Below are 55,505 nucleotides of genomic sequence, written 5' to 3'. Positions count from 1 at the left end.
TAGACCGCGCCCGTAAACTCTATAAAGAGCATAAACAGACACTGGAAGAAGTGGCTGATAAATTTGGCGTGCAAGCCCGCTTTATCGTTGCGTTGTGGGGGTTGGAAAGTAACTTCGGTCGTATTCAAGGTGGCCACCCAGTGATCTCAAGTTTAGTGACACTGGCTTACGATGGCCGCCGTGAGGCGCTATATAAACGCCAACTTTGGGCAGCGTTAGACATTCTTAAAGACGGCCATATCGACCTTGAACATTTCAAGGGTTCTTGGGCCGGGGCTATGGGGCAAACACAGTTTATGCCAAGCTCCTTTAATGCCTATGCCGTAGATTACAACGGCGATGGCCGCAAGGATATCTGGACCACCGAGGAAGACGCGTTCGCCTCCATTGCTAATTACTTAAAAAGCGTGGGCTGGAATGACTCGCTGACCTGGGGACGACAGGTAAAATTACCCGAGGATTTTGACAGCAACGCTATATTGCAGCGCGGTACGCGCAGCCATAAGCAATGGTTGCAGTACTGGCGTGAGTCCGAGCGCAGTTTAGCGCAGTGGCAAGCACTTGGTGTTAGGCGCATGGATGGCAGCGACTTACCGCAACGTGATATCACTGCGGCGATGGTGATGCCAGATAATGTGGATGGGCGTATGTATTTAGCCTACGATAATTATAAAGCATTAATGAACTGGAACCGTTCATATTATTTCGCCACCAGTGTCGGCTATTTATCCGACCGCATCGGTTACCCACCGGTGGAGTAACTTCACACTGGCGTGGCAACACGCTAATTTGCTACACTACGCCCCGGTTCAAAGGGGCGTTTTTATGTTAGAAGATAAGTTTTGGCAGACCAAGTCGTTGGCACAGATGAGTGACCAAGAGTGGGAAGCGATTTGTGATGGCTGTGGTAAATGCTGTTTAAATACCTTTATTGACAGCGACGAAGAACAACAAGAAGACTTCGCTGCCACCACCGAGCTGCGTCCCGGCGAGCAGCTTATCTATACCAACATTGTGTGTCAGTATTTGGATAACAAAACCTGCAACTGCACCGAGTATGCAAACCGCCAGCGCTTAGTTCCTTCATGTGTGAAGCTCACCAAAGACAACATTGACGATATCTTCTTTATGCCTAACAGTTGCAGTTACCGACGACTGCAAGAGGGTCGTGGGTTGGCCAGTTGGCACCCGCTACTTAATAAGGGCAAAAAGTCGAAGATGCACAGCGTCGGGATCAGCGTACGCAACAAAACAGTAAAAGACTGTGATGTTGATCTCGAGTACTTCGAAGACCATATCGCTCAATGGCCACAAAACGACTGCGATTAACGCTTTAGACTCAAAGCGGTGATGAAAGCTGAGCGCAAGCGCTCACCCTCAGTGGTGACAACGGCTGTTCGGGCTTAGTCTACTCAATGTCGAGTTGCTAATTTCATTGGCCGATATGTTTGCTTAGCCGTTACTTTCCTGTCGCAGACTCATTCGTAGCAATACAAAAGCCGAATATTAGTTGTATATAATTTGGAACGTTCCAGTAAATATTCTGTGATCTTGTTATGTGGATGTGTAGAATCCGAGACAACAAGTAGAAGGAGAACAACACGTGAGTGAGATGAATAATAATCAGGCTTACGTTGCATCGGCAGATAAACAAAGCAACTATACTTTGCCGCTTGTAGCGATGACCACCTTGTTTTTTCTGTGGGGTTTTATCACCGTTTTGAACGATTTACTGATCCCCAGATTGAAAGCAGTTTTTGACTTAACCTATACCGAAGCCATGCTGATCCAGTTCTGCTTCTTTGGCGCGTATTTCATTATGTCGTTGCCAGCGGGTTACTTAGTTAAGCGATTTGGCTATAAGAACGGTGTTGTCAGTGGCTTAATCGTTGCCTCTATCGGCTGCTTACTGTTTTACCCAGCCGTCGCCGTACACGAGTATTGGTTGTTTTTAGGCGCACTATTTGTGTTAGCTTCTGGGGTGACCATTCTACAAGTGTCTGCTAACCCCTATGTGGCCGCATTAGGCCCGGCGCAAACCGCCTCTAGTCGATTAAACTTGGCGCAGGCTCTTAATTCATTAGGCACCACTGTGGGGCCTATTATCGGCAAAATTTTATTGTTTGGCGGCAGTGCTGCGCTGGTTACCGAGGCTGCAACGGCGGACACGGTAAAAATTCCTTATTTAATGCTCGCCGCTGCGTTATTAACGATTGCCGTTGTCTTTGCAGCGTTGAAGCTGCCCGTGATCAAAGAGCACACTGAGGAATTCGACTGCAAAGCCAAAAACCACTCTTTATTAGAAGCCCCTCACTTGGTTTTCGGTGTTGGCGCTATCTTTTGTTATGTTGGCGGCGAAGTGGCCATTGGTAGTTTTCTTGTTAATTACTTTGGCGAAGCGCATATTGCTGGTCTAGCTGAGCACGAGGCGGCCCACCTCATTTCTTATTACTGGGGCGGTGCCATGGTCGGGCGCTTTATTGGCTCGGCAGCATTACAAAAAATTGCGCCGCATAAAGCGCTCCTCTTTAATGCTGTGGCCACCATTGTATTGCTGCTTGTCACTATTAATAGCCAAGGGATGGTGGCCATGTGGTCTGTACTGGCTATCGGCTTGTTTAACTCCATTATGTTCCCCACCATTTTCACACTTGCTATTGCGGCGCTTAGCTCACTCACCAGTCGTGGCTCTGGGTGGTTATGCTTGGCCATTGTTGGTGGTGCGTTAATTCCTCTCGTCCAAGGTTATGTAGCCGACACTGTGAGTTTGCAGTTAAGCTTCTACGTGCCGCTTGTGTGCTACGTATATATCGCTTGGTATGCGATGAGTACACCCAAGTTACAAGGAAAGTGGCAAGAGAAAATCGAAAAATAGCAGTACGATATATTTAAGCTTTGAAACACCGCCCTGATGCTTGTCAGGGCGGTTTTGTTTTAAGGTCGGTGAATACGTATTCATTACTCCTATTTACCAATATCCGCTGGAACGTTCCATTTTATCTTTCACCTATTTTGGGTTCCCAACTAGCTTGCTACTAAACATTCCGCTTTATAATAAAGGTTATACGCAGATGAGCTCGCGCACGTACGCATCTGCGGTCAGTTAACGTCACTTGTATGGCACAATTGTTACAGCTGTAATTAAACTGTATTAATAGCGCAACACCACTGTCACTTTCCTTCTCTACACTTTCGCACATCTTACATTCGTGTCGGATTTCCGGCTAAGCATTCGAGCTAAACATAAGGTGTATGCGATGAAAGGCGTTAAACCCCTGATATTAGCCACAGTTGTGGCGGCCACCAGCCCCGTGCTGATGGCTAATGAACTGGACACTGTTAAAAACAAAAGCAGTGAAATTAATGAGTTAGCGAAAAAATCTCAAAATAAAATCGATAACATCGCTGATTCAATGCAAAACCGCTTGCAAAAGTTTAAGGCACTCAACAAAGAAATAGACGGCCTCAGCGTCTATAACGCGCAGTTGCAAAAGCAAATTGCCAATCAAGTTGAAGAAATGGACAACCTTAACGCGTCGATGGACCAAGTATCGGTGATCGAGCGACAAATCACGCCACTGATGTTGCGAATGATCAATGGCCTTGAGCAGTTTGTTGCCCTAGATGTGCCTTTTTTACAGCAAGAGCGCAGCGAGCGCATTGCTAAGTTGCATGCTTTGATGGACCGCGCTGACGTGGCATCAAGTGAAAAGTTCCGCCGTGTGCTCGAAGCCTATCAGGTTGAGGTCGACTATGGTCGCACCATCGAGGCTTATACCGCTTTACAGGATGTAGATGGCAAAGAACGCGAGGTTGATTTCCTGCGCATTGGTCGCTTAGAGCTTATTTATTTGACCCGTGACGGCCAGCAAGCCGGCGCCTGGGATAAAGAACAAAAAGCGTTTGTAAAACTTGATGATTCGGCCATTAGCCAAATTAACAAAGGCTTGCGTATTGCGCGTAAACAGCTAGCCCCAGACATGTTAACCCTGCCTATCCAAGCTGCGGAATAAGAGGTACCGACAATGAAATTAATGAAACAGTTTACCCGAAGCGCAGCCTTGGTTGCCACTTTGGCGTTATCGCACTCTGCTTTAGCCGCAGACGCCATGGATTTAGATGCGCTATTAAAAACACTCGAGCAGGGTAAAGTCGCGCAGTCTGCGGAAAATAAAGAGCGTGAGCAGGCATTTATGGCCCGCGAAAACGAACAATTACAGATGTTGCGTCAGGCCGAGCAAACTCGCAACGCCAAGCTTCAAGAGTCTGAACAATTAGAAACGCGTTTCGAAGAAAACGAAGTAAAACTTGCACAGCTATCCGATACCTTGCAAAACCGCATGGGCACACTCAAAGAATTGTTTGGTGTGCTGCAGCAAGAAGCAGGTGAGAGTGCCAATAAGTTTGCTACCTCTGTTATCTCTGCACAGCTTCCAGGGCGTGATGAGTTCATGGAAGAGATGGCCCAAAAAATGGGTTCAAGTTCGAAACTTGCTTCTATCGAAGACATCGAGAAGGTGTGGTTTGAGCTGCAGCGAGAGATGACCGAGCAGGGTAAAGTCACGCGCTTTAATACCGAAGTGATCGTTGCCGGCGGCGCTAAAGAAAACAAAGAAGTGTTGCGTGTCGGCGCATTTAACCTTATTGCCGATGGCAAGTACCTTGAGTACAACAATGTCACCGATACCTTATCTGAATTGACTCGCCAGCCAGTTGATCGTTACACCGCCAGTGCTCAAGACTTACAACAAGCCACTGACGGCTTTGTGCAGTTCGCGCTGGACCCAACAGGCGGCTCTATTTTGGGCCTACTAGTGCAGGCTCCAGGTACTGAAGAGCGAGTGCATCAAGGCGGCACTGTGGGTTATGTGATTCTCGCGGTTGGCGCATTGGCGCTATTAATTGCCATTGAGCGATTCATTTCTTTGCTTATTATTGGCAGCAAAATTCGTCGCCAGCTTAAAGACGATGTTGCCCGCGACGATAACCCGCTTGGACGTGTGATGAAGGTGAAAGACCAATACCCTCACGTGGCGCACGATACTCTTGAGCTGAAACTGTCCGAAGCAATTTTACGCGAGATGCCAAAAATCACGCGTAACCTCACGCTTATTAAAATCATCTCTGTGGTGGCGCCGCTGCTGGGCTTACTCGGTACGGTCACCGGTATGATTAATACCTTCCAAGCGATTACCTTGTTCGGCACCGGCGACCCTAAGTTAATGGCTGGGGGCATATCTCAAGCCTTGGTGACAACGGTACTAGGTTTGGTCGTCGCCATACCGACGGTATTCCTTTATACCCTGCTTAATACACGCTCAAAGAACTTGTTGCTCATTTTGCAAGAGCAAAGTGCCGGTCTTATTGCTGAGCGCAGCGAAAAGGGAGCGTAAATCATGGTGCTATTGATTGATTGGATCAATGCAATTCGTGATTTTCTCGATACGGGTGGCCAGGTGCTCCTGGTCATCGGCATCCTCATCTTTGCTATGTGGTTGCTGATTTTGGAGCGCTTTATGTACTTCTTCCATGGCTATGGTAAGTACAAAAAATCGGTGCGCACGCAGTGGCAAAACCGCAGTGAGCGTAACAGCTGGAATGCCGAGCAAATTCGCCAAGCGATGATCTCACGGGCGGGAATGAAGCTTAACGCTAATCTTGCTCTGATCAATGTCATGGTTGCACTGTGTCCGCTGCTCGGTCTACTAGGTACAGTAACTGGCATGATTGAGGTATTTGACGTTATGGCTATTACTGGCACCGGCAGTGCCCGTTCCATGGCCTCTGGGGTGTCGAAAGCGACTATCCCCACCATGGCCGGGATGGTCGGCGCGTTGTCTGGGGTGTTTGCCTCTACATTTTTACAGCGCCGCGCCAAACGAGAAGTCGAATTGTTAGAAGATAAAATGGTCTTGGACCACTAGTTGCGATGATGCCTGTGCTTGGGCACAGGCAAGGAGAAAAAAATGAGAGCCCCTTTAGGTAAAATATTTCAAGAAGAAGAAGCAGAAGAAATTAACATGACGCCGATGCTGGATGTGGTCTTCATCATGCTTATTTTCTTTATCGTTACCGCGTCTTTTGTCAAAGAGTCAGGTATTGATGTAAACCGCCCAGAAGCGGCAACGGCGGTGAAAAAAGAGCGCGCCAATATTCTTGTCGCTATCTCCGATAAGGGCGAGGTGTGGATCAATAAACGGGAAGTAGACGTGCGCGCGGTGCAAGCGAATATCGAGCGTTTAAAAGCCGAAAACCCGCAAGGCAGCGTGGTGATTCAAGCGGATAAGAAAGCCACTACTGATACCCTGATCAAGGTGATGGATGCCGCCAGAGCTGCGGGCGTATTTGACGTGTCGATTGCGGCTCAAGAGGCCTAAGGAGCTGCCATCATGCGTTATTTTATCGCCCTGATAATCGCTGCGGTGGTGACCTTTATGCTGTTTTTAGGCATGCAGGCATTAATCTCCGGTGGCGAGGGAGCCATGACTGAGCCAGCTAAAGGCAACGTACTTGATTTTGTGCGCCTTAAGCAAGAAGAAACCGTCGAGAAAAAAGAGCGTAAACCGCAGAAACCACCGAAGCCAAAAGAGCCGCCACCACCGATGGACTCGCCGCAAACACAAAGCAGCGATCCTAACGCCAGCAGCGGTAATTTCGACTTTGCTGCCGATGTCAGTGCTGATGTCGACATTGGTAAAGGCTTAGCGCTAGAAAGCAGCGACGGTGAGTATTTGCCCATTGTTAAAGTCTCGCCTGTGTATCCACGCCGAGCTTTATCACGCGGTATTGAAGGTTATGTCATTGTCGAATTTACAGTGACTAAACAAGGCACCGTACGCGACCCGAAGGTACTTAAAGCCGAGCCTGAGAGTATTTTCGATAGAGCTGCAATGGATGCGGCTAAAAAATTCAAATACAAGCCGCGTATCGTTAATGGCGAGGCGGTAGAAGTGGCAGGGGTGCAAAACCGCATCACCTTCCAAATCAACGGTTAATGAGTGTGCCCCGCAGTGGGCACCTGTTGCGATTAAGAGGTTTACCATGACAAAACTGAACTCATTGCTGCTATTTGCAGGGTTAACATCGGCGACGTTAGTGTTGCCGAGCATGGCCAGTATGATCCCATCGGTGGCGCTCGCCAGCGCCCATGCAGAGCAAAAAACCAAACGCGTGCCGGCGCTGCGCGATAAGGTTTATAGCCAATTAGCACGGGCACAGAAGCTCGCTGATGACGGGGATGTAAAAGGCGGGCTAGCGGCACTTGACTCTGTTAAAGAGCGTGCTTCAAGCATGAATAGCTACGAAAAGGCCATGATGTACAATTTTTATGGCTTCATTTACTACAACGAAAACCGCTTGGGTGAAGCCATTGATGCTTTTGAAAACGTTGTTGCTCAGACGGACATCCCCGAGAGTTTAACGCTCAGCACGCTGTTCTCATTGGCGCAGCTGTCGATGGCCAACGATGATTATCAAGGGGTGATTGATTACCTGGCCCGTTGGGATAAGGTTAATACCAAAGCGCAGCCTGACAGTTATTACGTACTGAAATCTCAAGCCTATTACCAAATGAGCCAATATCAGGATGCATTGGCAGCGATAAACACAGCTATTGCACTTGCTGAAAAAGACGGGAAAACACCGAAGGAAAATTGGCTGGTATTGCAACGCGCTTTGTATTACTCATTACAACAACCAGAGCAGGTTGTGGCGGTGATTGAAAAAATGATTGCGCTGTACAACAAGCCGGAGTACTGGCTGCAATTAAGCGGTATGTATGGCGAGGTTGGACGAGAGAAAGAGCAACTGGCTACTATTGAGGCTGCTTATCAGCAAGGCTTTGTAACCAGCAAATCGGATTTACGTAACTTAGCCCAAGTTTATATGTTCAACGGCTTACCTTATAAGGCTGCGAAAGTTATGAAAACCGCTCAAGCCAAAGGTGTCGTCGCAGATAATGTTAAAAACAATGCCTTCATAGCAGAAGCTTTTGTACAAGCCAAAGAAGAGCGCAAGTCCCTTGCTTACTTTGAAAAAGCGGCTAAGCAAAGCCAAGAAGGTATTTATGACCAACGCCTTGCTGAGGTGCACTTGAATCTCGAGCAATATACAGAGGCGGCGGATGCGGCCAGGGCAGCTCTGGAAAAAGGGAGCCTACAGCATGAGTCTAATGCTTATGTGGCGTTAGGGATGGCGCAGTTTAACTTACAGAACTTTGACGCTTCTATTTTGGCCTTCGAACAGGCGGAGAAACACAAGCGCTCTGAGCGCTTGGCGCAACAATGGATAAAATATGTAAAAAATGAAAAGCTGCATGCTGAGACATTAAAGCAGGCGCTTTTATAAAGTGTTTATGATTAGGTATAATAGAGTTATTTAATATAAATATTAAATAACCTTGCCTGGTCTTTAACAACCATAATCGCAACACCAAAGCCGCCCTCGGGTGGCTTTTATCTTTTTAAGTAATAATATTAATAACTTAATCATGTCATCATATGTTTAAATAAGTGTCACTTCATTGTCATAAAGCCATCGTATTGTATGTCGTAACTTTTAAATGCGTTAACAATAATTGACATTCAACGGAGTATAACAATGAAACTATCTGACTTATTCAAGGTCAGCCTAGTGGCTTCAGCAGTCACACTGGCAGCATGTGGCGGCGACATCGAAATCACCCCAACTGTAAATGACAACAGCACAAATACAGATAACAGTGTTAATAATTCAAACAATACATCTGGTGGTGACAACTCCGATGATTTTGAATGTGCCAGCTACGAGTCTGACTCTGGTACGGTCCAAGGTGTATTTGATGGTCGTGATTGTATTTACAATGACTCCTTTGCCAGTAAAACTATTGAAATCACCAGTAACATTACGTTCTCTGAAATCCCAGATGATGGTGTGCACTTATTTGAGCAAGCACTGTTAATCGGTGAAGATGGCAACACCACAGAAGGTTTTGAAATTCCAGCAAATGGCCCAACGCTAACAGTTGAGCCTGGTGCTACCTTGGCCTTCCAATCTGGCGAAGCCATTATTCGTATCGCTCGTGGCGCAAAAATTCAAGCTAATGGCACCGAAGAGAAACCTATTACTTTCACTTCAGCTAATGCCTTCGACCGTTTTGATAGCGCAGGTGAAGGTGCTCGCTATGCAGATTGGGGCGGTATCATTATTAACGGTAATGGTATCACTGACCAATGTACTGATGCAGAGCGTGATGCAAGCACGTGTAACGTTGCCTCTGAGGGGATCACTAGCTACTTCGGTGGTGACGACAATACCGATTCTAGCGGTAGTATCAAATGGGCCAAAATTTGGTATGCAGGTTCAGGTCCTAAAGTAGGGGGTGAGGGCGATGACCTTAATTCACTTACATTAAATGCAGTGGGTTCAGGTTCAGAGTTTGAATACCTGCATATTCACCAAGGCTTCGATGATGGTATTGAATTCTTTGGCGGTGCAGCGACGATTAAGCACATTGTAGTTACCGACACGCAGGATGATTCATTCGACTTTGATGCGGGTTGGCAGGGTGCAGGTCAGTTCTTATACGTACAACATGGCACTGTGACCTTGAACGACGGCACTGTGGTAAACATGGGCAACAACGGTTTCGAATCTGATGGTGTTAAGGGTGAGTCTTCACCGCAAGTGGGCCCAACTAACCCGACCCTTGCTAACATCACCATCGTGACCACAGATGGCAATTCTGTGCGAGATGATGACCCTTCTCAAGCTTACAAGTTCGACGATGAGTTCAATGCCAGCATTTACAACGCCTTATTGGTTAAGAAAAATGCGGTAAACAGCAGCTGTATTCAAGTGACTTCTGATGGCGAAAAGCAAGCCGATAACATTATGTTTAATAACTCAGTGATGGCGTGCTCTTCAAACTTCACCGATACAGATACATTCGCAGCGGGCCCATTAGCAGGGCAAACCAAGGCGTCTTGGTTCGAAAATAGCGGCAGTAGCGAAATTTTGACTGATGATGTATCGGTATTGGCTGAAAATGGCTTTGCAACAAACACTGCCTCAGCAGATGTTTCAATTAATGCTAACGATTTAAGTGGCCTAGACTCAAGCTTCTTTGAGAGCGTAGATTACATCGGCGCGGTATCTGATCAGGACACAAGCTCTAGCTGGTATAAGTGGGTTGAGACTGCTGTTAATGCAGCGGCTCAAGACTAAAAGCCTAGTTATTTAGAGTGTTAAATTGAGGCGCCTTGGTGCTTGAGCAAAGCAGTAGGCGCCTATTTTTTGTCAAACTGATTAGGATGTATATCATGTTTAAACAACATAGGCTGAGCAAACTCACCCTCGCGGTTGGCCTGGGATTGTTTGTCCACACTAATGGCCTAATCGCAGCTGAAGCAGAGCTCGCAGCGAACGATGAAATAGAAGAGGTTGTGGCTGTAGGAACTCGGCTTCAAGGAAGCGCTGCAGCTGTGGTTGAAGAACGAAAAAATCAGGCATTCGTTGCTGATATTCTCGGAGCCGAGCAACTATCACGTACTGGCGACAGTGACGCTGCCTCAGCGCTTCGTCGTGTGACAGGCCTTACATTAGTTGATGGTAAGTTTATTTATGTTCGTGGTCTGGGCGAGCGTTATTCCAGTGCTAGATTGAATGGTGCCTATATCCCTAGCCCCGACCTCACTCGCAACGTCGTGCCGCTGGATATCTTCCCAGCAAGCATCATAGAAAGTATGGCGGTGCAAAAAGCCTACTCTCCCGATATGCCTGCGGCGTTCGGTGGCGGTAACATAGACATCAGAACCAAATCAATCCCCAGCGACTTTGTTGCCGGAGTGGAGTTGGGTGTTGGCTATAACACAACAGCGGATGAAGGCTATACCTATGATGGTAATGATGCCGGCGTTCCTCAAGCAATGAAAGATGCGATTGTTCGCTATCAAGGAAACTTTAGCATCAACAATATAGTTAACAGAGACTATTTGCAGGACAATGAGCAAGGAACGCGTGCTCAGCAAGCGACCGCTATCAATAACCAATTGTTAAAGTCATTGCCACGAAACTATGGCCTGAAAGAAGAGTCACTTGACCCTGAAATTGGCGTCAAAGCGCACATTGGCAATAGCTTTGAAGAGGATTACTTCGGCGGTCGTATTGGCTTTTTACTATCAGGTGCGTATGTTAACGAATGGGATGCACAAACTCGCTTTTCATCTGTGATTGCACAAGATGTCGATAGCAGTTGTGCGACTAGCCTAGATTCTGCCGAGCAGGTTGCAAACTCGTGCTATAACACCGTGAAAAATTCGACGGTAACGACCGAGAACGAGCGTTATAACGCCACGGCAAGCCTTGGTTACACCTTCGATACACATAGTATTTCTGCTCAACAACTCTATATTGTCGATAATGAAGACGAAACGGAAGTAGCGATTTCACAAAGCCCGGCGGGCAGTTCAACGTTTACCATTGCCGGTGACGGGTTAGCTAATCGCAATCACGAATTCAATCTTGAAGAGCGTAAGCTCAATGTATCCCAGTTCCTTGGACAGCATACTTTCTTGGATTTATGGGGAGTCGGCTTTGATTGGCAGTATACGCGTTCGAAAGCAACCACAGATATTCCCACCAACGTTGATTTTGAGTTTCGCGATCAATACGGCGAAAACGGTCGTTACGCGGGGTCTGAGATCACCGGAGACGACAACCGCGTGATCATGTCATATACCGATATGGAAGAACGTGTAACTTCCTATGGTGGTAACTTTAACTTGCCTTTGATGTTTGATGGTGTCGATGTCGAGTTTAAGGTAGGTTATGACTTTTCGGATCGAGCGAGAATCTACAACACTTCTAGCTTCACTGTGAACAACAGTGCTGGTGCTGCGATCAATGTCAACGATGGCAGTCGCGATCCGCTGACTAACAGCGGCTATTTAAGCGATCAATTTATCGATGGCAACGCCATTTTGGTCGATTTTAACGAACCAACGCCACCAGATGCTGATGACTATATTGCTGGTCAAAAGATTGATGCTGGCTATGGCTCATTCGATGTAATTTATGACCAATGGTTGCGCATTAGCGGCGGTATACGATATGAGGAGTTCAAACAAACCTCAGTTGGTACGTCTAGCCTTATTTTTGATGGCGAAGATTTGCAAACGATTTGGTCTGCCGAGAACATTGAAGATGGCACTATCTTAGAAGATGATTGGTTCCCCGCATTGTCATTAACTTATATTGGCGCAGAGCAATATCAAGTTCGAGCCGGTTACGGTGAAACCGTAGTGCGCCCTGACTTTCGTGAAGTGGTCCCTGTCACCTATTTTGATCCGCTAACCGATATTCGTACTTTTGGTCGCGTCGGTCTTAAGAGCAGTCCGATTAAGAATTACGACCTTCGCTACGAATTCTACGGTGAAGCAGGGAACTCCTACAGTGTCGCTGCCTTTTATAAGGATATAGAAGCACCCATTGAGACCGTTTTGCGTATTGGTGATGAAGACTACTCCGCGACCTTCGTCAATGGTGAAACTGCTGAGGTGTATGGTATAGAAGCCGAATGGCTTCAAGATCTGACGTTCTTGAGCGATGGTCTATTTACCAGTGGTAATATCACTTTAAGTGATTCCGAAGCGAAGATAGATCCTGCTTTAGCCGGAAACCTAACTAACCCAACTAAGCGTATGACGGGTCACTCTGAATACGTCGTCAATATGCAGCTAAATTACGACTCTGCTGATGGCGTTCATAGTGCGTCATTGGTCTATAACGTCTTTGGTGAGCGTATTCTCGCTGCTGGCGTAGCGGGGCGTGATGATGCCTATGAGCAACCATTTCACTCGTTAGACTTAGTGTACACGTGGTACCCAGATTTCAACTCTAAAGTGAAATTCAAAGTCCAAAACCTGTTAGACGAGCAAAAAGAAGTGACGCAGTCAGACATCGTAGTGCGTTCACGTGAAGAAGGTGTAGAATTCAGCGTAAGTTATGCTTATGAGTTCTAGTTTCAGGTAACAACAAAGAAAAGCCCAGCGAGTGCTGGGCTTTTTTATATGCGTATTAACGGCATTTAATAGTCGCATAAAGAGGATAACACTGGTTTTTGCTGCCCGTGCTTTTTTTAATCCACGCACTGCCATACCAGTCATAATCAGCATAAGACGATTCATCTTCACCACAGGTAACGGTACTTCCAGAAACTTCCTGATTGTGACCGCGTGCTTCACAAAAGGTGTTGCCATTGGTTGAGCCCACAAAGAAGGACTCTAAACGCCCATTAACCCACACTTTAGGGCCATAATAGGTCACTGTTGAAGCGGCTAATGAACCTTGTTTGTTGAGCATATTCACTTCAGCGCGCGTAAAGCTTACTTGCTCTTGGTCCGGTGCTGCCAAATTGACTGATGAGCTTTGAGCTGAGGCTGTTGATGATAGTGCTGCGACAGTCAATGCCGCGATAGAGGTTACGAATAAATTCATGACTATTTCCTTGTTTAATTGTTAATGCACACCTCCGACTGCCTGTGTACCTACTTACTACACCATCAAGTGTTTTCAAAATAGCGACAGAATGGTTAATAAATTGTGACTAACTAATAGGGTGATATTAGCTATATGAAATAATTTTAAGTTGTATCTAACCCACTAGTGCCTTGGGCGTTGCAGTGCTATTGTCAGAGATTCTCAGTGCTCGCTGGGTCTCACGCAATATGAATAAACTTGTAAGTAAGAGGAATCTGTAATGAAAAAAGTAGGCTTAGTAGGCTGGCGGGGGATGGTTGGCTCCGTACTGCTAGAGCGGATGCAACAAGAAAATGATTTTACTCATATTGATGTGACCTTTTTTACCACTTCACAGACAGGACAGTTGGGCCCGGAAATTGGCGGCGATGCTAAACCTTTATTGAGCGCCTACGATGTTGACGCGCTCAAGGGCATGGATGTTGTTGTGACCTGTCAAGGTGGCGATTACACCAATGAGGTCTATGGTAAATTGCGCGACAGTGGTTGGCGCGGGTATTGGATTGATGCCGCCTCGGCGCTGCGTATGAGCGACGAGAGCATTATTGTGCTCGACCCGGTCAATCATGATGTTATCGAGCAAGGTCTTGAACAAGGTGTAAAAACCTTCGTCGGCGGTAATTGCACGGTATCGTTGATGCTATTGGCATTGGGGGGCTTGTTTGAACAAGATTTAGTTGAGTGGGTCAGCCCCATGACCTATCAAGCGGCCTCCGGTGCCGGTGCGCGCAATATGAAAGAATTACTTAAGCAAATGGGTGATATTCATGGTGTCGTTGCCTCGCAACTTGCCGACCCTGCCAGCGCTATTTTAGAAATAGACAAGCTAGTTGCGAATAAGATGAAAGATGGGTCACTGGATTATGATCAGTTCGGTGTGCCACTAGCAGGTAGCTTGATCCCGTGGATTGATGTGCCAATGCCGTCGGGGCAAAGCAAAGAAGAGTGGAAGGCTGAGGTAGAAGCCAATAAAATTTTGGGTTCCTCGAAGCAACCTATCCCGGTTGATGGCTTATGCGTGCGTGTAGGCATGATGCGCTGCCACGCTCAGGCACTGACCATCAAATTGCGTGAGGATGTTAGCGTTAGCAAAATAGAGCAAATTCTTGCGAGTCACAACGAATGGGTGGATGTCATTGCCAACGAGCGTGGTGCATCGAGCGAAGAGTTGAGCCCTGTCAATGTCACAGGGACTTTACGAATTCCTGTTGGCCGCATTCGCAAGCTCAGTATGGGGCCTCGTTACATTAGTGCATTTACAGTGGGCGATCAGCTACTATGGGGAGCGGCAGAACCGCTTAGAAGAATGCTAAAAATTATCTGTAACGGGTACTAAGCTGCTGTAAATAGGGCACTTTTGTGCCTTTTTATTATTCCTAGCTAGACTTTTACCAGCGCATTTCCTAGTATACCTGCAATGTGTTGGTAGGAGTCTTGCCTGTGCGTTTTATTGTTGGCTTATTTGTCCTTGTTAGTACGCTCAGTGTGTCTGCCCACGAGTTGAAGGGCAGCTTACCAGATCATTACCCTCCTTATAGTATCGTGGGTGATACCACCCAAGGCATTATTCCTGACCTATTAGTGGCGCTGAACTCATTTAGTGATCATGCCTATAAAGCGCAGCCAAATACCTCACGGCGCTCATTAAAGTTGTTACACGAAGGGCAAATTCATTACCGCTTTGATTCCCAGCGCTGGGTTGCGAACGCCAGTGACTATTATTGGAGTGACGCGATAGTTGAAGTAAATGATGTGTTGGTTTATCCGGCAAGCGGCCCAGCAATCAATGATATAAAACAACTGCAAAGGTTAGCAAACGACCGCCAAAAGCCGTTGCGAATTGGAACCCGCTTCGATTACCACTATCCAACTTTAATGCCGCTGCTTAATAACGGAGACATGGTCCGTGATAACTTTTACTCGGAAATAAATATGCTAAAGGCCCTGGCAGACAAAGAGCATGGGCAACTCAGTGCTGTTGTAATTGCAGAGCATGTTTATGATTATCTGTTGAGGTCAAGACCTGAGCTGGTGGGTGAATTAGTTAAAAGTAACCGCCCCATAGACACAGCTCTTTACCAGTTTCAGTTTCCAAAAACTGATAACGGGCGTATCAATATGCTTTATACCAACCGCTTATTAGATAAGTTAAGGCGCAATGGCGAGTTGGAAAAAATAGTTAATAACTATACCCAGTAATAGGTTTATTTAAGCCACTGTTTAATAAGTTCAGCAATTGCCTTATGATGGTCCTGCGCATAGCAAGAGATAACTTGTTTTTGGCGCTTGCTCTGGTCCAATTTTGACTGCTTTTTTTGATGTAAGCGTGCGAAGGGACCTTGTTTTGATTTATCATTCATTGTTTTCTAACGACTGCCTAATGACTAAATTCAGCTATATTTTACCTGTGGTGTGTATGCTCTCCCTGAGTGCTTGTAAGGGCACCCAGCGTTATCATGAAACCCAATCTCAACGCTTAGACGAGTGTGCATATAAAAATGATGATGACTATTTTGCGTGCTTAGAGCAACAAAAACAGAACTATCAGCGGTTTCAACAACAGCGTCAACAAGAAAATAATTAAGCTAAATATTTCATAGTGTTGAAATACCTACCTATACTTTTAACTTCCGCTTTAAAAATATGTATGCTGGCATGGAAGTTAACAACAAGAAAAAGCGTTTTACAATACGCGTTACACTAATAACAACCTTCATATTTGCTTGTGCCTTCACGGCTATTGCGGCTATATCACTACACTATTACTTTAGTAGTAGTCTTGCAAAAAACGCAGCGGCAACGCAGTTTGAATTAATCGCCACTCAGGTTGCCAGCCAAGCGCGACGTCAAGAGCAGGCTGCGGTAAGCCTCGCCAATGTAATTAAGCTGCAAAATATTCGCGGTGCGAGATCCATTAGCGGCGAGCAACTAGCTCGCTTTAGTGCTTTATTAAGTGCTCAAGAACAGGTGTTTTCATTATTTTACGGCTTTAGTAACGGCGATTACTTTGAAATATCTAATTTAGAGTCCACTCCCGGGATTAGGCGCGTGTGGGGTGCAGCACCTAACGACCGCTGGGTTGTTGTACAAATATATGGTCAGGGCGGCGATAGGAAAAGGTATACCCAATTTCTCGACTCCAAGCTTAACGTCCGCATACAAACTGAGGAGCCAACAGACTACGATGCTCGGCAAAGGCCGTGGTTTAAGAACGCATCAAATCAAAGTGTAAATAAAATGCCCCCCTATATGTTTAGCTTTATAGGTCGCCCTGGCACGAGTTACGCGATTATCGGCAAAAATAACGTGGTAGCGGGGACCACCGTGTTGCTATCTTCTTTGTCTCGATACATGGACATACCTGATTATACCCTAACCGGCAATGGCTATTTATTTGATGACAATGGGGAAGTCAGTATAGAGCAACGTGTTGATGCGCCATCTGAACTCAACGTGACACCTCTCACCTTAGACGAACGTCAGCGTGCTTATTTAGATAAAGTCGGTACTTTGCGAGTAGGGGTTATGGATGATTACCCTCCATTTGAGTACTCAGTGTCGGGGCAACCTCGGGGGTACAGTGTTGAGCATATTCGTTTATTGGCGAGGAAACTGGGGGTCGAGCTGCAATTTATCAATGGCTATCGGTTTCCGGAACTAGTGGAGCAGTTAAAGTCCGGCAAAATAGATATGTTACTTGGACTTATGAAAAACGAAGAGCGTGAGCAATTTTGTGTATTTGCAAATGGCCACTATGACACAAGGATAATTGCCACCATGCGCCAGGGGGAGGCACAAGGGCAACAACGTTTAAGTGACTTCAAAGAGTTACGTATTGCCGCGCAAAAAGGCTACGCAGTTACAAAGTTTTTAAAAGCGCGTATGGGCAACGCCCACTTTATTGAATACAACGATACCCTCGATGCGCTGAAGGGTCTAAACAGAGGGGAGGTTGATGTTGTGTTCGATGATGAGGTGGTTATTAACTATATCCAAGCTTACTTCTATATTGAAGGGCTTGAAAAAGTAACCCAAATTAGTGAACTAAAATCACAAAGTGACTTCAACTTTCATCACACGGTAAGAAAGGATTTAGCGCCGCTGATGACGTTTATAAATCGGGCTATTAATGAACTAAAACCAAATTTGAAAGGAGATCTAAAACAAAAGTGGTTAGACTTTGACAGCTCCAGACGGCGTGCAGAGCTTTCACAGTTGCCCTCTAAGCAGTTACTGGATATTGCCCAACAAGCACCCCTACGCGATCGCATGCACGAAATAGAAATTGATAACAAAACACATTATGCCTATATATCGCGTGTTGAGGGGCTCATTGGTTCTGGGAATCAGGAATACATCGCGCTCATAGTCAGCGAGGATGAGGCCTTGTCGCAACTGCAATGGCAAGTAAAAAAGGCCATGTTAGTAACCTTATTTGTGTTATTTATAGTACTGATCATTATCTCCCAAATGGCGCGTAATCTAGCCAATCCCATTCAACGCTTAATTGAAGAAAATCAGAAGATTGGCCAACGAGACTATGACCATGTTCATTATGTCGACTCTCACATAGAGGAGATTCACCAACTTTCATCGGCCATGGTTAATATGTCTGAATCAATATGTGACTTTGAGGCCGGGCAAAAGGAATTGCTCGATGCATTTATTCAGCTTATTGCTCAGGCAATCGATGAAAAATCGCCATACACTGGGGGGCATTGTGCTCGCGTACCAGAGCTGGCGATGATGTTGGCGCAAGAAGCGAACAATCAACAAAAGGGGCCATTTGCACATTTTGGTTTTAATTCCAAAGAGCAATGGCGTGAATTTGAAGTCGCTGCGTGGTTACATGATTGCGGTAAAATTACCACGCCGGAGCATATTGTTGATAAAGGCTCTAAGTTAGAGTGTATATATAATCGGATTCACGAAATACGTATGCGCTTTGAAGTATTATACCGAGATGCTCGTATCGATTATCTTGAAGCCGTAAATAGAGAGCCTGAAGAGCAATTAAGGTTTTATGCAACGCTTCAGCAGCGGCAAAAGCAACTAAAGGAAGATTTTGCTTTTGTTGCCAAATGCAATGTTGGTGGGGAAATGATGTCTGAACAAGACCGCAGTAGATTGGAGTCGATAGCTGAGCAAACATGGTACCGAAATTTCGATGATTGCCTTGGGTTATCCCCGGCCGAACAGCGTCGGATGAAAGATTTTGAGCATACCACTGAAGGTGAAGAGTATTTACTTGCGGATAAAAAACGCCATATATTTGTCCGTAATGAAAGGGAATTTAGCCGCAATTCAGGTTTTGGTTTTAATATGGAACCAACTGAAAATAAACAAAACCTTGGCGAGTTATATAACTTGAAAATAGGTCGGGGTACTTTAACGAATGAAGATAGGTATATTATTAATGAACATATTATTACGACCATTCGCATGTTAGAAACTCTGCCGTTACCAGAGGATTTACAGCGTGTACCCGAATATGCTGGTGCGCATCATGAAAAGTTGGATGGCGGAGGGTATCCGCGAGGATTAATTGCTGAGCAAATGTCAGTGCCTGCAAGGATCATGGCCATTGCCGATATTTTCGAAGCGCTGACTGCAAATGACCGGCCATATAAGGAAGCAAAAACGTTATCCCAGTCACTGAAAATTATGAAATTCATGGCGCAAGATAGGCATATAGATAAAGATCTATTTGCTTTGTTCTTAACAAGCGGTGCTTACATGGATTACGCAAGGCAACATCTTAACGACTCGCAGATTGATGACGTTGATATCAAAGATTACATAATCGGGTAGCCGTCATTATGCATTTTGTTGTCTGAAGATTGCAAGAACCAAAACATTTACATAAGTACACACTGTATGGTAAAGATTCCGCTAGCGCAACACGAAAGCCGTTGACAGACTTGCGATCAAACTTTGCGCGAGGTAGTGAGCTTCTTATATTCGTCTTAATAGGTTATAGAGAATTACAGCCTATAATTTATGGTTAGTTAGTAACGGGGTTTCTATATTAGAAGCCCCGTTTTTTTATGCACTTTAATCTCAGATTGAGACTAGCAATATTCCTTAGAATTAATATACAAAAGTTTCTCTAGCGCGCTTGCAAGAATTATCCATCATGCGCTTATTGTATTTGCTCTTGTTGCCGCTGTATTCACCTCGCCAGAAATTACAAACCTCTAAGTTAGTCTTGTATGCGTTGCGCTTTGCTTCTAGTCCATCAGAGTTGTTAGTTTGTGATCGTTGCTGAGTCGATGATAGGGAACGTGGAACAAGCTTATTTTTCAAAGCCTCTTGCTGAGCCTGTGCTTGCGCTCTTGAGTGGGGTGTAGAATACGTAACTGGCTCTGGTTTTAAGATTTCTGACATACCTTTGCCGACGAAATACACCATCAATAGAGAGAACAAAAACATCAAAAAGGCGGTAAACAGGTTCGCAAGTACGATAGTTAAAAATAATTTGAAATAGCTGATGTTACCCATAACGCTTCCTTGTGTTAGGTGGTTGGCCTCGATGGCAAAGTTAGATTTTTAGCATGAATAATATACCAAGTAACGTAAGGGGTTCCAAGACGAACCCCAGTGAATGACAAGCTTTAACTTCAGTCGTTAGTGCCTGTTCTTCTGGCAATATCCCCGACAAGCTTAACTAGCTGCTCGTTAAGGGTTTGCATGAACTCTTGTTGGCTCTGTGTCTCCTTCTTGAGGTTGTCGTATAGACGTTTGTTTTGATCTGCCGACCACTTATAGCGGGGATAAAAACACAGGTGGCCGGGGCTGACTGTGTACCAAGGCGTTACTAGTTCAAAAGTCTGCGAGTCGATATAGCAATCTTTCCAGCCGCCAGTATCAGGCAGATAACCCCGCGCTTTGATATCTAGGAGTATCTTAATAGGTTTCGGTGCGTTCCCTTTCTTGAGGTATTTGTGAATAGTCACCTCATGGACGCCCAGCTCTTTGGATGCTTTTCGAGCCTGAAAACCGTAAACCTTCCGGAAATTTTTGACGAATTGATGGTCATACATGTTCTTTTACTCCTTTAAAACATTTAATGTTGGGAAAGGGGCAAAAGTCAAAGGAAAGTTTAAAAGCCTATATATATCAGTGATTTAAAAATGGTTAGTACCCACTAACCATGATTTATGTCCGGTCATCATAATTATAAAATCAAAAATAACGCTGTAAGTACATGATTTTACGATGAAATAGAGGGTTTTTGAGAGAAGTGCAGAGTCTCATTTTGAGACAAAAGTGCAGTATTACTACACCTTTTTGCCCTTCGGGTTCGCCAGTTTTGAAAACTGATTTTGTTTGTGAGAGCAAGTGGGAAGCTACTCTATTATCTCTACGTAATCATCCAGTTGTCTCATCAAAGCTAATTTCTACTTTTGGGCAAGCTGATGGTAAGTTTGAAGCCCACGACTTTATATTTTCTACACTCTCTTTGGTCGGAGTCTCCAACCGTCTAGGTCGTTTTTTTATTGAACCAAATGATGAATTCGTTGGAGCAAGTTTATATTTTAAGGGAGGGGCTCGATCATAAATTTTTCTTATAAAACGTATATGGTTTTTAGAAATCTCAAATACATTTTCTTCGTTATAATCCCAAACAATCAAATTTCTTGTCTTTCTTGATATTATAAATAAACAACTGAACTTTTCTTCTGGTGTCTGTATTTCATATCTCTCCAGTTTGTTTTTTTCTCTACTTTCTTGATATATTTTGTTGCCTGTCGATATGCTGTTAGAAACGATGAAAAAGTAAAGTATTGAAGATAAAATCGCAATTGTAGTTTTTGATGGTTTTGGAGTTTTACCCTTCTCTTTAAAGTTAGAATAAATTTTAAATAATAATGTTGAAGATAATAATAAAACTTGAAAAACAAAAAATGGAAGTATGAAATAGTATGAAAGCTTTAATATTATTTTGTTTGCATTGTTTATCTCAAAGTAAAGGTCTATTAAACCCGTAAAATCTGCATGCTTGAAAACATATAAACCCCAAGAGTTGAAATAATAGTTAACAGCTGAATACATGTGTAACGTTAGTATTATAAATGTTATTATTGTCACAATTGGCCAATATTCAACTGCTGACTTAAGATATTTTTTCGAGTCTGTTTCTATTTGTTCTAGTAATTCATCTATATTGCTTAACATGGGCGTTTCATCCACTACCAGAAAATCAAGCGAAATAGCGGAACCCCCTACGGGCTTCCCCCGCGATTTAACTTGACTGTCTGTTCGTTCCTGATTGTTTTTAATCATCACCGATATGCGGGCAATCCTCGCTAAAGCGAGGCCCACATTTCGATGATTTTTAACGCCCTTTTTAACTACTGTGTCATCAGTGACGAGGGCCTTATTAGGAGAGTAACAAATGAGCAGAAATAGTGAATACGAAGCACGTAAAAAAGAGCAAGGGTTTAAGAAAATAACCGTTTGGGTACCAGAAGAAGCGGCGGACGACTTTAAGCTAATGGCACAATTCGTATGCGAAAAGCCAGACCATACCCCATTTATGGCTAGGAACCTAACAACGGGCCGTATGGCTAAGGCAGTATAAATCACCTATAACCCTCTTGGGGAGTTAAGTATTAGCTTCCCAACAACTGATTGATAGATGATTTTACAAGGGTTGTGGCAGTGGTTTTGATGACTTCAAATGTCATAGCTTTCCCTTTTTCCTTCAATGTTTTTTTGACGTCCTTCCATAAGCCTTCATCTTTAATAGAATCCAAGAACTCATGCCCATTCCAAGTTAAGCCGTTTTGACCCTGTATAGTAAAATATCTAGGACCTTTGGATATGCTATTGGAAAAGATTGCTTCCAATAATTGTGCATCATATAAAAGCTTTACATGGTATGAAATTATATGCTGCTCTTCATCAGGGTAGTTGGATAAAGAAATACTTTTTGTAGGTTCTAACTCTTCGACTTCAAGTAGTATCCTTCTTATTATTTCCCAGTCTCGTCTCATCTTCAATGTTCCTTTTCTTTTTTTGTTTCTCAAATTTATTTATAGATTCCGCAAACAGAGCTTACAATTCTCTTATTTTTTTCTGTGGGATCCTTTGAATATACCTCAAGGTACTTAATGCACATTAAATCAGGCTGAGAACCTTCTTCTGAGGCGCGTTTAGTGCCTAACTTATGGTTAGTTCCTTCATACTGTGCTTTGGGGAATTGTATTGCATCAATTGTTACTGTTTTATTGATAAGATCTAATTGCTCTTCGTAAATTTCTTGTTGGGCTTCAAGACTGAATACGTAGAGAAGAAGAATGACTGCGAACGCAGCAATGATAGCGCTAAAGACCACTGCGAACATTTTTGAATAACTGACCTTGTCCATAAGGTATCCTCCTGAGTGACAAGTTCAGCATAGATTAATATCCGCTTAGATTTCAAGCTACTGAGATGAAATGTAATGTTTTATACGTTTAATGCTTTAGGAGTTTGGGAAAGGTTAGGGCAAGCGTTAGTGTGTACGCGCCCCAAAAGGGGCGAGCGCACACACTAGCCACTTGTTGTATTATCGATTAGATTCGGGTTAGCCATTTCATCTGGCATGCACGTTATACGTTGCCTTTTACCTTCAATTTCTACTTCAGCCACACAGTCACCAAGCTTTCTAACTTTATAGCTCATTGGGTAGTAGGTATCGCCTTGGCCATCGGCGAAGTTCATCTGTATGCCTTTGGTAGTTAGGTGCCAGCCAGCAATATAAATTGTGTTGTCCTTTACGTGCTTACGTTCTTTGCCGCCTAAGAGTTTGCCGTAGGATGCGAGATCCATTTCCTCGTTTTGATCCTTTTCGTTTTTCTCTGGCTTTGGGTAGTAATACTCATAAGGGGCAATAGGGTCAGCATCACAAGAGCCGTACAGGTTTTCGTAGACTTCGTTGCAAGTGAACATCCCTTTTTTTGGTAACTCAGGTTCAAACGTCACTAGGGCGTTAACAGCGGTCGCGGCCATCAACGCCCCAACACAAAAAAAGTGCCAGCTCTTAACTTTGAGGTTTTTAACTGCATCTTTAAAGTCGCTCCATTTGTTTGTGTAACGGCCATGTGTGTACCAGCTGGGGAGCATGGTCGTTAGGCCGTAGTAGTCGTTAAAGTCGCCTGTTTCTGCAATCAGTTGCTCGGTTTCGTAGCAATCGAATATGCCTGTGCCACGGCATACCCACGTATCAACTTTGGCCGCATTGGCCTGAGTGCCATAGCGTACGGTTCCAACATGGATTTTAGGAAGGGGCAACCTGTCACCCCAAGCCAGTTTCACCAAGGGGCCAATGAGAGGCACATTCATTCGGTCAGTACGTTTACAGTAAACTACATGCTCGGCAATGGTTCGCCGTGCATCAGAGTCTAGGTTCTCAATGTCCTGGATGATTAAGATTGCATCCCAGCGGAGTTTTCGAAGGAGTTTAAAAAACGCGTTCACGGGTGCGCGCTCTGGGTCTTTCCAGTTACGCGAGTTTAAGAATATCCCGCATTCATCTAGCACTAGTAGGCCGTTGCGAGACTCATCTATCTTCTCACCTTCATAGCCAAGGGGTAGGGCTTTCAGACTTTGTATGTCGGGTATGTCCGGTAATCTAAATAGCTTGGTGTTCTTCATGTATTTACCAAGCATCTTTTCGGGGTAGATATCGAGGTTCGTAGCAACCTTGCGACCCGCTAACAGGTATTCACGGATGCGGGAGACAGACATTAACGTCTTGCCGCCTCCCAATTTACCGGTAACAACATAGACCGCCATTAGGCTAGGAACCTGCGCGTTGATTTTTCAGCTAAGCGCTGTCTGAATTTCTTAATCTCTAGGCCAATCATAAAGGTGGCGCTAGTAACGTAGTAAGACAATATCAAGCCGACATAGTAGGGCATGTTTGCTGGGAGCCATGATATCCATGTGGACAATAAGCCTTGGGTAATTGGGCCTAAGCCATTGATAGTTTCGGTTAAGAGGTCATCCACCCAAAATAGAAAAGTTGTTATGGCTGCTGCATAGATAGCAAACGCAGCTAGGCCTATAGCGATGTTCTTTATAACGCCAGTGATAAGCAGCGTCATAAACCAGATACCAATACGACTAACGAGTGCGCCTAAAAAGGCGATAATAACGGGCATTAGGTTAACCTCACTTTCTTAATGTCAGCATCAAGGCGATAGATGATGAACAGAATAAATAGGACGGCTACGACCCATTCCAAGAATGTTCGTATCTGCGCAAACTTGCCGCATGGATTGAATTCGGCCATGCCTAACAAGTTAACACTGGTGCAGTTGTCAGCGGCCTTGGCAAACAGCTGAGGGATCGAATCGTAAGATGTTGGGCTTAATCCTTGGATTGCGTCCTCGCTGATGGCTTCATTGATTTGCTCCAGTGTGTCGTTATGGCCAGAGACAATATCGCCGGACTCGCTTAAATCGGGAAGGGCTACACCCTCGGCAGCGGCTTCACCTTGTTCGGGGCCACCCCATTCCAGTTGCTCTCGAATTCCATCAAGTTGGCCCTCAATACCGTCTACAGAATCAGTGATTTTTTCGGTTTCAGTTTGTAGGTTCTCGACAGCGGTTACTATCTCGCCTTGGCCTTGCTCGGTAGAGTAGTTATCGGGCCAGTTGTCACCCGTGCCATTATCGCCACCAGAATCACCACCTCCATCGCCGCCGCCATTGTCACCACCCGAGTCGCCACCTCCATCACCGTCACCGCCGCCATTATCACCACCGGAATCGCCACCTCCATCACCATCACCGCCCCCATTATCACCACCGCCTGTGCAATCATCGGTTTGGCATGGCTCTAAGAAATCATCACCATTAGGCACATCACATGATTGTGTTGTGATGTAGTGAAGGAAGTTTTCACCGTCCGGTGTGTTGTTCGATATGCACACACCGCCTTGAAAGCACGTTGATTGGCAGTTACGACCGTTGTAGCTAAGGCACAAATTTTGGTCTGTGTAATATGATCCGACGACTTCACCCTCAAATGTAGCGCAGCTATCCATAGGTGTTTGCAGTTCAACTGTGCAGCTAAGATCGAACCAAGAACCATCTGGATTGAAAAATTTTATGCGAGCAGAACCGTTTGAGAATTGATAGGTGTATTCTTTATGGTTAGGCGGTTCACCAAAAGTAAGTCGTGCACCAGTTAAGGCATCGGGTAGTTGATCTTCGTAGAATACATCGGGGACACCTTCAACAGTAACGGCATAAACGCCTTGACCTTTATACTTTGCTGATACTTTAGAGCAGCTAGACCATTTATAACCGCTTTGAGCATGAGCTGGGGCAGAGTAGGCGAACCCCAGTGCGATTAATGACATCGCCATTAGCCTGCAAAGGTTAATGAATATTTGCACTGGGGTTGCCTCCTATTGGTTAGGTAGCTGCGCGAGCTGCACGCTTGAACAGACGAAGCAGAATGAAGCCACCGACGATAGATGCAGCGACAGGCCATGCTAAATCAATGAGCGCTAGGCCATCGGTTTGCACTTGCGTCATGGCATTGGTTGCTGCCTCGGGTACTGCTGCCATAGCACTACCAGACGCTAATGCACCTAGACCAGCTAGGACTTGCACGGCTGTACGGCGTTTTTTAGTAGGTGCGTCAGTGGCCTGATACACCCCGTTTTCGTTTTTCATGGTTTCGATTTGTTTGCCCATGATGATTTCTCCTCTTTGGTTTAAGTTGCCATCCACGCTATTCGGCGGAAGACGTACAAAATTGCAGTGCAGCTCCAGCCAATGGCATAAGCTCCAATGCAAAATGAGATAAACTCGGACAGCTCAATCATTTCGCTGATGACTCCCAAGCGTTGAACCCTAAGCAAAGACAAATGCACATCGTTGAATAGAAAATACAGCGGGCAAGGTAGTAAACCGCCTCAATGAGTTGCTGTATTTGCTCAGGGTTTATATTCACGGTTTCCATTAATCGTCCTTGTCGCCAAACATCTGTTCGTTTGAATTGGCTAAGCGAACGTTGCTCTTAGGCTGGGAACGTAAGCCAAGGCACCTAGCAACAAAACGACAGAATGAGAACAACAAGTCGTAAGCAACAAGGGCCACCATCACGCCGCCAATAACGGTCAAGAACAGCGCGTTAACGATGGAATCTATTTCTTGTTGTGTTAGGTTTGTTAAGTCCATGGGTTAGGCCTTATCGTTAATCACAATGTCTTTAGGCTCTTGAGTACCTAGGTAGGTGTTGGTATAAACGCGATCTTTCCAGCAGCGATGGCGCTCAAAGATAGGAACAGTTACGGTTTTTCCTTGGGCCTCGGCTAAGATGCCAGGCATGCCAACTTCCTGTGCCTTTTTACCAATCTGAATATCAAAGATTGATTCTTCGCCCTCAAAGCCGTTGGCTTTGGGGATAGCGATGCCTACAAAGATCTCGTTGTACATTTCGCCTGTTTTCTTATTGGTTTTAGGCACTTGTTTAATGCCCTTACAAATACCTGTGAAGTTGGTTCCGAAACGTAATTGGTTCATGGTTCTGACTCCCGTCTTAGTTGATTAAGTATTCTTGGATTTCTGAGGTAGAAGCGGGGCGCGCTTCAAGGATGCGCACCAGAGGCACAACCTCTGATTTATGCTCGTCTGCGTTGGCAGGAGGTAAGCTAATATCGATACCGAATTGAGCGAGTTCTTTTCTGTGTCGATAGAAAGTAGGGCGCGAAATAATGTCTCTCACGTTGTGGCCAGTGCGCCATAACTCGTATGTGCCACGTACCTTTGTTGGTAGTTGCAGGGACTTTCGTCCAGTAATTGGAACTTGTGCATTCATGTCGATTCTCGCTATGTAGCGGTTAAATAGTGACTCTGGTGTCAGGTTAAATGTATTGCCTTCGTCATCAGTGACGGGGGTGTTAAAGAAGGATGCTTTGAACTCTTCGGCATCGAAAAACGCCAAGGCAAGTTTACGTAGTTCCGTTTTCATGAGTCGGAGTTCAAAGCGAAGTTTGGCGCGGCAGTAATCCAGTAATGGGCTGTTGATTAGTTCTTGGGGAAGTGTATGGCCCTTACCACCGCGTAATAATTCATTATATTTACTGTAAAGTTTAATAGCCCATCGGCGGGAATGCTTACCCCAATATACTGTGCCTTTGCTATTTAAAGCACGGCCATGACGGGTTCTCGTTTTCTCTGCGCAGGCATCAATATAAGCGTCTACATCGTTTTGATTTTCTAATTCAAACATGTAGTTAATATCTATTTTCTTAATAGAAAAATTGCCGTTTTTAATGCTGCGTTCGGTGAACTCATTAATCACAATTGCATGGCCATGAGAAAAGCGAACGGGCGTATATTCACCATCTTGATATGCAATGTCGTACAGTTCGAATTGCTGAAAAATGGCGTTAACAGTAAGAAAGGCCAGCAGGCAAACATCATCTGTGCCTGCTACGTTGTGGCCTTGGAGGAACTTGGTTGGGTTCCCATCGATAAACAGATTTTGCGCAAATTGGTGGCATTCGGTTATGTCATTACTGCAAATCTGAATTGCAGATTCGAACGAACCGCGACACGTATTACGTTTATGGGTGTGCCATTCTTCCTCGCCAAAACGATCAACCGAAATAATGTGACCGTTGTTTATATATCGGTGGCGAACTGGAATAACTGCGGTCAGCCAATCAATCATCGCAAAACTCCAAGTTAGTGGAGTCGCAATCAGGGCATAGGCCAATGCCGGAATATTCAGTATTTAAATCCCAAACTTCTATGTGAGTACCGCAATCAATACAAAAAACTAAAATGTGTTTATCTTCGACTAAGCCTGGAAGGATCATAAAGCGCCCCCTGCATACTCAAAGTTTGAGTAATGACGGGAATCACAAGCAGGGGGCTTAAGGTTGGAATCGTTTCGATTTAACCATTCTTGCCCAAAAAATTCCAATGTGCCAATAAGCGAGTGATATCCCGACATATCTAAATGGTTTGGGTGAGCGTGAGTGAATGAATTAATTTCTTTGTCCAAATTGAAAATGACGTTTTGCAGTTCGGCGTTACTAACGTTGGGCAAAAACAGGACGCGCAATTTTTCGATGGTCGCGCGTTCTTGTTTAATCGATAGTGCCAACATGTGATAAGCGTTCGTGCCTATGGTGTGTTGGCCAAGTATCGAGTTGTTGATCCAGATATTCCCAAAGCTGCTTTTTGACTGCTTTAAAATTTGGTCGATTGTCATGGTGGTGACTCCTTGTGATTCCCAGTACACATTTATGTACCTTTTATACGTTAGGGTACAGTTCTGTGTACTGTCAAGATGTAAATCTACAAAAATGTGGACTAGAATGGAGAAGTCAGTAAAAACAAGGGCTAGGACGTAAAATGAGTTACAGTTTCGAACTGTTTAATATGTACAAAGAACAAAAAAATTACTCTCAAGATAAACAAGCGATTATGGATATACCCAAGTTAAACAAGGGCGCCTTGTATGAGATTAAGAAAGAAAAGCGGTGCTTTACTGCTGAACAAGCTTTGTTCATTGCTGACCAATTAGATCTGAACAAACAGGAAGTGATCGTTAACCTCGGTATCGAAAAATCAAAATCAGAAGAAGAAAAAAGCGTTTATGAGGAGCTCTAATTTATGTTATGTTAAAAAGGCTCACCCCCGACAATTTGTCGCCAATTAATGACAGCGTTTAAATTCCCTGTAAACTGCTCATTTTTATAAGTTTTCCCGTTTAAGCTTTCATTCGTTTTTATAGATTGTGTTTCGGTTTACCAATCTAAAAAAATCATAACCGTGTTGCATCTTTCGCGCAGGAATCGCGGAATCAACAATAAAGGTTAAGGAAATTGGGAACATGACCAAACAGGATTTTAAAGCGTTACTATGGCGCGCGGGTTTTCACCGCACAGGCAAATTAGACCGTAAGGCAGCAATGGTCTTTTTGCACATCAAAAGTGAGCGAACACTAGAGCGCTGGCTTGCGGGTGCTGAGCCATGCCCTAGAGCTGTGGCGATGTTAGAGCAGCGTATTGCGGGCTACATTCCCCAGTCGGGTGCGTGGAACGGGTTTTCTATTTGTCGCAACGGTAAATTATGGACTCCGCGCGGTCACAGCTATGACGCGAGTTACATCAATAAGCTTGATTTTATTGTGCGCGCTTCTCGCATATATGAAAGCCAAGTTGTTAATCTAAAAGCGGAAATTGCCGCGTTAGAAAAGTTGGTTGATACTCGCGAACGGCTTAAGGAAATGGGTCACGAATTAGTTGAAATGTCCGACAAGCTCCGGCTTGAAGCCATGATACGTGTATTTAAGGATATAGAGCGCGAACGCGCTTAGGTTTTGGCCCACCGCTTGGTGGGTCTTTTTTTTATTTTGCGCTTTTCCAAGCCGCTTTGATGTTTTGCACTATTTGCGGCCCCACGGTTTTTAAGCTTGATATACCCCAAATCGCACCGTTTACGGCCACCCATATTTGCACCCACCATTCAGGCACACTTTCAAGGTTTGTGAATATCTCCGCGCCGCGTTCGGGTTTTATCATCGTGATTAAAATTGGCCCTGTTAGCATTGAAAACGAAAACCACTGCAAAAAGCGGTCTTTGCCGCGTAGCGCTTCCATTTCCCATTCATGGTTGTGGCTTTGCTTGTTTCTTGCCAGCCGCGCGCCGTTATTAATCACGGCCATTTCGCGGTTGTGCTTAGCTTGCGCCTTGTCGGCGCGGTTTTTCATGTACTGTGTTAGTGGCGCGGATATAAACCCAAAGATACTTTTAAGACTCATGAAGGGCGCTCCCGTATGCTTTTCATTTCCTCTTTAAGCTCAGTTAAAGTGAGTTTAAGCCACTTAATATCCGTCCGATTGATAGCGGTGGCCACCACAACGGATAGGACATTAGAGACAACCAGCGCGACTAACATCATTATCAGACGGTCATCCATGTTCTAACCCTCGTCAAATAGCGCAGTGTTGCGCTTTAGGTAAGCCACGATTAGCGCGGCGGCAACACCGCCAACAACGGTGCTCAGTACGGCTTTTTTGTTAATCATAAGGCTAAATTAACCCCTTGTTGCACATCAGCCAGCGTCCAATTGTTCGGCCCTTCCATATCGGCCATTGCATCTATCAGTAATGGGTAGTGCTGTGGCTCCAAGGGCGCAAACGGCGATAGATTCACGCGCTGGCTAACGTAATTAATGTAATTTTGTGTGTGGTTTTCGCTAGGCGGTGCCCACCGCCTGACAATGGTGTCTATTGTGTCCGCCCCGTGCTTGGTGCGGTATGTTTGCAGCGTGATATACGCTGCACGAAACCCATAATCAACTGACCTGAACCGCGCGAACCCTTGGCGCGCGCCTATTTGCCCTTGCCAATCGTTGGCGGGATTATCGCGCACGTTTAACGGGTTGTTATTGCGCACATTCAGCGGTGCGGCGCTACTGGTGAGTACCAGCGCCGCCGCAACGGCTAAGGCAATCGGAATTAAGTATTTACTGCTCATCCGGCGTCCCATCCTGCAAAAGCTGCGCTTTGCGCTCAGGCGCGAGAATGCCGACACCAATTAGATAATCCAGACCGCTTGATAACGGCTGAAAATCTAAATCAACAAAGCTAGACGCTAGCAAGTCCTCCTCTAGCACTTTAACCGCTGGGTCTGCACTTTCTTTGATTGCCACTTTTTCATCAAACGTTAAGCGCCGACGAAAAGCGCCTTTCGTGATTTTTCGAATGGCCGGCATGACAGGCTTTAGTTGATAGCCACCCTCTACACGCTCATGTATTGAATCATCAAACATGGGTTACTCCAAAATAAAATGATTACCGCTCACCTCGGCGACGGCGTTTGTGACATTCGCCCCCATCGCCGCGACAAGCTCGATAGACTGTGAATACTCAAGCGGCGGCAACCCCTCAGCACCACCAATCACACTCCCCTCAATATTGCTATTTTGCGACCCTGTTTTGTCGAGCACGACAACACCATCAAGTGTTAAACGAAAAACCGCTGCAAAGGTTGTGCGCAACTGGTGAATCATTCCTCGGCCTGTGCGACTTAAAAGCACAATTTCAGTTGCAGAGGTTGGGCGCGCAAACAGTGTGTTAACCGCGCCGCTTGTACTTATTGTTTGCTGCAGGCTTGCTTTGTATGCGCTGGGAACGCTTGATAGGGATGCGTCAATCTGCGTTTGCTGCTCACTCATTGCTATTTGCAAATCACCGATACCCGCCAACACAGCATCACGGGCCGCAACAATATCGCCGCCATTCTCTGCGGCCTTTTGTGCAATCAGCGCTTGAATTGCCGTATCAATATTTGCAAGCTCAGCGCTTAGCGCATCTTTTTTGGTGGTTTGCCCTTGCTCCAAACTGGCAAAGCTCGCCGCTAATAGCGCGTTTATATTGATTGGATTGCTTAAGCTCATCGCGTCACCTCCAACACAGACACATGCGCGACATTGTTGCTGGCGTTGTAAACGTACAGCTCGCCGAGCGTGTCCACTTCAAACGATGCAGGCGCATCACTTGAGCCGTACAGCGGCAAGCCTTTTTGCTCGCTCACCGTGTTATCTGCTCCCAAGCGCAGCTGTGTTAGTGAGGCCGATACATTGGCAATGGTCACGCTGCGCCCTAGGCTTGCTGCGTCCGCGCTGAGCACTTTCACGCGCTGCAATGGCTGAACTTCTATATCGCCATGCGCCACCACCCCCGCACCGCTGCGAATGGTCATCTTGCCATTTTCCACGGTGGCCTGCGCGTTCACTTGGATAGCTTCCTCAATGCGCTTGATTGTTGGTGTATTGGTGATTTCGACACCCTCAGCCGCACCGCCCTGAATAGGGAACGGTGAGCTTTCAATTTCCACAGTGAGCGCCGCATTACTTGGGTTCTCAATAACAAACTGGTTTACGCCTTGTAAATCAAGCGTCCAGCCCTGTTTAATTGTTTGCTCCCATTCATCATAAGGGCTTTTAATTAGCGTTGGGCCGGATAAATCCAGCACATTTAAAAAGCGCTTAGTGTTCGCAAAAGGGCGGGTTTCGCCCGCCGGAATAGTAATAACAGGCATTATTTCGCCCCCTTTAATGCAAAGAACGCCAAGCCCAATCCCACAAACGCAAAGGCCATATACTTAACCATCTTGCCGCCCTGCTCTGCGACAATATCCTGACCCGCAAGCGCGGTGTTTTTGGCAAGCTCGGCCACGGTGGCTAGCTGTTCTTGGCTTTGCTGCTGTGCATCACCCATGATTTGCCCAATGGCATTATTCATAGACTGATTCGACTGCCCGAACGCCTGGATAAAGTCACCCGTTGTTTCGCCCAGGTGTTCGCTGAATGCGTTTTGCGCACTTTCTATTGAGTCAATCGCACCACTTTGGACGCTGCGAACCGTGCTCAATGATTCGCGCCCAAAATTAAATGCGTTGTCTTGGCTCTCAGCCATTCCTTCAAGTGCGTTTTTTGTGCTGTCTCGGGCAATCTCCGCAGCCTTGTTTGCTGCATCAATCGCGCTTTGACTTACTTCGCTGTTTGCATCAATGGCCTTGCCGCCAAACTCAAATGCACCTTCTAGTGCATCGCTGTTTGCGTCCAGCGCATCGCCCGCAAAGTTAAATGCACCCTCAATCGCACCTCCGTCTAAGATGGTGACATTACCCGTATTTCCGGCAAAATCCCCATCATTGGTGACGCTATTGTCAATGTCCCACCTGCGATTGTCGCTTGCATCAATGTCGTACTCGTGGCGCGATTCATCGTGATTAATCGTGCCGGAGTTGCCCGCGTATTCGCCCGTGTTATTGATGGACGTTTGCGTATTCGTGCTGCGCTGGTCTTGCCTTGAGCTTGATTTACCGCCCATACATCACCCCCTTAAAAGTCGCGGCTAACTGGGATGACAGGCGGCTTTTTAATAATTAGCACGGCAGGGTCTAACGCCACGCCTTTGCGGCGGTTGTTCTTACGCATACGCCGCTGGCGCTTTTTGTATTGCTTATCGTTCATAGTAATTTCATCCGATAAATAGACTCGCTCCCGCTGCGGCCCGCAAACTTAAACGGCAACTTGCTGAGTGCTTCGAGCTTTTCAGGGTGGCGAGTGTGAAAACGTACGGTATGCGCACCTGTGCGCTTAGAAAAACGCAATAGCGCGTTGACCGCGTAAAATAGGCCACTCCCCGCGAGTGCAACGAACACTAATTCGCTGCCTTCTCGGCGAGTGATAAACAGTAAATTGGCCTTTGAGGTTACAAGCTGCCACAAGGCCGCGCGGCCCTGTGCTAACTCTTTGTATACCTCGTTCCGGCCTGATTTGAGCGCGCGGTTTAACTTGCGCTGGTGCTCGGCGCTGGCGTGGTTAAGTCGCTTTATCATTTCTTCACCATCAGAAATAAAACAAGCAAGGCCGCGCCCGCTAGGCCAAACATCATCCAGTTAGTTTGCGCGCCGCCAAATGAGACATTACCAAAGCCGCTATTGCCGCCGCTTTGGTCGCCATTGGTAGCTGAGGCATGGCCCCCGCTGCCGCTGATTCCACCGGATGGCATCATGATAATGACCCTCCAAAGTAAACCCATGCGCCCAGCGCGATTACCAGTGCAAAAATGGCCTTAGTTGCGTTTTGCAGAAACCATGCGCCGCCGAATAAAGCGGCAATGGCTCCCACTGCATAGACGATTGGCATACAACCCCCTTAGCCTTTGGACGCAATGAGCGCGACACCGAGCACCAGCACAACACCGCCCGCAATCACTAGCTTATTATCAACCCCTGCTAGCCACTGCCCGCTTTGCTGTTGTGTGTTTACTGGTACACTGACGACAGGGTCGCCGCCGCTGTTACCGTGGCTTAGGCCTGAGTCGTCAAACTGGCTTTGCGGCTCATCATCCCCACCGAGTAAGCCGCCGATAAAATCGCCCGCCCCCTCGGTGATTGATTCGCCATTTTGCTCCCACCAACTGCCAACACTGCCCGTTAAATCATCGAACCAATCCATTGCACCCCCTTATGCCGCTTGGGCGTTCAGTGGCGCAACTTGTTCCATCATTTCAACCAACATGCGAACCGAGCCAGCATTCGCCATGTCTAATTCAAACTTAAGTTCTTGCCCGTGAGTGCCGAAAAGCCCATCCCAGCCAAAACCCTGTTTAGTCGGGTCGAACGTATAGACACCTTCAATGGGCATCAAGCCGTTTTCTTTAATGTCAAAGTCGGCGTCCGCTTTGGTTTCTTCATGGATTAGTCGCGCATCGCGATAGATATTGATTTTGCCTAAATCAGCCGTGCGGAAATGGATGCGGCGAATTTTGCGATTCGGCCCGCCGTTCTTCCAAATTAAATCATTGATACCGGATGCGGACGCATCAAATGTGGTTTCATACACGCGCGGCATGAAGTGGCGAACCGCTTGGCCTGCTGTAACCGCTGTGCGCCCATTGATTGTGACAGGCTTCGGTGCGCCCTCAGCATCAACAAATGCGCTATCAACTTCGATTTTTAGGAAAATCTGCTCATGACTGAATGTCACCAACTCACCCGAGCGTACACCTTCGCGGCTGCGGTAGGTTAAATCGCTAAAGCGGATTTTGTAGCGACCGGGCTGCTTAAAGCGGTTTGCATAGGTTTCTTTATCTTTGAGCCATTGACCCGTGTACGACACCACTGCAACACCGTCAATTTCGAGCGTTACTTTTTTTAAGTGAGCAGGGTTAGTAATGTTGGTTGCTAGCTCAATTTCGTGAATGGTTGAGCCGCCCACAATTTCAATGTGACCGACCTGACCAGCGGCAACACCTTCGGCGCTGCGCATCTTTCGCCATAATGGATTGAAGCGTTGTAATTGCATGCTATCCCCTTAACCGATTAGGTCTTCTACAAAATCCACGTTGTTAGATGCGTATACCACCAGTGCGGCTACAACTAACGCGATACCCGCTGCTTTAATGTCCTGTTTCTTCATCGCTTTGCTTACCTTTAGTTAAAAAATGTTTTGCTGTTTTAACGACAACAAACGCCGCCACCGCCGCGCCTGCTCCATATAAAAATTGTTTGTTCATGTTTGCGCCCTGTGTTTGTGCGTTTGTGTTGTTAACGATTTAAAGTGATACAGAAGCGGTTCGGTTTAGGTCAAACGGCGGAACCTATAGGTTTATTTAGGCGTAAAAAAACCGCCTTAAGGCGGTTTAGTGTGGTTAGAAGGTTAAGCGGCCCTTTTTAAAGTTGCCCGCGTTGGGTGATTTGAAGTAATACTCCAGCGGGTTTAGGTTTAAAATGTCACTCAATGGCACGTCTGTTTCATCGCTCATACGCTTAGCATCGTTGCGTGAGAACTGCACCCCCACCCATTTGTAAACGCTTTGCGATACCGCCGTTTTGGATATTTCCACGACACGCTGAGCAACTGAGTGAACAATAAACCCAAATTTACGGCCTACCGTCAATAGCCACCCGTATGCACCAACCTCTTTGCCGACTGATTCGGTGACTTGTGGCAATTCTTCTATTACCACATGCAAGCGCTTAGCGTGCAGACCATCGCCGAACCCTTTTACCACTTCGCAGAACTTGAGAAAGTTTTTGCGCGACTCCGGCACAGTCAGTGCAATTTTGAACCCGCGCTTAGTGGCACGAGCTGCGCGCAGGGCTGCAAAGAATGCCTTAAATGTTTTGTATCGGCGCACTTTGCGCTGCTGGATTGTGTCGTAATCTTGGTGCGGGTCCCAAAATACCACTTGGTCAGTCCCTTTGATGCGCCCGAACTTTTTAACCGCCGTTGTCTTGCCGCCACCCGAACCCGCGACATACAAGCAGTGCTCATTATCCAGCGCGTTATTTGGGTTGATTGGCTTCATCATGCGGCCACCTTTTGGCGCGGTTTCTCTTTGCCCTGCTTGGGTTCAGCCTTTGGCTGATTCGCGGCTTTTTCGGCTTTTATGTTTTTCACTTGGCGAACCGTATTCATGATAATCGAGCCCGTGACAACGCTTGCCATGATTTCATCTTTCCACTGCGCAAACCAACCCATTGCGGCGGGGCCGTATTTTTTGATGACAGGGCCGTAAGCGTCCACCGCCTTTTGCTTTTCGGTTTCGGATAACTTGAACTGACTACCCACAAGCATTTGAATTGTTGACTCGTAGGTATTGATAGCCATCACCGCGCTAAACTGGGCGGCTTGGTCGTCCATTTCGGCCTGTTCGGCTTCGGCTTTGGCTTTTTCTTCGGCTTCTTTTTCGGCTTTTTCGGCTTCGGCGGGGTCGTAGTCTCCCAAGCCTTCGTCCTTGTCGAATTCATCCAGCGAGGCCGCTACCTGTGCGGCTTGGCTCTCGTCTATCTTTTCGGTTTGCTCGGTTTCAATCTCGGTATTTTCTGGTTTGTTGCTCATTATGCTGCTGCTCCACAAATGCCACCAAACACTAAGCCAAAAATAATGGCCGTGATTGGTTTGCCTTTTTCGGTTTGTTTTGGTTCCGGCTCCGGCTTAATTTCCGGCGCTGGCGTGTTTTCGGTTTGAGCCGCAGTTGGCGCGGCTTCGGGCGGTTGTTCGGGTTCGGTTTTCTCTGGCTTCACCTCCGGTTTAGCGGGCGCGTTTTCCGCTAGCGCCTCAAGCGTAGGCTGCATCGTTGAGCGCCAATATTCTTGTATTGGCGCACCTGTTCGCTGGTCGGTCCCGCAGTTATCGCAGATGGTGTAAAGCAATGCGGCCCGTTTGCCTTTTGATTGGTGTACCGAGCAAGCGCCGCCGCAACTTTGACAAACAACCACGCCAACAACTGGGTTTTTACTTGTGCGCAGGGGGACGGTTCCCCCGTTTTTGGGTTCGGTTTTCATAGCTCCCCCTTGTTGATTCGTTTAAAACGCTCCACAAAATCAGGCTCTGCCTTGTATGCGGCGCAGGAAAGCATTATTTTTTGCCCGTCAACATAGCGCACTACCTCGCCTGTATTGGCGCATTCGGCAATCGCTTTGCTAAGACTTCTACCCTCAGCGAAGGCGAGAAGGTAAATCGTTGTGCCCACTATGATTGACGACACAATGAGGTTGCGACACTCAGCCAGATTTAGGTTTGTTTTAAGCTGCCCCATTGCAACGCTCCGCATCAAGGCGCTCTAAGTTATCAACTACAAATTGCAGTGATGCCATTTTAGTGCGCAAGTGGCTTATAAGTCGCTCTTGCTCGTTGGCGATTTGCGTTTGTTTCTTCGCCATATCTAAGCTTTTAATGCCGATTTTTTCCAGCACCTTAGGCTTTTGCAACATGCCTGATTGGTCGTAGGCTTCTTTCAATTCCTCAAGCTGCGCCATGCCTTCGTTAAGTTCTTTTAGGGTTCTGTTCATTTCGCTAATTTCCGGTTTCAATAATGTTTGATAGTTAAACGACTCAGACACCAGCGAACCGCCGTTAATTTGGTATTCGGTTATTGTGTGTCGTGCTTCGTCTATTTCTGTGTAAGTGGCCCCGCTCAAAATCGGTTTTCTGACTTCAGGCGGGATAAAAGTGATGGGGTTTAGCTTCTCACCGGGGGAGATCTGCCAATCATTTTGCGGTGAGTTACAGTTATTTTCAGTGCTCCAAGGCGAAGCGCTGTCACGCTTCTTAAGAGCCCAACGCGTTGCACGCGTTGAAATAAGGTAGTTGGTTTTATTTTCGGTGAAGCTAATCCCTTCTAATCGCTTGGTGCTGTCGCCGTACTGATTCTCTCCCGTGATGACAGTAGAAAGTTGAAAAGGACGGTCTTTACGGCGCGCAAACGCGCCACCCAAGGATTCAATAAACGCCGCAAAGCGTGAGTTATTAGCATGAGCGTATGCTTGTGCTGCTGCTTCTGGTAGTCGCGCTGCGCTTTCAGGTTTAACGCGTCGAAACTCACGCCATAAGCCAATGCTTGGCCCACCGATAAACTGAAATTGGCGAATGCGCCAACGGCTAGCCCAAGCACCCACATTATGAATAACGCCATTTTCAGCGGTAAAGTTATCGCCTGTTTCATGGTCTTTCTCTCCATCAAGATGTTTTGCATTGATATTTTTTGATATGTATTTAATTAGGTACGAGACAGCGCACCCTATCTTGGGGTCGATATTTTCAATCGTAAACCTGTGCTCACTTGCCCCTGCTTCATCCCCATCATCCTGAAACGCAAAGCGGCGCAAAACCGAGTCCGTCAACGCCTTATCATCAGGGCGCATAAATAGAAGTAAGTGCCAGTGTGGCGTGGCGTCGTGATGCGGCTCGGTCACACGCACACCAAATACGGGCACACCCTCTTTGGCGAGTGTTGCGCGCATCTTTGCCCACTGCCCAACTAGATAGGCTTGCGTTTCTTTCGGCGTGGCGTTGTTGTATTTGTGGCTAGCCGCGTGATACTTGCTTGGGGCGGTGATGGTGTACATTGCAGACACCATGCCTTGTGATTCCGCATACTCTTTAAAGCCGCGCGCTCTCACTATCATTTCAATGCGGCGCAAATCAGGGTTTGATAGCGTCTTTTCGAACACAGCTTTTAGGTCTGCAATTTGTCCGCATTCGCTTTCAATTTGCATTGAATCCAACCACTCGCGCTGCTGCTTTTTGCTGTGCTTAAACTCTTGGATAGCTTGCTTGCTGGCGTAGGCGCTCACCCCTTTTTTAACAAGGCCCATGCTGATATTTAGGTGCTCTAGCGTGGTATCTCTTAAGCGCTGTAGTTTAAGTTCCCACCACTGCGCACAGGTCATGCGATTGATAGCGATACCGAGTCGGTCTGCCACTTCGATTTTGTCTAATTTGGTTTGCGAATTTGGGTTTTTGAATGACTCGTAAAGCGCCCATTGTGGCGGGGTCACGCCTTGCCCTTGGGTAAAAGCGGCCATTTCACCATAATAGTGAATGAGCAATTCAGCGGCTTTGTCTGAGTCGATATTGTAAAGCGCATCAAGCAAGCCGATTTGATTGCAGATAGTAGCCAGTTGCTTGGCTTTGTCTTTGCGGCGTTTGCGGTCTGATAGTTCGCGCGCCGTTAGTGGTGACCGGGTAACGATTTCATCAATACGCTTGATGGTTTCGCGCAAGTGTATATTCGCGCTTCGAATTGGGTTTTTCGCTGTCTCAGAGTTGAAACGTGCGGCTACTTGATGCGCTAACTTGCGGCGTAAAAAGTTACTTGGTACGCGCTTTAGCTGCTCTTTAATGTATTCTGCTTGCTTGTCAAAACCAAAGCGGCCCCAGCAATGGGGTGCTGGGGCAGTAATGCAAATAGGTTTTAACTTGTCTGAGCCATTTGACTCCCATGCAATGGGTAAACTACGCATCTATTAACAGCTCACACCATTCACACATTTTTTCATCAAGACGATGCGCTGCGGCGTGGTATCCCCTTTCGTGAAATACATCAATTGCATTTGCCATGAGCTCCACTTGCGAATGTTTAGGTGGTAACCCTTTGAAAATTCCGGTTGCTGCCTTCCTGTAAAGCCTTTCAAATATTTTCAATATCAACTCTAATTCCATCAGATAACCCTCGCACTTTGGAATAGCTCATTAATCGCACGTTGGCGCAGCTGGCTTTTGACTGGTGTTTCTTGAGTTTGGTTTGCGGCTTCTTGGCTGCGCTTGGCGGCTATTTGGTTGCGAATTTCAAGCTTTAGCTGTGCTGCTTTTGCGCGCTGATAATCCCAGTGACTTTGGTCAGTAGTTAACTCACTGGTGTTGGTGTAGTCGGTCATCATTCATTCCTCAGTCATCGTGTCAACTCGGTATGGCGTAGTGCATACCGTGCGTACTACGACTACAATGCAAAAAGGGAATTTTAAAAATGAGCATAAAAGTGGAAAAAATAACAACTTCGGCTGAACTGCTAGATTGGTTTAAAAGCGTTGCGGATATTGACTCCGACTACATGGCGGCAAAACTACTTTGTATGTCTAGACAGATGTTAAGCGAAGTCAGAAACGGGAAGGTCGAATTTTCAGACGATAAGATACTCGTCATACTTGTGACGGGTGAGCACCCCGAACCCTTGAAAGCAATTTTTACCCCCGACATTTTGTCGGAACCATTAACGGGACTTGCAGCACTGGCGCGGCCTGTAGCGAATTTTGGCTTTTCTAATTTATGTTATGTTAAATAACTTATTATAGTGAAATTTCTTAAGATAGACCCTGTTTATTTAAAGAGGAAGAGCTGTTATTTGAGGGGCGTTTTCATAATTCGAAGGCGAATGGCTCACTGTTCCGTGAGCCGAAAGGACTTGATTTTAATTTAACTCGTCATCTTTCCAAAACTTGGTTCCTTTTAGAACTGCTTGCAGAGCTAATCCTGTTTCAGTCATGGAATAAATAGTCACATCGCCAACTTGGGCTTCAGCGGCAACGGCTCCACCTTCAGTTTTATGCTTTGCAGCAGCATCGGCGTTACCACCAAATGCCCAACCATTCTTAATGAAATAATTGAGTGCATCTTCGGTATGAAACACCATAACCACATTAAAATCTTTAACTCCTAAGCCTAACCCTAGCCCGGCTTCACCCATTTTCATATAGGTCCATTCACCGGTGCGATTATTTTTTGCAACACCATAGCCACCGCCAAAACTTGCAAAGATCACGTTCACATTGGCATTATCAAATACGGCGTAACCTGCTGCAGAGGTTAGTTGATTACGAACATCCGGCTTCTGGTCATAAAGGCGATTAAGAGTATCACTGCGCATATCTTGAACTACTTGTCGTTTTTGCGCTGGCGTGCCAGTGCTTGCACATCCAGTCAGCACCGCGAACAAAGTGAAAATAAAAGAATACGTTAGCACCGATTTCGACAGTCTCATTTAAAACCCCTTCTTTATGTCCAATACTAGACAGTATCGGACTTTATGGTAAGCTATGCCTTATATTATTGTAGTCCAGTTGTCAGTATGCCTACGCCACTAGTCGATACCTTTAAACAACTTCGCTATCAAATAGCGCATCTTGAAGATGATACGTTGCACAGCGAATACCCTGAACTTGCTGCATTTATAGCTCAACAAAGATTAAACGTTGCTGAAGTTAAACAAGACTTGCTGTTTATCTACCGGTTTTTATACGTATACGGTCGAAAGTCAGATGCCACTTTTACTCGGTTTCGTAATGAGATAGAACGCTTTGCTTTGTGGACTTGGTTTAGCAAAACATGTTCTTTGTTTTCTTTGAAACGAGAAGATATTGAGCACTACATTGATTTTGTTGTTGAACCAGATAAAGCCTGGTGTTCCGACTCGGTGCAATGGCGCTTTAAACAGCATCAAGGTTTACGTAAAGCCAATGAAAAATGGCGACCGTTTATAGCACGTGAGACAAAGCCATCGCAACAAAGTTTAAATGCCACTTTTACAGCACTTAATGTATTTTATAAATTTGCTATTTTAGAAGAGCAAGCATTCGCGAACTTTGTCCCAGTAGTTAAAAAGAACTGCCCCTATTTAGTTGTTCAGTCGCAAATCAATCAACCGGATACTCTCAGTGATTTGCAGTGGGAATATGTACTGCGTGTAACCGAAGAGCAATGCCAGGATCACCCTGATCTAGAACGTAATCTTTTTACTTTAGCCTGTTTGAAAGGCCTGTATTTAAGGATCTCTGAGTTGTCTGAGCGTACTAATTGGTCTCCTGTTATGTCGCATTTTTGGCAGGACGCTGATGGCTTTTGGTTTTTGCGTGTTATGGGCAAAGGTAATAAACTCCGTGATGTTACGTTAAGCCAAGATTTTATTGCGTATTTAAAACGCTACCGTTTGTATAGGGGGTTAAGTGCCCTCCCCCGTGTTGATGAGCCCTACCCACTTATTCACAAAATTCGAGGTAAAGGTGGTATGACGGTTAGACAAATTCGCCGCCTTGTTGCGCAAAGTTTTGAATTGGCTAGCTCAGCGCTGGTGGCCGATGGCTTCACTGAAGAAGCGGAAAAGCTACAAGCAGCAACTGCTCATTGGCTACGCCATACCGGGGCAACTCACGATGCTGCTTCAAGGCCGCTCAAGCATCTTTCCGAAGATTTAGGTCACGCAAAAATTGCGACCACGGATCAAATTTATATTCAAACGAATATAAAAGAGCGCGCTAAATCGGGTGTTAAACGTAAACTTTAGGAACTGCATTTATGGAATATCAATTGGCAGCAGCCCTGGGCTTAGCATTTTTTATTTACTCAGTTAGCTTTCGTAGATTGGCTCGGGCTGAATTAACTGGCCCAATGTATTTTGTTATTGTCGGTGCCGCGCTTGCGTGGGCATTTAGTGATGCAATGAAAGTGGATCAGCCATTGAGCGCGCTATTACCATTAGTTGAATTGACACTTGCGGTATTTCTGTTTACTGATGCAGCTAAGACGCGTATTAATGTACTAAAGTCGCAATTCAAGTATCCTTTAATGCTTTTGTTCGTTGCTTTACCGATAACCTTTTTTTCTACGTTTGCTTTGGGGTATTTACTTTTTCCACACATGCACATTATTGCCTTGGCCTTATTGGCCATCATCTTAACACCTACAGACGCTGCGCTTAGTAAAGGCTTGCTCGAATCGCAAAGAGTTCCAGAAAAAATACGTGAAGCGATCAATGTGGAAAGCGGTCTTAACGATGGGATGTGCGTTCCTATATTTTTATTCTTGTTTCTTTCTTGGCAGCATGGTGAGTTTCAAGGTGCGGCGACGATGCTTACATTTCTCATTGAAGAAATAGGTGTCGCACTCATTGTTGGTGTCAGTGTTACCTATGGGGCATTAAAGCTTACTCAGCTAAGCGCCACTCGCCATTACTTTGAGAAATCATCGAGTCCATTTTTAGTTTTGTCGGTTGCTGTCAGCGTGTTCACCCTCGCCCAACTCTTTGGCGGCAGTGGCTTTGTTGCGGCATTTGTTGGTGGTTTGGTTTTTGATAAATTTTATCGTGCCGACGATGATGAAAAACTAATAGAAGACAGTGAGCATATCGCAGACTTCTTTGCCTATCTTATCTGGTGTTTATTCGGTGCATATGCATTCATCCAACTTCAAACAATAGATCTAAATATCTATAAAGTATTATTTGCATTCTTAGCTGCAACCTTAGTACGTGTGGTCCCGGTGATGTTGAGCTTAATTCCTTTTAACGAACTGTCATTAAAAGAAAAGTTTACGCTTGCTTGGTTTGGTCCAAGGGGGCTGGCATCCATTGTATTTACGCTCATGGTGTTAGAGTCTACTGAAAATGGCTTAGCAGAGCTCGCGACACTCACCATTTTGATGAGTGTCTTCATTCATGGGATCACCACTCGCCCGATTACTAATTCCTATAAAAATAGAAATTAACTAAGCACATTCGCTAGCACCTCTATTGGGTGCTTGGGCTTAAATTGCGCGTACCGTTTTACTTGGCTACGGCATGAGAATCCCGTTGCTAATAACCGCGAAGGATCAGTGTGCTGAACGGGTTGTTGCCAACTCAATTCATATAAAGTACGGCTGTTCTCTTGGTTTTGTACTTCATGGCCGTAAGTCCCTGCCATGCCACAACACCCTGTTGCCTGAGGCTTAAGTAGTAAGCCAACACGAGAAAATATCCCCTGCCAAACATTGGCGCTGTGTGGAAGAGAAGTTGTTTCACTGCAATGACTGAGCAAAGTATAAGCAGGTGTTGGTTCAAATACTGTCTGCTTAAACGGTTGATCTTCCAGCCATTCATGGGCAACGAGGACTTCAAAATCACCTCGGTTGTCACCCAAGATAGTGGCATATTCATCGCGGTAACATAACACAAGGGAGGCATCTAGCCCGACCATTGGGATACCGAGTTCACTGACCTGATTTAAAAAGTCGGCTGAGGTTTTAGCGGTTTTCGCGAATTTGGCTAAAAAACCTTTTACGTGTTGCGGTTTACCATTAGGCTTGAACGGCAACAAAATTGGCTGTTTGCCTAAAGCTTGTGCCACTTTAACGAAGCTTTCAACAAGTTCTGCTTCATAAAAGCTTGTGAATGGGTCTTGCACTATCAACACATAGTCGCGTTTTTGCTGCGCATCTAAGGAATTAAGGTATTGTAAATCAAACTTGCGCAACTGTTGCGTACGTTTGGCTAAATTTGGGTGACTTGGTGTAGGCGTATTTACATAACCTAAAGTCGCTTTAATCGCTTTTTGAACAAGGTTCGATTGCATAACAGGGGCTGTTACGCTCGAGAATTTAGCCAATAGTGGCGCAGTTTGCTCAATACTTGCTACTAAATAATCTTTTGCTGGCCGGTTATACAGGCTGTAGTAATAATTTAAAAAGCGCGCGCGGAATGTAGGCACATCGACTTTGATCGGGCATGCAGTTGTACACGCTTTACATGCTAAGCACTCATCCATTGACTGCTTCACTTCATGAGAAAAGTCATACTCGCCACTGCGCTTTGCTTTTGAATTTAAAAAGCGTTCCCACCATGTGGGCCCTTCTTTTTTAGATATGGCTTTTTCTTCTTGCAATAAGTCAACGCCCTGCTCGCTTTGTAACCTTAACCATTCACGCATTAATCCTGCGCGACCTTTTGGCGAAAAGCGTCGATCACCCGTGGCCTTATAAGATGGGCACATCGGTGAGCCTGCATCATAATTAAAGCATAAGCCGTTACCGTTACAGTTCATGCTGGTATCAAAACTATCACGCACCGCGACATCAATTTGTCTATCAAACCAACCGCGCTTTTTGTCATCCACACTCACTAATTGATCATTTGACTCAAGGGGCGTACAAATTTTCCCTGGGTTCATTTTATTGTGAGGGTCGAATGCGGCTTTGATACGTCGTAATTCATTGAATAGCTGCTCACCAAAAAATTCGGGGCCATATTCACTGCGATAGCCTTTACCGTGTTCTCCCCACATCAATCCACCATACTTAGCGGTTAATGCAACGACTTGGTCTGAAATCGTGCGCAATGTTTTTTCTTGTTCAGGGTCACACATATCTAACGCGGGTCGAACATGTAAAACACCGGCATCGACATGACCAAACATGCCGTAGTGTAAATTGTGGCTATCAAGTAATGCTCTAAATTCAGCGATAAAATCAGCTAAGTTTTCTGGCGGTACGGCGGTATCTTCAGCAAAGGCTAATGGCTTTTGCTTGCCTTTGGTGTTGCCTAACAAGCCGACTGATTTTTTACGCATCGCGTAAATTTTCTGAATCTCCGAGACATCATCAGTGAGCTGATAGCCGATAACGCCAGCGTCTTTGTTGGCAATTAATCTATCGAGCTTAGCGCATAAGGCGTCTATTTTATCGCGCATATCTTCTTTGCGTTCGGCATTAAACTCGACCATGTTCAGCCCTTGCATGTCTTGGCCGGGTACATCTGTAATTAAGTCCGATACTGAATGCCAAATAATGTCTTCACGCGCTAAATTAAGCACTTTGCTGTCGACCGTCTCTACGGACGTCGCTTCGGCATCTACCAAAAATGAGGAGTTGCGCAGTGCTGAGTCAAAACTATCGTATTTAATATTAATCAGCGTTTTGAACTTAGCGATGGGAGTAATAGTGAGTTTTGCTTCACTGACAATTGCCAATGAACCTTCGGAGCCGGTGATCAACCGACCGAGGTCGAACTCAGACATGTCATCGCTAAGCACATGTTCAAGATCGTATCCGGTTAAAAAGCGGTTGAGTCGTGGGAATTTTTTAAGAATTTGCTCGCGGTTGCCAACGCTTACATCAAGGGCCGTTTTATATAGCTTGCCAACAGAGGTGTCTTGCTCGGCAATCAACTCGGCCTTTTCGCGACTAATACGCTGTGTTTCCAGCTCGCTGCCATCGGCCAAAAAAGCCTTTATTGCTAACGTATGGTCAGAGGTTTTACCGTAGACTAAGCTGCCCTGGCCTGACGCATCAGTGTTGATCATCCCACCTATAGTGGCGCGATTACTGGTCGACAAATCAGGCGCAAAAAAGTATCCATAAGGACGCAAAAAGTCATTAAGTTGGTCTTTAATGACGCCGGCTTGCACCCGTACCCACCCTTCTTGTTCATTGATTTCGATTATCTGCTGCATATGACGAGATAAATCGATAACGATGCCTGGTGTTAATGACTGACCATTAGTACCAGTGCCACCGCCGCGCGGGCCAAACGTAAGTTCAAGAAACGGATCATGCGAGGCGATATTGAGGGCTAGTTGAATATCTTTGTTCGTTTTTGGAAAGATCACGCCTTGCGGTATTTGCTGATACACACTGTTGTCGGTTGCAGCAAGCAATCGCGTGCCATAAGTGGCATCGACTTCTCCGCTGAAGCCTTCTTTTTTAATAGTTTTTAGGTAATGCAGTACCAGCTCGGAACTGACTTGCTCTACAGTTAACTTTGCTATCATGCTGGAATTGTTCTTGGTGACGGACGCGCACATTATACCATGATGCGACCAGTTCTAAATTGAAGAATGTACAGATTGTTACAAATTGGAATGCCTGTTCATACGCTTTCCTGCTAAGGTAAGATCAATACTTTATATTTAGGAAAAACAGATGAAAAAGGTGATAATGAACTTAGCTGCCGCGCTCTGTTTTGTACTGGGGGTAGTGTTTGCTGTGGTACCAGGGCCCTCAGTCATTTTCTTCTTAATAGGTTTAACGCTACTTGCGGTACATTACCCAGGGGCTCGAAAATATTTACGTTATTGCCAAAGTACCCTGAGCAAAGGGTGTCAGCTGTTAGATAGAAAACTAGCGAAGCGATAACAATAAAGGGCGAAAAACTCGCCCTTTATCTTGTCAGATTAGCCTTTAAGCTTCTCTGCTAGGTATAGCCAGGTTTCTAGCACCGTATCCGGGTTTAACGATACAGAGTCGATACCCTCTTGCACTAGCCATGCGGCAAAGTCTTCATGATCTGAAGGGCCTTGACCACAAATACCCACATATTTGCCTTTTGCTTTGGCTGTTTTTATCGCCATAGAAAGTAGCTTTTTAACAGCTGGGTCACGTTCATCGAACAAGTGCGCGATTAAACCTGAATCTCTATCAAGGCCGAGGCTGAGTTGGGTTAGGTCATTAGAACCAATTGAAAAACCATCAAAGTGCTCTAAGAATTCCTCAGCTAGCAGAGCATTTGAAGGTAATTCACACATCATAATTACTTTGAGGCCGTTATCACCGCGTTTTAAGCCGTGCTCCTCCAGTAATTCGATAACGCGTTTGCCCTCGTCCACTGTGCGAACAAAAGGAATCATGATCTCAACATTGGTTAAACCCATGTCGATACGAACACGCTTGATTGCTTCACACTCAAGAGCGAAGCAGTCGCGGAAATCTTCACTCACATAACGTGAAGCACCACGGAAACCAATCATTGGGTTTTCTTCGTCTGGCTCGTATTGCTGGCCGCCAACTAGGTTTGCATATTCGTTAGACTTAAAGTCCGACATACGAACGATGACGCGTTGGGGTGCAAAAGCACAACCTAAGGTAGCGATACCCTCTACTAGTTTAGCGATGTAAAACTCGCGAGGAGATTCATAACCAGCAATGATATCGTTAATTTCAGCCTGCAATTCGCTAGACTGAGCATCAAAATTCAACAGCGCTTTAGGGTGAACACCGATCATGCGATTAATAATAAACTCTAAGCGAGCGAGACCGACGCCAGCGTGAGGTAAACGGGCAAAATCAAACGCACGGTCTGGATTACCCACGTTCATCATTATCTTCATTGGCAATTCAGGCATCTCGTCTACCCGAGATGTGAGTACATCATACTCAAGTTGACCTTGATAGATATAACCTGTATCGCCTTCAGCACATGATACCGTTACTTCTTGGTTTGCCGTAATAAGATCTGTGGCGTTACCACAGCCTACTACTGCCGGGATACCAAGTTCACGCGCTATGATGGCTGCATGACAAGTACGCCCACCTCGGTTGGTAACGATAGCCGCAGCCCTCTTCATGATAGGTTCCCAATCAGGGTCTGTCATATCGGTGACAAGAATATCGCCTTGCTGCACTTTATCCATTTCATCAATTGAATTGAGAACACGCACTACCCCGGCCCCAATTTTATGGCCAATTGCACGTCCTTCAGCGATCACCGGCGCTTGGCCTTTCAATTGGAAGCGCTCCATGACATTAGCATCTTCGTTTGAGCGCACAGTTTCTGGACGAGCTTGAACGATGTATAGCTTACCGTCGTTGCCGTCTTTCGCCCATTCAATATCCATAGGACGACCGTAGTGCTTCTCGATGATGACAGCCTGCTTGGCAAGTTCCATCACTTCTTCATCGGTGATTGAGAAGGTGTTGGATAATGCCGGATCGATATCAACAATTTCTACCTGCTTGCCATGGCTTTCATCGCTTGAGTAAACCATCTGGATAGCTTTTGAGCCGATATTACGGCGCACGACCGCAGGCTTACCATTGGCTAAGGTTGGCTTATGAACATAAAACTCATCTGGATTTACCGCGCCTTGTACGACCATTTCGCCCAAGCCATAACTTGAAGTCACGAACACCACATCTTCAAAGCCTGATTCGGTATCAATGCTGAACATAACGCCAGACGCTGCTTTATCTGAGCGCACCATACGTTGAATACCGGCCGATAACGCCACACCTTTGTGGTCGTAGCCTTGGTGCACGCGATATGAAATAGCACGGTCGTTAAATAAAGAAGCGAATACGTGTTTGATAGCGGTCATTACTGAATCGATGCCGCGCACGTTAAGGAAAGTTTCTTGCTGGCCCGCGAAGGAGGCGTCGGGCATGTCTTCTGCAGTGGCTGACGAGCGAACTGCGAATGATACGTCTTGAGCTGGGTCACCGTGTAATTGCGCGTAAGCGTCACGGATAGCTTGGTCCAAGGAGGCTTGGAAAGGGGTGTCGATAATCCACTGACGGATTTCGGCGCCAACTTTGGCTAATTCATTTACATCTTCAACGTCTAGTTTGTCTAGTGCGTCGTGGATGCGAGCATTCAATCCAGATTGCTCAAGAAACTCGTTAAATGCTGATGCGGTTGTTGCGAAACCGCCAGGCACTTGCACGCCCGCGTTCGCCAGGTTGGAAATCATCTCACCAAGTGAGGCGTTTTTGCCTCCAACCCTTGGCACATCTTGCATACCAAGATCTTGATACCAGAGAACGTATTCTTGCACGGAACTTTCTCCAAAAAACAAATTGTAAGTTTGGCCGCAAACGCGACCTTTTAAATGAGGCGCTAACATTCTACACTGGCAACCACTGATGCGTAAACCGTGTACCGGCGGTTTATACCAAGATACTAATAAAAAAGGACTCTCATGCGTAGCGCGTTTTATATATCCGATGGCACCGCTATAACCGCTGAAACGTTCGGCCATGCCACGTTATCGCTATTTCCTGTAGAATTTAAACACATCACCATTCCTTTTGTTGAAACCGTCGAAAAAGCGCGGGAAGTAAAATCTCAGCTTGAGCAAGCCGCCAGTTTCAGCCATGAAAAACCTATAGTGTTTTTGACGTTTGTTAACCCAGAACTCAGTGAAATTATTCAATCGAGTAATGCCATTTGCTATGACTTTATTTCCACGTTCAGTGCGCAAATTCAGAGGGAGCTCAATGTTGAGCCCGTGCCCAAAGTGCATCGCACGCACAGTATTCACGAGCAATCTTATGACTATCGTATTGCCGCAGTTAATTATGCATTGGCAAATGATGACGGTGCGAACATAAAAGATTATGACCAGGCTGATGTGGTGCTTGTGGGCGTAAGCCGCAGTGGTAAGACACCAACAAGCCTCTATTTAGCGTTGCAGTACGGCATTAAGGCAGCGAATTACCCTTTCACTCCAGATGACTTAGAATCTGGGGAGCTGCCGCGATGTTTGCAGCCGTATAAGGATAAGCTGTTTGGATTAACCATTGAGCCGCAACGCCTAGCGGCTATACGTAATGAGCGTATGGCGAACTCTCGTTACGCATCACTGCGACAATGTCGGATTGAAATCCGCGAAGTAGAAATGCTCTATAAGCGTTTTAAAATTCCTCACTTCAATTCTACTCATCATTCAGTGGAGGAAATCTCTGCAAAGATAATGGCAGAATCTGGCCTACAACGTCGTAAATATTAAAAAAGCGCCATGTTGGCGCTTTTCATTTTACTTGCGGGCATCCTTTAATAGGTCTGCCACTAAGAAGCCAAGCTCGAGGACCTGGTCGGCATTAAGGCGAGGGTCGCATTGGGTGCGATAACGCTGCGCTAGATCTGCATCAGACAACCCATATGCACCACCTGTGCACTCGGTCACGTGCTGGCCGGTCATTTCCAAATGAACACCGCCGGCATAAGACCCTTCTGCTTTGTGAACAGCAAAAAACTGACTGATCTCGCGCAGAATATTGTCAAAGCTTCGAGTTTTATAGCCGGAGCTGGCCTTTTCCGTATTGCCGTGCATCGGGTCTGAACTCCAGATAACCTTGCGCCCTTCTTGCTGAACTTTACGCACCAAAGCGGGCAGTTTTTCTGGAAGCACGTCAGCGCCCATGCGTGTGATAAGCGTTAACCTACCTGGAATATTTTCCGGGTTTACGGCGTCAATCAAGCGAATGAGCTCGTCTGGGTCCATGCCTGGGCCGACTTTGACGCCAATCGGGTTTTTAATGCCACGGAAAAATTCAATGTGGGCATGATCTAACTGGCGTGTGCGCTCGCCAATCCATACGAAATGCGCCGAGCAATCATACCAGTCACCACTGAGGTGGTCGCGGCGGGTCAGCGCTTGCTCATAGCCTAATAGCAGTGCTTCATGAGACGTGTACAAAGCTGTTTCTGTGAGTGATGGAGCATTGGTGGAATTGATACCACAGACCTCCATAAACTCTAACGCATCCTGGATTCTGTCAGCCAGCTGTTGGTATTTATCCTTCAACGGGTTAGCAGCGACAAAGCTCATGTTCCAGCGGTTTACCTGGTGTAAATCAGCTAGACCACCTTGAGCGAAAGCACGTAATAAGTTCAAGGTAGCGGCGCTGTGATGGTACGCCTTCATTAGCCGCTGTGGGTCTGGTACTCGCGCTTGCTCGGTGAATTCGTAACTATTAATAATGTCGCCACGGTATGAAGGCAGCGATGTACCGTCTTTTGTTTCGATGTCTGCTGAGCGCGGTTTAGCGAACTGCCCCGCCATACGAGCAATCTTGACGACCGGACACTTGCCACCATAGGTTAGCACCACGGCCATTTGCAGCAGGGTTTTAAATGTATCGCGTATATTGGCTGCGTTAAAATCGTTAAATGATTCGGCGCAGTCTCCGCCTTGTAACAAAAACGCGCGGCCTTCGCATACATCTTCTAGCTGCTTGAACAAACTCCTCGTTTCTTCAGCAAACACTAATGGCGGTGCATTATTTAATTCGCTCTCAACTTTTCCCAGTTGGGCTTCATCTGGGTATGTGGGTTGTTGGACGATTGGCAAATCTCTCCAACTATTGGGACTCCAAGGTTTCACTTTTTATCTTTCCTCATTCCTATTGTTACCTCCCCTCGAAAGTACCGAATGGCGGGCGCTGACGCAAGGGGTAAAGGCGCTGTTCGTTAAATAAATTACAAGAATCAGAAAAATGGCATAATGAACACATCATACATAATGTGCTTATTAGTTTACCTCATCATCAACGGGTTTTTGAAATGTCTTCTAACAAATGGGTAATTGCGACTTCACATAGATGGAAAACCTGAGCAAATCCCTCATCTTCACCATAATATGGATCTGGAACATCCTCAAAAGGACAGTCCGGGTAATACCACAGCAGCTTTTCAACCTTAGCTGTAGCATCAGCTGGTCTTAGAGCAAGCGCATTTTCAAAATTACTTTGATCCATCACCAGTATTAGGTCTTGCTCATAAAAGTCTGCCTTTTGCAGCTGTTGTGCCCTAAGAACGCTTAGGTCTACGCCCTTGGATAAGGCATATTCAGTTGCCCTTTTATCAGGGGGTGAACCCACATGGTAGCTTGCGGTCCCCGAGCTGGTTACGGTTACCTGATTTAGTTGTGAATCTCGAATTAATTTAATAGCAATACCGTGGGCGGTTGGCGAGCGACATATATTTCCTAAGCATACAAACATGATTTTCATTAGTTACTCCTCGGGATGTGATTCATTCATTTTATTTAGCCACAGTGGTTAATGTAATTCAATTAATGAACACATCATACTTTAACTTTTAACTACTATATCGTTGCATCGGCGTCTGCTGTTATAACAAATTATCAAAGGACATTTGCTTTAAGTGATCTATCAGGTATCCTTCATAGTATGATGTGTTCGTTATAGTTTTGACTTATGAGTTCAGTAAAAACACAGCTTAGAGCAATATTCGATTTAACAGGTGATTATTTACAAGCGCTTACCGAAACGGTTAAAAAGCAGCCCATACACCATAGTCGATATTTTGAATTACCCGCACCGACTACGGATGACGAACGTCAAGCGTTGAGCTCTATTCCAGTAACCGCTCATGATGGCCAACAAGCATTGTTACGCATCTGCAATTCCTACACTGACTTTTATAAACAACAAGGTTTAAGTAGCAAAATGGCACGCCGCCATCCAGGGTTAATTGTTTTAGCTAAACAGAGTGAGTCTGAGCTGATTCCATATATAGACAAGATAAATGAGCTAAAAATGGAATTTAAAAAGTTAGTGCTTACTTACGATAACAATGACGCCCGCTTTGATGCAGTTCATAGCGCAGTGCCAGGGCTACAAACGTTGTCGTTTTATCGACGTATACATTACGAAGGCAATTCCCCTTCTTCCGTGCGTTTTACTTGGATGAAAAAGCATTCCACCAAGTCTCTATCACGTAAGTTAGCACTTACTATGTTAGAGCGTAGCAGTGCTTACTCAAACCCAAGGATGATAGACCAAACTCAGTGGCAACGTTTGGTGGAACAGGAGAAAGCAAAAGTGGCCAGCCTCAGTCATAACGAAAAGTTACGTATTCGTCGGCCTATTCGAGTGACACCTGAGGTAAATGTAAGATTCAGCGACGCACGTCGATATCATGTCAGCGGTGCACTACCGTTTATTGTCTTTGATGACAACCCGGATTTGAAACTAGGCGAATTAACTTCATACACACTAAAAGAGGATCCTAGAAAAAGAGAGTATGAGTACCTAGTTGAGCGTCTTTACTTGGCAAAGGGTGAGTAAACACTCACTCACCCTTATTTTTGAGGGGGATGGTGGTTGGCGCCTGAATTTACTTTTCGACAATTTCCTCTAAGCGCTCTTCGTCAATAACTTCGGCATTTTCAACAATTCGTTTTCCACCCTGGATTTCAATGCGCTTGTGTTGTTTATTCAGAGTCAGTATTTCTTCACAGAACTCATCTGAAGGATGCATTTCATACACGTAGTCAATTATCTTGCCGGTATTGTCATCTTTAACATTGGAAATGCTGTAATCTGATATTGCCCCCTTATCGATGAGATCTTTCATAGTTGTCGTCATATCTCTGCGAAGGGCTTTGAGTTTATTGTCGGTAATTTCATCGTCGGCATAAATCGAGCCGTACTTCTCCATGATTGAGATTAAGCGAAAGTGATAAGTTTTTCCTGGCGCAGCGTAACGCCACAAATGATACAAACGCAACATCATCCATCGAGACAGACCGCGCTTTAATTCTTGAGCTCGGTTAAAGTAGTAACCCTTATACTCCAAGTTATCAATCATGTTATGCACGAATGCATTCAAACATGCCACGCACTTAACATTACCGCCCTGCCCTTTCTTACCGCTGAAATGCAGCGAAGAAAGAAAATTCATATTGGACTCGTAAAATGAATCATCAATATGAGAGTTGCGTGTATCGGTTGCCGAATACTTAAAAGACAACTTCGAGCCTTGTAGCGCTTCAAGTGATTCTTTGATTTGTGGATATGGCATTGACTGACCAACAGCTTTTAACTCTTGAGCCAATTCATTCATGGAAAAGATCACCGCATATTGAATGCCAGACTTGAAGTTAATCTTTACTATTTTACCTTTCGACGCCAATCTTATTAATGCGCGTTCAACTTTTTCTTCTCTGTCAGAAGGCCATACTAAACATTCTACTTCTTCACCATCTTGTCGGGTACTAACAACAGCAGGGGTAATTTTTATTTCCCCTTCATAAAGGATGCCGTCTAGTTTTTCAGATATTCTCCGAGTAATAATGGTTTTCTTGGGAGCTTCTTCTAAAGGAAGCTTCTTATGGCCTGAACGAACAAAGCGTCCCCACAAGTCGTAATGGTTAAATGTATTAGAATATGCTCTTAATCCGTGAGCCGCAGAACTTTCAATAGAAATGCGAACATCTTTGTTGTCCGTAAAAAGGGCTAAATTTTCATTATCGGTTGCGCTCTCGACGCCATTAATTTGGCCTCTTAATGAATCAGGCAAGTTTTCAACCGAGATATTGACCTTCCGGCTCATTGTTATTTTCCGTTTATTCGGTGCTATCAGCAATATCAACACATAATGCTGCAAAAGTTAATCGTCTATGTTAGTAAAAAACTGATCCAACTTGAAGTTAGTTACCTGAGATCAGTTTTTTACTAACAGCCTCTTTCTGTAGGCATACTTTCTCTGTTTCAGATCACAATTTTACTAGCTCAGCGCTGTTAGATCGAATTTTTACTAACTAAATTTAGGTTTTCGCTCTTGGACCGCCGTTTATGGTACAAAAAAACAGCAAAAATCGCTTCTTCATCAACGCACTGTGTATAACTAAGTTTTCGCTTAGTATGGATCTGATCTGTAGCAAGTAAAGATCCGATCTTTTAGGACTGATAAGGCTTAGAACCACTGTTCATTGTGCATAAGCTCCGTATTAGAGATAGTAAAATAATGATCTCACGGGCGCTTTTTGTGGATAACCTACTTAATATTATGTGTATAACTAGACAGGTTAAATTTAAGTCAGTAAAAACATGATCTCGCAGCTAGTAAGAATCAGATCTTTACCAGGTAAAATTACGATCTAACAATTTTAAATTTATTATTA

Annotated in this window: 64 protein-coding genes (1 of these 64 only partly in view); 24 read left to right on the top strand and 40 right to left on the bottom strand. The window is 45.5% G+C overall.

Annotated elements, in window-relative coordinates; all coding sequences use genetic code 11:
* From MHM93_RS08025 to MHM93_RS07975, 11 genes are all read left to right on the top strand, one after another.
* Positions 1-761, top strand: partial view of a lytic murein transglycosylase gene (locus tag MHM93_RS08025; protein WP_239448703.1) — the 3' portion only. The gene continues 229 nt to the left of window position 1, outside the view; the window shows 761 of its 990 coding nt (coding positions 230-990); its start codon lies beyond the left edge, outside the window; the stop codon is at positions 759-761.
* Between the two features lie 64 nt (positions 762-825).
* On the top strand, positions 826-1,329 hold the full coding sequence (locus tag MHM93_RS08020) for a YcgN family cysteine cluster protein (RefSeq protein ID WP_053909423.1): 504 nt from the start codon (positions 826-828) through the stop codon (positions 1,327-1,329).
* A gap of 274 nt (positions 1,330-1,603) precedes the next feature.
* Positions 1,604-2,875 (top strand): sugar MFS transporter, encoded by a 1,272-nt coding sequence (locus MHM93_RS08015; protein WP_239448616.1) that lies wholly within the window; start codon positions 1,604-1,606, stop codon positions 2,873-2,875.
* Positions 2,876-3,257: 382 nt separating this feature from the next.
* Positions 3,258-4,013, top strand: a complete 756-nt coding sequence (locus MHM93_RS08010; protein ID WP_045979991.1) for a DUF3450 domain-containing protein — start codon at positions 3,258-3,260, stop codon at positions 4,011-4,013.
* Between the two features lie 12 nt (positions 4,014-4,025).
* Positions 4,026-5,393 (top strand): MotA/TolQ/ExbB proton channel family protein, encoded by a 1,368-nt coding sequence (locus MHM93_RS08005; protein ID WP_130146395.1) that lies wholly within the window; start codon positions 4,026-4,028, stop codon positions 5,391-5,393.
* A 3-nt stretch (positions 5,394-5,396) separates the two neighbouring features.
* Complete coding sequence (locus tag MHM93_RS08000) at positions 5,397-5,924, top strand: MotA/TolQ/ExbB proton channel family protein (RefSeq protein WP_022946857.1); 528 nt, start codon at positions 5,397-5,399, stop codon at positions 5,922-5,924.
* A 42-nt stretch (positions 5,925-5,966) separates the two neighbouring features.
* Positions 5,967-6,377 (top strand): biopolymer transporter ExbD, encoded by a 411-nt coding sequence (locus MHM93_RS07995; RefSeq protein WP_022946858.1) that lies wholly within the window; start codon positions 5,967-5,969, stop codon positions 6,375-6,377.
* Between the two features lie 12 nt (positions 6,378-6,389).
* Positions 6,390-6,995, top strand: a complete 606-nt coding sequence (locus MHM93_RS07990) for an energy transducer TonB (protein ID WP_239448615.1) — start codon at positions 6,390-6,392, stop codon at positions 6,993-6,995.
* A gap of 46 nt (positions 6,996-7,041) precedes the next feature.
* Positions 7,042-8,346, top strand: coding sequence for a tetratricopeptide repeat protein (locus MHM93_RS07985; RefSeq protein ID WP_239448614.1), 1,305 nt, complete (start codon positions 7,042-7,044; stop codon positions 8,344-8,346).
* A gap of 252 nt (positions 8,347-8,598) precedes the next feature.
* Positions 8,599-10,203 carry a hypothetical protein gene (locus tag MHM93_RS07980; RefSeq protein ID WP_138508224.1) on the top strand — a complete coding sequence of 535 codons (1,605 nt, stop codon included), beginning with the start codon at positions 8,599-8,601 and terminating at the stop codon, positions 10,201-10,203.
* Between the two features lie 95 nt (positions 10,204-10,298).
* A complete protein-coding gene (locus MHM93_RS07975) occupies positions 10,299-12,998 on the top strand; it encodes a TonB-dependent receptor plug domain-containing protein (RefSeq protein ID WP_239448613.1) in 2,700 nt (899 codons plus the stop codon).
* A 55-nt stretch (positions 12,999-13,053) separates the two neighbouring features.
* Here MHM93_RS07975 and MHM93_RS07970 read toward each other — a convergent pair whose 3' ends face one another.
* Entirely contained in the window at positions 13,054-13,473 is a 420-nt protein-coding gene (locus tag MHM93_RS07970) for a hypothetical protein (protein WP_239448612.1), read from the bottom strand.
* A 262-nt stretch (positions 13,474-13,735) separates the two neighbouring features.
* Here MHM93_RS07970 and asd point away from each other — a divergent pair, with 262 nt between their 5' ends.
* From asd to MHM93_RS07950, 4 genes are all read left to right on the top strand, one after another.
* Positions 13,736-14,851, top strand: a complete 1,116-nt coding sequence (gene asd / locus MHM93_RS07965) for an aspartate-semialdehyde dehydrogenase (protein WP_239448611.1) — start codon at positions 13,736-13,738, stop codon at positions 14,849-14,851.
* A gap of 104 nt (positions 14,852-14,955) precedes the next feature.
* Complete coding sequence (locus MHM93_RS07960) at positions 14,956-15,714, top strand: transporter substrate-binding domain-containing protein (protein WP_239448610.1); 759 nt, start codon at positions 14,956-14,958, stop codon at positions 15,712-15,714.
* Between the two features lie 181 nt (positions 15,715-15,895).
* The gene (locus MHM93_RS07955; protein ID WP_045979997.1) at positions 15,896-16,099 is read left to right on the top strand and encodes a hypothetical protein; all 204 of its coding nucleotides are present in this window, start codon (positions 15,896-15,898) and stop codon (positions 16,097-16,099) included.
* 71 nt (positions 16,100-16,170) lie between these two features.
* A complete protein-coding gene (locus MHM93_RS07950) occupies positions 16,171-19,326 on the top strand; it encodes an HD domain-containing phosphohydrolase (RefSeq protein ID WP_239448609.1) in 3,156 nt (1,051 codons plus the stop codon).
* A gap of 279 nt (positions 19,327-19,605) precedes the next feature.
* On the opposite strand, the gene MHM93_RS07945 is transcribed toward MHM93_RS07950, so the two are convergent.
* From MHM93_RS07945 to MHM93_RS07935, 3 genes are all read right to left on the bottom strand, one after another.
* Positions 19,606-20,016, bottom strand: a complete 411-nt coding sequence (locus MHM93_RS07945) for a hypothetical protein (protein WP_138508218.1) — start codon at positions 20,014-20,016, stop codon at positions 19,606-19,608.
* 119 nt (positions 20,017-20,135) lie between these two features.
* Positions 20,136-20,558: a hypothetical protein gene (locus MHM93_RS07940; RefSeq protein ID WP_239448608.1), complete on the bottom strand. Its 423-nt coding sequence runs from the start codon at positions 20,556-20,558 to the stop codon at positions 20,136-20,138.
* Between the two features lie 328 nt (positions 20,559-20,886).
* Positions 20,887-21,804 (bottom strand): hypothetical protein, encoded by a 918-nt coding sequence (locus MHM93_RS07935; RefSeq protein WP_239448607.1) that lies wholly within the window; start codon positions 21,802-21,804, stop codon positions 20,887-20,889.
* A gap of 109 nt (positions 21,805-21,913) precedes the next feature.
* Here MHM93_RS07935 and MHM93_RS07930 point away from each other — a divergent pair, with 109 nt between their 5' ends.
* Entirely contained in the window at positions 21,914-22,099 is a 186-nt protein-coding gene (locus MHM93_RS07930) for a hypothetical protein (RefSeq protein WP_239448606.1), read from the top strand.
* A gap of 31 nt (positions 22,100-22,130) precedes the next feature.
* Here MHM93_RS07930 and MHM93_RS07925 read toward each other — a convergent pair whose 3' ends face one another.
* The 11 genes from MHM93_RS07925 to MHM93_RS07875 all read right to left on the bottom strand — a co-directional run bounded on the left by MHM93_RS07925 (position 22,131) and on the right by MHM93_RS07875 (position 28,740).
* Positions 22,131-22,514, bottom strand: coding sequence for a DUF2513 domain-containing protein (locus tag MHM93_RS07925; protein ID WP_239448605.1), 384 nt, complete (start codon positions 22,512-22,514; stop codon positions 22,131-22,133).
* 35 nt (positions 22,515-22,549) lie between these two features.
* On the bottom strand, positions 22,550-22,888 hold the full coding sequence (locus MHM93_RS07920; protein WP_239448604.1) for a hypothetical protein: 339 nt from the start codon (positions 22,886-22,888) through the stop codon (positions 22,550-22,552).
* A gap of 164 nt (positions 22,889-23,052) precedes the next feature.
* Positions 23,053-24,297, bottom strand: a complete 1,245-nt coding sequence (locus tag MHM93_RS07915; protein ID WP_239448603.1) for a zonular occludens toxin domain-containing protein — start codon at positions 24,295-24,297, stop codon at positions 23,053-23,055.
* On the bottom strand, positions 24,297-24,665 hold the full coding sequence (locus MHM93_RS07910; protein ID WP_151172783.1) for a hypothetical protein: 369 nt from the start codon (positions 24,663-24,665) through the stop codon (positions 24,297-24,299). The genes MHM93_RS07915 and MHM93_RS07910 overlap by 1 nt, the downstream gene beginning before the upstream one ends.
* Complete coding sequence (locus MHM93_RS07905; RefSeq protein WP_239448602.1) at positions 24,665-25,876, bottom strand: hypothetical protein; 1,212 nt, start codon at positions 25,874-25,876, stop codon at positions 24,665-24,667. Before MHM93_RS07905 ends, MHM93_RS07910 begins: the two co-directional genes overlap by 1 nt.
* 49 nt (positions 25,877-25,925) lie before the next feature.
* Positions 25,926-26,210: a major coat protein gene (locus MHM93_RS07900; protein ID WP_239448601.1), complete on the bottom strand. Its 285-nt coding sequence runs from the start codon at positions 26,208-26,210 to the stop codon at positions 25,926-25,928.
* A 127-nt stretch (positions 26,211-26,337) separates the two neighbouring features.
* Positions 26,338-26,478, bottom strand: a complete 141-nt coding sequence (locus MHM93_RS07895) for a hypothetical protein (protein WP_239448600.1) — start codon at positions 26,476-26,478, stop codon at positions 26,338-26,340.
* A complete protein-coding gene (locus MHM93_RS07890) occupies positions 26,478-26,696 on the bottom strand; it encodes a hypothetical protein (RefSeq protein WP_239448599.1) in 219 nt (72 codons plus the stop codon). Before MHM93_RS07890 ends, MHM93_RS07895 begins: the two co-directional genes overlap by 1 nt.
* 3 nt (positions 26,697-26,699) lie before the next feature.
* A complete protein-coding gene (locus MHM93_RS07885; RefSeq protein WP_022946880.1) occupies positions 26,700-27,041 on the bottom strand; it encodes a DNA-binding protein in 342 nt (113 codons plus the stop codon).
* Between the two features lie 16 nt (positions 27,042-27,057).
* Positions 27,058-28,194 carry a phage/plasmid replication protein, II/X family gene (locus MHM93_RS07880; protein WP_239448598.1) on the bottom strand — a complete coding sequence of 379 codons (1,137 nt, stop codon included), beginning with the start codon at positions 28,192-28,194 and terminating at the stop codon, positions 27,058-27,060.
* A gap of 144 nt (positions 28,195-28,338) precedes the next feature.
* Positions 28,339-28,740 (bottom strand): hypothetical protein, encoded by a 402-nt coding sequence (locus MHM93_RS07875; protein WP_151174239.1) that lies wholly within the window; start codon positions 28,738-28,740, stop codon positions 28,339-28,341.
* Between the two features lie 143 nt (positions 28,741-28,883).
* Between MHM93_RS07875 and MHM93_RS07870 the strand changes: the two genes are divergently transcribed.
* Both MHM93_RS07870 and MHM93_RS07865 read left to right on the top strand, forming a co-directional pair.
* On the top strand, positions 28,884-29,141 hold the full coding sequence (locus MHM93_RS07870; protein WP_239448597.1) for a hypothetical protein: 258 nt from the start codon (positions 28,884-28,886) through the stop codon (positions 29,139-29,141).
* 223 nt (positions 29,142-29,364) lie between these two features.
* Entirely contained in the window at positions 29,365-29,850 is a 486-nt protein-coding gene (locus MHM93_RS07865) for a DUF3653 domain-containing protein (RefSeq protein ID WP_239448596.1), read from the top strand.
* A 31-nt stretch (positions 29,851-29,881) separates the two neighbouring features.
* On the opposite strand, the gene MHM93_RS07860 is transcribed toward MHM93_RS07865, so the two are convergent.
* From MHM93_RS07860 to MHM93_RS07775, 19 genes are all read right to left on the bottom strand, one after another.
* Positions 29,882-30,295 (bottom strand): hypothetical protein, encoded by a 414-nt coding sequence (locus MHM93_RS07860; protein WP_239448595.1) that lies wholly within the window; start codon positions 30,293-30,295, stop codon positions 29,882-29,884.
* Positions 30,292-30,453 (bottom strand): hypothetical protein, encoded by a 162-nt coding sequence (locus MHM93_RS07855; protein ID WP_239448594.1) that lies wholly within the window; start codon positions 30,451-30,453, stop codon positions 30,292-30,294. Before MHM93_RS07855 ends, MHM93_RS07860 begins: the two co-directional genes overlap by 4 nt.
* A 104-nt stretch (positions 30,454-30,557) precedes the next feature.
* Positions 30,558-31,013: a hypothetical protein gene (locus MHM93_RS07850; RefSeq protein ID WP_239448593.1), complete on the bottom strand. Its 456-nt coding sequence runs from the start codon at positions 31,011-31,013 to the stop codon at positions 30,558-30,560.
* The gene (locus MHM93_RS07845) at positions 31,003-31,308 is read right to left on the bottom strand and encodes a hypothetical protein (RefSeq protein WP_239448592.1); all 306 of its coding nucleotides are present in this window, start codon (positions 31,306-31,308) and stop codon (positions 31,003-31,005) included. Before MHM93_RS07845 ends, MHM93_RS07850 begins: the two co-directional genes overlap by 11 nt.
* Before the next feature lie 3 nt (positions 31,309-31,311).
* Positions 31,312-31,935 (bottom strand): hypothetical protein, encoded by a 624-nt coding sequence (locus MHM93_RS07840; RefSeq protein ID WP_239448591.1) that lies wholly within the window; start codon positions 31,933-31,935, stop codon positions 31,312-31,314.
* Entirely contained in the window at positions 31,932-32,579 is a 648-nt protein-coding gene (locus tag MHM93_RS07835; protein ID WP_239448590.1) for a hypothetical protein, read from the bottom strand. Before MHM93_RS07835 ends, MHM93_RS07840 begins: the two co-directional genes overlap by 4 nt.
* On the bottom strand, positions 32,579-33,373 hold the full coding sequence (locus MHM93_RS07830; RefSeq protein WP_239448589.1) for a hypothetical protein: 795 nt from the start codon (positions 33,371-33,373) through the stop codon (positions 32,579-32,581). The genes MHM93_RS07835 and MHM93_RS07830 overlap by 1 nt, the downstream gene beginning before the upstream one ends.
* Positions 33,374-33,384: 11 nt before the next feature.
* On the bottom strand, positions 33,385-33,516 hold the full coding sequence (locus MHM93_RS19375) for a hypothetical protein (RefSeq protein ID WP_275444172.1): 132 nt from the start codon (positions 33,514-33,516) through the stop codon (positions 33,385-33,387).
* The gene (locus MHM93_RS07825; RefSeq protein WP_239448588.1) at positions 33,513-33,884 is read right to left on the bottom strand and encodes a hypothetical protein; all 372 of its coding nucleotides are present in this window, start codon (positions 33,882-33,884) and stop codon (positions 33,513-33,515) included. Before MHM93_RS07825 ends, MHM93_RS19375 begins: the two co-directional genes overlap by 4 nt.
* Positions 33,881-34,060 (bottom strand): hypothetical protein, encoded by a 180-nt coding sequence (locus MHM93_RS07820; RefSeq protein WP_239448587.1) that lies wholly within the window; start codon positions 34,058-34,060, stop codon positions 33,881-33,883. Before MHM93_RS07820 ends, MHM93_RS07825 begins: the two co-directional genes overlap by 4 nt.
* Positions 34,057-34,194: a hypothetical protein gene (locus MHM93_RS07815; protein ID WP_239448586.1), complete on the bottom strand. Its 138-nt coding sequence runs from the start codon at positions 34,192-34,194 to the stop codon at positions 34,057-34,059. The genes MHM93_RS07820 and MHM93_RS07815 overlap by 4 nt, the downstream gene beginning before the upstream one ends.
* Positions 34,195-34,203: 9 nt before the next feature.
* Positions 34,204-34,506: a hypothetical protein gene (locus MHM93_RS07810; protein ID WP_239448585.1), complete on the bottom strand. Its 303-nt coding sequence runs from the start codon at positions 34,504-34,506 to the stop codon at positions 34,204-34,206.
* Positions 34,507-34,515: 9 nt separating this feature from the next.
* Positions 34,516-35,355, bottom strand: coding sequence for a major capsid protein P2 (locus MHM93_RS07805; RefSeq protein WP_239448584.1), 840 nt, complete (start codon positions 35,353-35,355; stop codon positions 34,516-34,518).
* A gap of 346 nt (positions 35,356-35,701) precedes the next feature.
* A complete protein-coding gene (locus tag MHM93_RS07800) occupies positions 35,702-36,364 on the bottom strand; it encodes a hypothetical protein (RefSeq protein ID WP_239448583.1) in 663 nt (220 codons plus the stop codon).
* Entirely contained in the window at positions 36,361-36,894 is a 534-nt protein-coding gene (locus tag MHM93_RS07795) for a hypothetical protein (protein WP_239448582.1), read from the bottom strand. Before MHM93_RS07795 ends, MHM93_RS07800 begins: the two co-directional genes overlap by 4 nt.
* Entirely contained in the window at positions 36,894-37,340 is a 447-nt protein-coding gene (locus MHM93_RS07790) for a hypothetical protein (protein ID WP_239448581.1), read from the bottom strand. The genes MHM93_RS07795 and MHM93_RS07790 overlap by 1 nt, the downstream gene beginning before the upstream one ends.
* Before the next feature lie 240 nt (positions 37,341-37,580).
* Positions 37,581-39,800 carry a replication endonuclease gene (locus tag MHM93_RS07785; protein WP_239448580.1) on the bottom strand — a complete coding sequence of 740 codons (2,220 nt, stop codon included), beginning with the start codon at positions 39,798-39,800 and terminating at the stop codon, positions 37,581-37,583.
* A complete protein-coding gene (locus MHM93_RS07780) occupies positions 39,793-39,999 on the bottom strand; it encodes a hypothetical protein (protein ID WP_239448579.1) in 207 nt (68 codons plus the stop codon). Before MHM93_RS07780 ends, MHM93_RS07785 begins: the two co-directional genes overlap by 8 nt.
* Positions 39,999-40,214 (bottom strand): hypothetical protein, encoded by a 216-nt coding sequence (locus tag MHM93_RS07775; protein ID WP_239448578.1) that lies wholly within the window; start codon positions 40,212-40,214, stop codon positions 39,999-40,001. The genes MHM93_RS07780 and MHM93_RS07775 overlap by 1 nt, the downstream gene beginning before the upstream one ends.
* Positions 40,215-40,303: 89 nt before the next feature.
* On the opposite strand from MHM93_RS07775, the gene MHM93_RS07770 reads away from it, so the two are divergent.
* Positions 40,304-40,618, top strand: a complete 315-nt coding sequence (locus MHM93_RS07770) for a hypothetical protein (RefSeq protein ID WP_239448577.1) — start codon at positions 40,304-40,306, stop codon at positions 40,616-40,618.
* 126 nt (positions 40,619-40,744) lie between these two features.
* On the opposite strand, the gene MHM93_RS07765 is transcribed toward MHM93_RS07770, so the two are convergent.
* Entirely contained in the window at positions 40,745-41,314 is a 570-nt protein-coding gene (locus MHM93_RS07765; protein ID WP_239448576.1) for a YSC84-related protein, read from the bottom strand.
* A gap of 87 nt (positions 41,315-41,401) precedes the next feature.
* Here MHM93_RS07765 and MHM93_RS07760 point away from each other — a divergent pair, with 87 nt between their 5' ends.
* Both MHM93_RS07760 and MHM93_RS07755 read left to right on the top strand, forming a co-directional pair.
* Complete coding sequence (locus tag MHM93_RS07760) at positions 41,402-42,613, top strand: tyrosine-type recombinase/integrase (RefSeq protein WP_239448575.1); 1,212 nt, start codon at positions 41,402-41,404, stop codon at positions 42,611-42,613.
* 11 nt (positions 42,614-42,624) lie between these two features.
* Entirely contained in the window at positions 42,625-43,812 is a 1,188-nt protein-coding gene (locus MHM93_RS07755; protein ID WP_239448574.1) for a cation:proton antiporter, read from the top strand.
* On the opposite strand, the gene MHM93_RS07750 is transcribed toward MHM93_RS07755, so the two are convergent.
* Positions 43,809-46,850: an FAD-binding and (Fe-S)-binding domain-containing protein gene (locus MHM93_RS07750; RefSeq protein ID WP_239448573.1), complete on the bottom strand. Its 3,042-nt coding sequence runs from the start codon at positions 46,848-46,850 to the stop codon at positions 43,809-43,811. The two genes, MHM93_RS07755 and MHM93_RS07750, sit on opposite strands and share 4 nt — an antisense overlap.
* Positions 46,851-47,001: 151 nt before the next feature.
* Between MHM93_RS07750 and MHM93_RS07745 the strand changes: the two genes are divergently transcribed.
* The gene (locus MHM93_RS07745) at positions 47,002-47,214 is read left to right on the top strand and encodes a PGPGW domain-containing protein (protein WP_138548230.1); all 213 of its coding nucleotides are present in this window, start codon (positions 47,002-47,004) and stop codon (positions 47,212-47,214) included.
* Positions 47,215-47,252: 38 nt separating this feature from the next.
* On the opposite strand, the gene ppsA is transcribed toward MHM93_RS07745, so the two are convergent.
* Complete coding sequence (gene ppsA, locus MHM93_RS07740) at positions 47,253-49,628, bottom strand: phosphoenolpyruvate synthase (RefSeq protein ID WP_239448572.1); 2,376 nt, start codon at positions 49,626-49,628, stop codon at positions 47,253-47,255.
* A 144-nt stretch (positions 49,629-49,772) separates the two neighbouring features.
* On the opposite strand from ppsA, the gene MHM93_RS07735 reads away from it, so the two are divergent.
* Complete coding sequence (locus MHM93_RS07735; RefSeq protein WP_022946891.1) at positions 49,773-50,582, top strand: pyruvate, water dikinase regulatory protein; 810 nt, start codon at positions 49,773-49,775, stop codon at positions 50,580-50,582.
* 27 nt (positions 50,583-50,609) lie between these two features.
* Here MHM93_RS07735 and MHM93_RS07730 read toward each other — a convergent pair whose 3' ends face one another.
* Together MHM93_RS07730 and MHM93_RS07725 are read right to left on the bottom strand one after the other, a co-directional pair.
* Positions 50,610-51,959 carry a 3-deoxy-7-phosphoheptulonate synthase class II gene (locus tag MHM93_RS07730; RefSeq protein WP_053909445.1) on the bottom strand — a complete coding sequence of 450 codons (1,350 nt, stop codon included), beginning with the start codon at positions 51,957-51,959 and terminating at the stop codon, positions 50,610-50,612.
* 163 nt (positions 51,960-52,122) lie between these two features.
* Entirely contained in the window at positions 52,123-52,587 is a 465-nt protein-coding gene (locus MHM93_RS07725; RefSeq protein WP_239448571.1) for a low molecular weight protein-tyrosine-phosphatase, read from the bottom strand.
* A 207-nt stretch (positions 52,588-52,794) separates the two neighbouring features.
* On the opposite strand from MHM93_RS07725, the gene MHM93_RS07720 reads away from it, so the two are divergent.
* Positions 52,795-53,667, top strand: coding sequence for a DNA replication terminus site-binding protein (locus tag MHM93_RS07720; protein WP_045980015.1), 873 nt, complete (start codon positions 52,795-52,797; stop codon positions 53,665-53,667).
* Positions 53,668-53,716: 49 nt separating this feature from the next.
* On the opposite strand, the gene MHM93_RS07715 is transcribed toward MHM93_RS07720, so the two are convergent.
* On the bottom strand, positions 53,717-54,934 hold the full coding sequence (locus MHM93_RS07715) for a replication protein A (protein WP_022946895.1): 1,218 nt from the start codon (positions 54,932-54,934) through the stop codon (positions 53,717-53,719).
* Positions 54,935-55,505: the final 571 nt, after the last annotated feature.

Source organism: Pseudoalteromonas sp. MM17-2, from assembly GCF_022347945.1.
In the GTDB taxonomy this organism is placed as follows: Bacteria; Pseudomonadota; Gammaproteobacteria; order Enterobacterales; family Alteromonadaceae; genus Pseudoalteromonas; species Pseudoalteromonas ruthenica.
This window is presented reverse-complemented; position numbering and strand designations above follow the sequence as displayed.

What these genes read in the sequence shown, in the direction of transcription:
- MHM93_RS07745 (WP_138548230.1), top strand. Translation starts at nt 47,002, where the DNA reads ATGAAAAAGGTGATAATGAACTTAGCTGCCGCGCTCTGTTTTGTACTG.
- MHM93_RS07765 (WP_239448576.1), bottom strand. Translation starts at nt 41,314, where the DNA reads ATGAGACTGTCGAAATCGGTGCTAACGTATTCTTTTATTTTCACTTTG.
- MHM93_RS07775 (WP_239448578.1), bottom strand. Translation starts at nt 40,214, where the DNA reads ATGACCGACTACACCAACACCAGTGAGTTAACTACTGACCAAAGTCAC.
- MHM93_RS19375 (WP_275444172.1), bottom strand. Translation starts at nt 33,516, where the DNA reads ATGAACGATAAGCAATACAAAAAGCGCCAGCGGCGTATGCGTAAGAAC.
- MHM93_RS08005 (WP_130146395.1), top strand. Translation starts at nt 4,026, where the DNA reads ATGAAATTAATGAAACAGTTTACCCGAAGCGCAGCCTTGGTTGCCACT.
- MHM93_RS08010 (WP_045979991.1), top strand. Translation starts at nt 3,258, where the DNA reads ATGAAAGGCGTTAAACCCCTGATATTAGCCACAGTTGTGGCGGCCACC.
- MHM93_RS07920 (WP_239448604.1), bottom strand. Translation starts at nt 22,888, where the DNA reads ATGGACAAGGTCAGTTATTCAAAAATGTTCGCAGTGGTCTTTAGCGCT.
- MHM93_RS07785 (WP_239448580.1), bottom strand. Translation starts at nt 39,800, where the DNA reads ATGCGTAGTTTACCCATTGCATGGGAGTCAAATGGCTCAGACAAGTTA.
- MHM93_RS07815 (WP_239448586.1), bottom strand. Translation starts at nt 34,194, where the DNA reads ATGCCAATCGTCTATGCAGTGGGAGCCATTGCCGCTTTATTCGGCGGC.
- MHM93_RS07795 (WP_239448582.1), bottom strand. Translation starts at nt 36,894, where the DNA reads ATGAGCAACAAACCAGAAAATACCGAGATTGAAACCGAGCAAACCGAA.
- MHM93_RS07735 (WP_022946891.1), top strand. Translation starts at nt 49,773, where the DNA reads ATGCGTAGCGCGTTTTATATATCCGATGGCACCGCTATAACCGCTGAA.
- MHM93_RS07850 (WP_239448593.1), bottom strand. Translation starts at nt 31,013, where the DNA reads ATGAGCAGTAAATACTTAATTCCGATTGCCTTAGCCGTTGCGGCGGCG.
- MHM93_RS07755 (WP_239448574.1), top strand. Translation starts at nt 42,625, where the DNA reads ATGGAATATCAATTGGCAGCAGCCCTGGGCTTAGCATTTTTTATTTAC.
- MHM93_RS08000 (WP_022946857.1), top strand. Translation starts at nt 5,397, where the DNA reads ATGGTGCTATTGATTGATTGGATCAATGCAATTCGTGATTTTCTCGAT.
- MHM93_RS07930 (WP_239448606.1), top strand. Translation starts at nt 21,914, where the DNA reads ATGAGCAGAAATAGTGAATACGAAGCACGTAAAAAAGAGCAAGGGTTT.
- MHM93_RS07800 (WP_239448583.1), bottom strand. Translation starts at nt 36,364, where the DNA reads ATGATGAAGCCAATCAACCCAAATAACGCGCTGGATAATGAGCACTGC.
- MHM93_RS07780 (WP_239448579.1), bottom strand. Translation starts at nt 39,999, where the DNA reads ATGGAATTAGAGTTGATATTGAAAATATTTGAAAGGCTTTACAGGAAG.
- MHM93_RS07725 (WP_239448571.1), bottom strand. Translation starts at nt 52,587, where the DNA reads ATGAAAATCATGTTTGTATGCTTAGGAAATATATGTCGCTCGCCAACC.
- MHM93_RS07985 (WP_239448614.1), top strand. Translation starts at nt 7,042, where the DNA reads ATGACAAAACTGAACTCATTGCTGCTATTTGCAGGGTTAACATCGGCG.
- MHM93_RS07910 (WP_151172783.1), bottom strand. Translation starts at nt 24,665, where the DNA reads ATGCCCGTTATTATCGCCTTTTTAGGCGCACTCGTTAGTCGTATTGGT.
- MHM93_RS07995 (WP_022946858.1), top strand. Translation starts at nt 5,967, where the DNA reads ATGAGAGCCCCTTTAGGTAAAATATTTCAAGAAGAAGAAGCAGAAGAA.
- asd (WP_239448611.1), top strand. Translation starts at nt 13,736, where the DNA reads ATGAAAAAAGTAGGCTTAGTAGGCTGGCGGGGGATGGTTGGCTCCGTA.
- MHM93_RS07975 (WP_239448613.1), top strand. Translation starts at nt 10,299, where the DNA reads ATGTTTAAACAACATAGGCTGAGCAAACTCACCCTCGCGGTTGGCCTG.
- MHM93_RS07790 (WP_239448581.1), bottom strand. Translation starts at nt 37,340, where the DNA reads ATGAAAACCGAACCCAAAAACGGGGGAACCGTCCCCCTGCGCACAAGT.
- MHM93_RS07915 (WP_239448603.1), bottom strand. Translation starts at nt 24,297, where the DNA reads ATGGCGGTCTATGTTGTTACCGGTAAATTGGGAGGCGGCAAGACGTTA.
- MHM93_RS07840 (WP_239448591.1), bottom strand. Translation starts at nt 31,935, where the DNA reads ATGAGCTTAAGCAATCCAATCAATATAAACGCGCTATTAGCGGCGAGC.
- MHM93_RS07890 (WP_239448599.1), bottom strand. Translation starts at nt 26,696, where the DNA reads ATGGACTTAACAAACCTAACACAACAAGAAATAGATTCCATCGTTAAC.
- MHM93_RS07970 (WP_239448612.1), bottom strand. Translation starts at nt 13,473, where the DNA reads ATGAATTTATTCGTAACCTCTATCGCGGCATTGACTGTCGCAGCACTA.
- MHM93_RS07820 (WP_239448587.1), bottom strand. Translation starts at nt 34,060, where the DNA reads ATGATGCCATCCGGTGGAATCAGCGGCAGCGGGGGCCATGCCTCAGCT.
- MHM93_RS07950 (WP_239448609.1), top strand. Translation starts at nt 16,171, where the DNA reads ATGGAAGTTAACAACAAGAAAAAGCGTTTTACAATACGCGTTACACTA.
- MHM93_RS07845 (WP_239448592.1), bottom strand. Translation starts at nt 31,308, where the DNA reads ATGTTTGATGATTCAATACATGAGCGTGTAGAGGGTGGCTATCAACTA.
- MHM93_RS07855 (WP_239448594.1), bottom strand. Translation starts at nt 30,453, where the DNA reads ATGGATGACCGTCTGATAATGATGTTAGTCGCGCTGGTTGTCTCTAAT.
- MHM93_RS07865 (WP_239448596.1), top strand. Translation starts at nt 29,365, where the DNA reads ATGACCAAACAGGATTTTAAAGCGTTACTATGGCGCGCGGGTTTTCAC.
- MHM93_RS07720 (WP_045980015.1), top strand. Translation starts at nt 52,795, where the DNA reads ATGAGTTCAGTAAAAACACAGCTTAGAGCAATATTCGATTTAACAGGT.
- MHM93_RS07870 (WP_239448597.1), top strand. Translation starts at nt 28,884, where the DNA reads ATGAGTTACAGTTTCGAACTGTTTAATATGTACAAAGAACAAAAAAAT.
- MHM93_RS07990 (WP_239448615.1), top strand. Translation starts at nt 6,390, where the DNA reads ATGCGTTATTTTATCGCCCTGATAATCGCTGCGGTGGTGACCTTTATG.
- MHM93_RS07900 (WP_239448601.1), bottom strand. Translation starts at nt 26,210, where the DNA reads ATGGGCAAACAAATCGAAACCATGAAAAACGAAAACGGGGTGTATCAG.
- MHM93_RS07760 (WP_239448575.1), top strand. Translation starts at nt 41,402, where the DNA reads ATGCCTACGCCACTAGTCGATACCTTTAAACAACTTCGCTATCAAATA.
- MHM93_RS07805 (WP_239448584.1), bottom strand. Translation starts at nt 35,355, where the DNA reads ATGCAATTACAACGCTTCAATCCATTATGGCGAAAGATGCGCAGCGCC.
- MHM93_RS07940 (WP_239448608.1), bottom strand. Translation starts at nt 20,558, where the DNA reads ATGTATGACCATCAATTCGTCAAAAATTTCCGGAAGGTTTACGGTTTT.
- MHM93_RS07885 (WP_022946880.1), bottom strand. Translation starts at nt 27,041, where the DNA reads ATGAACCAATTACGTTTCGGAACCAACTTCACAGGTATTTGTAAGGGC.
- MHM93_RS07715 (WP_022946895.1), bottom strand. Translation starts at nt 54,934, where the DNA reads ATGAGCCGGAAGGTCAATATCTCGGTTGAAAACTTGCCTGATTCATTA.
- MHM93_RS07860 (WP_239448595.1), bottom strand. Translation starts at nt 30,295, where the DNA reads ATGAGTCTTAAAAGTATCTTTGGGTTTATATCCGCGCCACTAACACAG.
- MHM93_RS07895 (WP_239448600.1), bottom strand. Translation starts at nt 26,478, where the DNA reads ATGGAAACCGTGAATATAAACCCTGAGCAAATACAGCAACTCATTGAG.
- MHM93_RS07830 (WP_239448589.1), bottom strand. Translation starts at nt 33,373, where the DNA reads ATGGGCGGTAAATCAAGCTCAAGGCAAGACCAGCGCAGCACGAATACG.
- MHM93_RS07945 (WP_138508218.1), bottom strand. Translation starts at nt 20,016, where the DNA reads ATGGGTAACATCAGCTATTTCAAATTATTTTTAACTATCGTACTTGCG.
- MHM93_RS07770 (WP_239448577.1), top strand. Translation starts at nt 40,304, where the DNA reads ATGAGCATAAAAGTGGAAAAAATAACAACTTCGGCTGAACTGCTAGAT.
- MHM93_RS07875 (WP_151174239.1), bottom strand. Translation starts at nt 28,740, where the DNA reads ATGACAATCGACCAAATTTTAAAGCAGTCAAAAAGCAGCTTTGGGAAT.
- MHM93_RS08020 (WP_053909423.1), top strand. Translation starts at nt 826, where the DNA reads ATGTTAGAAGATAAGTTTTGGCAGACCAAGTCGTTGGCACAGATGAGT.
- MHM93_RS07835 (WP_239448590.1), bottom strand. Translation starts at nt 32,579, where the DNA reads ATGCCTGTTATTACTATTCCGGCGGGCGAAACCCGCCCTTTTGCGAAC.
- MHM93_RS07880 (WP_239448598.1), bottom strand. Translation starts at nt 28,194, where the DNA reads ATGATTGATTGGCTGACCGCAGTTATTCCAGTTCGCCACCGATATATA.
- MHM93_RS07925 (WP_239448605.1), bottom strand. Translation starts at nt 22,514, where the DNA reads ATGAGACGAGACTGGGAAATAATAAGAAGGATACTACTTGAAGTCGAA.
- MHM93_RS07810 (WP_239448585.1), bottom strand. Translation starts at nt 34,506, where the DNA reads ATGGATTGGTTCGATGATTTAACGGGCAGTGTTGGCAGTTGGTGGGAG.
- MHM93_RS07955 (WP_045979997.1), top strand. Translation starts at nt 15,896, where the DNA reads ATGACTAAATTCAGCTATATTTTACCTGTGGTGTGTATGCTCTCCCTG.
- MHM93_RS07750 (WP_239448573.1), bottom strand. Translation starts at nt 46,850, where the DNA reads ATGATAGCAAAGTTAACTGTAGAGCAAGTCAGTTCCGAGCTGGTACTG.
- MHM93_RS07980 (WP_138508224.1), top strand. Translation starts at nt 8,599, where the DNA reads ATGAAACTATCTGACTTATTCAAGGTCAGCCTAGTGGCTTCAGCAGTC.
- MHM93_RS07905 (WP_239448602.1), bottom strand. Translation starts at nt 25,876, where the DNA reads ATGGCGATGTCATTAATCGCACTGGGGTTCGCCTACTCTGCCCCAGCT.
- MHM93_RS07825 (WP_239448588.1), bottom strand. Translation starts at nt 33,884, where the DNA reads ATGATAAAGCGACTTAACCACGCCAGCGCCGAGCACCAGCGCAAGTTA.